The organism is Bacillus sp. 22-7, assembly GCF_010628845.1.
Taxonomy (GTDB): Bacteria; Bacillota; Bacilli; order Bacillales; family Cytobacillaceae; genus Cytobacillus; species Cytobacillus firmus_B.
In genome coordinates, this window is sequence record NZ_NJQY01000016.1 from 115,344 (window position 1) to 173,014 (window position 57,671).

The 57,671-nt window shown below is 41.3% G+C and carries 61 protein-coding genes (2 of these 61 cut by a window edge); 8 read left to right on the top strand and 53 right to left on the bottom strand.

Annotated features, from left to right (window positions below; translation table 11 throughout):
* The 11 genes from CE058_RS14235 to rpsU all read right to left on the bottom strand — a co-directional run.
* Positions 1 to 293: the 5' portion of a diacylglycerol kinase family protein gene (locus tag CE058_RS14235; protein WP_163143483.1), read on the bottom strand. 100 nt of this gene lie to the left of the window's left edge; the window shows 293 of its 393 coding nt (coding positions 1-293); its start codon is at positions 291 to 293; its stop codon lies beyond the left edge, outside the window.
* Entirely contained in the window at positions 271 to 741 is a 471-nt protein-coding gene (ybeY, locus tag CE058_RS14240) for an rRNA maturation RNase YbeY (protein ID WP_163143486.1), read from the bottom strand. The genes CE058_RS14235 and ybeY overlap by 23 nt, the downstream gene beginning before the upstream one ends.
* A complete protein-coding gene (locus CE058_RS14245) occupies positions 738 to 2,930 on the bottom strand; it encodes an HD family phosphohydrolase (RefSeq protein ID WP_163143489.1) in 2,193 nt (730 codons plus the stop codon). The genes ybeY and CE058_RS14245 overlap by 4 nt, the downstream gene beginning before the upstream one ends.
* Before the next feature lie 226 nt (positions 2,931 to 3,156).
* Entirely contained in the window at positions 3,157 to 4,122 is a 966-nt protein-coding gene (locus tag CE058_RS14250; protein WP_163143492.1) for a PhoH family protein, read from the bottom strand.
* Entirely contained in the window at positions 4,119 to 5,312 is a 1,194-nt protein-coding gene (gene yqfD / locus CE058_RS14255) for a sporulation protein YqfD (RefSeq protein ID WP_163143496.1), read from the bottom strand. The genes CE058_RS14250 and yqfD overlap by 4 nt, the downstream gene beginning before the upstream one ends.
* Positions 5,313 to 5,330: 18 nt before the next feature.
* Complete coding sequence (gene yqfC / locus CE058_RS14260) at positions 5,331 to 5,621, bottom strand: sporulation protein YqfC (RefSeq protein WP_035331147.1); 291 nt, start codon at positions 5,619 to 5,621, stop codon at positions 5,331 to 5,333.
* A gap of 62 nt (positions 5,622 to 5,683) precedes the next feature.
* A complete protein-coding gene (locus CE058_RS14265; RefSeq protein ID WP_163143499.1) occupies positions 5,684 to 6,163 on the bottom strand; it encodes a cell envelope integrity TolA family protein in 480 nt (159 codons plus the stop codon).
* Between the two features lie 34 nt (positions 6,164 to 6,197).
* The gene (floA, locus tag CE058_RS14270) at positions 6,198 to 7,196 is read right to left on the bottom strand and encodes a flotillin-like protein FloA (RefSeq protein WP_163143501.1); all 999 of its coding nucleotides are present in this window, start codon (positions 7,194 to 7,196) and stop codon (positions 6,198 to 6,200) included.
* A gap of 20 nt (positions 7,197 to 7,216) precedes the next feature.
* Positions 7,217 to 8,548, bottom strand: a complete 1,332-nt coding sequence (locus CE058_RS14275) for an NfeD family protein (RefSeq protein WP_163143504.1) — start codon at positions 8,546 to 8,548, stop codon at positions 7,217 to 7,219.
* Between the two features lie 205 nt (positions 8,549 to 8,753).
* Complete coding sequence (locus CE058_RS14280) at positions 8,754 to 9,197, bottom strand: GatB/YqeY domain-containing protein (RefSeq protein ID WP_095245646.1); 444 nt, start codon at positions 9,195 to 9,197, stop codon at positions 8,754 to 8,756.
* A 15-nt stretch (positions 9,198 to 9,212) separates the two neighbouring features.
* Entirely contained in the window at positions 9,213 to 9,386 is a 174-nt protein-coding gene (rpsU, locus tag CE058_RS14285; RefSeq protein ID WP_009333009.1) for a 30S ribosomal protein S21, read from the bottom strand.
* 240 nt (positions 9,387 to 9,626) lie between these two features.
* Here rpsU and CE058_RS14290 point away from each other — a divergent pair, with 240 nt between their 5' ends.
* Positions 9,627 to 10,547 (top strand): Na/Pi symporter, encoded by a 921-nt coding sequence (locus tag CE058_RS14290; RefSeq protein ID WP_163143508.1) that lies wholly within the window; start codon positions 9,627 to 9,629, stop codon positions 10,545 to 10,547.
* Positions 10,548 to 10,851: 304 nt separating this feature from the next.
* On the opposite strand, the gene deoC is transcribed toward CE058_RS14290, so the two are convergent.
* From deoC to gpr, 13 genes are all read right to left on the bottom strand, one after another.
* Positions 10,852 to 11,523 (bottom strand): deoxyribose-phosphate aldolase, encoded by a 672-nt coding sequence (deoC, locus tag CE058_RS14295; RefSeq protein WP_163143511.1) that lies wholly within the window; start codon positions 11,521 to 11,523, stop codon positions 10,852 to 10,854.
* Positions 11,524 to 11,951: 428 nt separating this feature from the next.
* Positions 11,952 to 13,304 (bottom strand): tRNA (N(6)-L-threonylcarbamoyladenosine(37)-C(2))-methylthiotransferase MtaB, encoded by a 1,353-nt coding sequence (gene mtaB / locus CE058_RS14300; RefSeq protein WP_163143514.1) that lies wholly within the window; start codon positions 13,302 to 13,304, stop codon positions 11,952 to 11,954.
* A 6-nt stretch (positions 13,305 to 13,310) separates the two neighbouring features.
* A complete protein-coding gene (locus tag CE058_RS14305) occupies positions 13,311 to 14,060 on the bottom strand; it encodes a 16S rRNA (uracil(1498)-N(3))-methyltransferase (RefSeq protein WP_048010296.1) in 750 nt (249 codons plus the stop codon).
* A gap of 129 nt (positions 14,061 to 14,189) precedes the next feature.
* The gene (gene prmA, locus CE058_RS14310; RefSeq protein ID WP_076257470.1) at positions 14,190 to 15,128 is read right to left on the bottom strand and encodes a 50S ribosomal protein L11 methyltransferase; all 939 of its coding nucleotides are present in this window, start codon (positions 15,126 to 15,128) and stop codon (positions 14,190 to 14,192) included.
* A gap of 20 nt (positions 15,129 to 15,148) precedes the next feature.
* A complete protein-coding gene (gene dnaJ / locus CE058_RS14315) occupies positions 15,149 to 16,267 on the bottom strand; it encodes a molecular chaperone DnaJ (RefSeq protein ID WP_163143518.1) in 1,119 nt (372 codons plus the stop codon).
* A gap of 98 nt (positions 16,268 to 16,365) precedes the next feature.
* Positions 16,366 to 18,195, bottom strand: a complete 1,830-nt coding sequence (gene dnaK / locus CE058_RS14320) for a molecular chaperone DnaK (RefSeq protein WP_048010299.1) — start codon at positions 18,193 to 18,195, stop codon at positions 16,366 to 16,368.
* 25 nt (positions 18,196 to 18,220) lie between these two features.
* A complete protein-coding gene (gene grpE, locus CE058_RS14325; protein ID WP_048010300.1) occupies positions 18,221 to 18,832 on the bottom strand; it encodes a nucleotide exchange factor GrpE in 612 nt (203 codons plus the stop codon).
* 95 nt (positions 18,833 to 18,927) lie between these two features.
* Positions 18,928 to 19,959, bottom strand: coding sequence for a heat-inducible transcriptional repressor HrcA (gene hrcA / locus CE058_RS14330; RefSeq protein WP_163143622.1), 1,032 nt, complete (start codon positions 19,957 to 19,959; stop codon positions 18,928 to 18,930).
* A gap of 121 nt (positions 19,960 to 20,080) precedes the next feature.
* A complete protein-coding gene (gene hemW, locus CE058_RS14335) occupies positions 20,081 to 21,214 on the bottom strand; it encodes a radical SAM family heme chaperone HemW (protein ID WP_048010301.1) in 1,134 nt (377 codons plus the stop codon).
* 121 nt (positions 21,215 to 21,335) lie between these two features.
* Positions 21,336 to 23,171 carry a translation elongation factor 4 gene (gene lepA / locus CE058_RS14340; protein WP_163143521.1) on the bottom strand — a complete coding sequence of 612 codons (1,836 nt, stop codon included), beginning with the start codon at positions 23,169 to 23,171 and terminating at the stop codon, positions 21,336 to 21,338.
* A 197-nt stretch (positions 23,172 to 23,368) separates the two neighbouring features.
* Complete coding sequence (locus tag CE058_RS14345) at positions 23,369 to 23,713, bottom strand: YqxA family protein (RefSeq protein WP_048010303.1); 345 nt, start codon at positions 23,711 to 23,713, stop codon at positions 23,369 to 23,371.
* A 17-nt stretch (positions 23,714 to 23,730) separates the two neighbouring features.
* Complete coding sequence (spoIIP, locus tag CE058_RS14350; RefSeq protein ID WP_163143524.1) at positions 23,731 to 24,936, bottom strand: stage II sporulation protein P; 1,206 nt, start codon at positions 24,934 to 24,936, stop codon at positions 23,731 to 23,733.
* A gap of 69 nt (positions 24,937 to 25,005) precedes the next feature.
* The gene (gpr, locus tag CE058_RS14355; RefSeq protein WP_163143527.1) at positions 25,006 to 26,133 is read right to left on the bottom strand and encodes a GPR endopeptidase; all 1,128 of its coding nucleotides are present in this window, start codon (positions 26,131 to 26,133) and stop codon (positions 25,006 to 25,008) included.
* 260 nt (positions 26,134 to 26,393) lie between these two features.
* Between gpr and rpsT the strand changes: the two genes are divergently transcribed.
* Positions 26,394 to 26,660 (top strand): 30S ribosomal protein S20, encoded by a 267-nt coding sequence (gene rpsT, locus CE058_RS14360; RefSeq protein ID WP_035331179.1) that lies wholly within the window; start codon positions 26,394 to 26,396, stop codon positions 26,658 to 26,660.
* Between the two features lie 295 nt (positions 26,661 to 26,955).
* Here rpsT and holA read toward each other — a convergent pair whose 3' ends face one another.
* The gene (gene holA / locus CE058_RS14365) at positions 26,956 to 27,987 is read right to left on the bottom strand and encodes a DNA polymerase III subunit delta (RefSeq protein ID WP_163143530.1); all 1,032 of its coding nucleotides are present in this window, start codon (positions 27,985 to 27,987) and stop codon (positions 26,956 to 26,958) included.
* Positions 27,988 to 28,285: 298 nt separating this feature from the next.
* On the opposite strand from holA, the gene CE058_RS14370 reads away from it, so the two are divergent.
* Positions 28,286 to 28,420: a YqzM family protein gene (locus tag CE058_RS14370; protein WP_035331183.1), complete on the top strand. Its 135-nt coding sequence runs from the start codon at positions 28,286 to 28,288 to the stop codon at positions 28,418 to 28,420.
* Positions 28,421 to 28,546: 126 nt separating this feature from the next.
* On the opposite strand, the gene CE058_RS14375 is transcribed toward CE058_RS14370, so the two are convergent.
* The 3 genes from CE058_RS14375 to CE058_RS14385 form a co-directional block, all read right to left on the bottom strand.
* Positions 28,547 to 30,874 carry a DNA internalization-related competence protein ComEC/Rec2 gene (locus CE058_RS14375; RefSeq protein ID WP_163143532.1) on the bottom strand — a complete coding sequence of 776 codons (2,328 nt, stop codon included), beginning with the start codon at positions 30,872 to 30,874 and terminating at the stop codon, positions 28,547 to 28,549.
* A gap of 71 nt (positions 30,875 to 30,945) precedes the next feature.
* Positions 30,946 to 31,509, bottom strand: coding sequence for a ComE operon protein 2 (locus CE058_RS14380; RefSeq protein WP_048010308.1), 564 nt, complete (start codon positions 31,507 to 31,509; stop codon positions 30,946 to 30,948).
* A 102-nt stretch (positions 31,510 to 31,611) separates the two neighbouring features.
* Positions 31,612 to 32,244: a helix-hairpin-helix domain-containing protein gene (locus CE058_RS14385; RefSeq protein ID WP_048010309.1), complete on the bottom strand. Its 633-nt coding sequence runs from the start codon at positions 32,242 to 32,244 to the stop codon at positions 31,612 to 31,614.
* 88 nt (positions 32,245 to 32,332) lie between these two features.
* On the opposite strand from CE058_RS14385, the gene comER reads away from it, so the two are divergent.
* Positions 32,333 to 33,157 carry a late competence protein ComER gene (gene comER / locus CE058_RS14390; protein ID WP_163143534.1) on the top strand — a complete coding sequence of 275 codons (825 nt, stop codon included), beginning with the start codon at positions 32,333 to 32,335 and terminating at the stop codon, positions 33,155 to 33,157.
* Between the two features lie 68 nt (positions 33,158 to 33,225).
* Here comER and CE058_RS14395 read toward each other — a convergent pair whose 3' ends face one another.
* Genes CE058_RS14395 through CE058_RS14430 form a run of 8 tightly spaced genes read right to left on the bottom strand, consistent with a single transcriptional unit; the run spans position 33,226 to position 38,293 of the window.
* The gene (locus tag CE058_RS14395) at positions 33,226 to 33,975 is read right to left on the bottom strand and encodes a class I SAM-dependent DNA methyltransferase (protein ID WP_163143536.1); all 750 of its coding nucleotides are present in this window, start codon (positions 33,973 to 33,975) and stop codon (positions 33,226 to 33,228) included.
* Positions 33,972 to 34,328 carry a ribosome silencing factor gene (gene rsfS, locus CE058_RS14400; RefSeq protein ID WP_048010312.1) on the bottom strand — a complete coding sequence of 119 codons (357 nt, stop codon included), beginning with the start codon at positions 34,326 to 34,328 and terminating at the stop codon, positions 33,972 to 33,974. Before rsfS ends, CE058_RS14395 begins: the two co-directional genes overlap by 4 nt.
* A gap of 4 nt (positions 34,329 to 34,332) precedes the next feature.
* Positions 34,333 to 34,899, bottom strand: a complete 567-nt coding sequence (gene yqeK / locus CE058_RS14405; RefSeq protein ID WP_163143538.1) for a bis(5'-nucleosyl)-tetraphosphatase (symmetrical) YqeK — start codon at positions 34,897 to 34,899, stop codon at positions 34,333 to 34,335.
* The gene (locus CE058_RS14410) at positions 34,889 to 35,458 is read right to left on the bottom strand and encodes a nicotinate-nucleotide adenylyltransferase (RefSeq protein WP_163143540.1); all 570 of its coding nucleotides are present in this window, start codon (positions 35,456 to 35,458) and stop codon (positions 34,889 to 34,891) included. The genes yqeK and CE058_RS14410 overlap by 11 nt, the downstream gene beginning before the upstream one ends.
* A 39-nt stretch (positions 35,459 to 35,497) precedes the next feature.
* Positions 35,498 to 35,788 carry a ribosome assembly RNA-binding protein YhbY gene (yhbY, locus tag CE058_RS14415; protein ID WP_048010315.1) on the bottom strand — a complete coding sequence of 97 codons (291 nt, stop codon included), beginning with the start codon at positions 35,786 to 35,788 and terminating at the stop codon, positions 35,498 to 35,500.
* On the bottom strand, positions 35,782 to 36,621 hold the full coding sequence (aroE, locus tag CE058_RS14420) for a shikimate dehydrogenase (RefSeq protein WP_048010316.1): 840 nt from the start codon (positions 36,619 to 36,621) through the stop codon (positions 35,782 to 35,784). Before aroE ends, yhbY begins: the two co-directional genes overlap by 7 nt.
* 46 nt (positions 36,622 to 36,667) lie before the next feature.
* Positions 36,668 to 37,774, bottom strand: coding sequence for a ribosome biogenesis GTPase YqeH (gene yqeH, locus CE058_RS14425; protein WP_163143542.1), 1,107 nt, complete (start codon positions 37,772 to 37,774; stop codon positions 36,668 to 36,670).
* A 3-nt stretch (positions 37,775 to 37,777) separates the two neighbouring features.
* Positions 37,778 to 38,293 carry a YqeG family HAD IIIA-type phosphatase gene (locus tag CE058_RS14430; RefSeq protein WP_163143544.1) on the bottom strand — a complete coding sequence of 172 codons (516 nt, stop codon included), beginning with the start codon at positions 38,291 to 38,293 and terminating at the stop codon, positions 37,778 to 37,780.
* Between the two features lie 528 nt (positions 38,294 to 38,821).
* On the opposite strand from CE058_RS14430, the gene CE058_RS14435 reads away from it, so the two are divergent.
* Positions 38,822 to 38,962: a sporulation histidine kinase inhibitor Sda gene (locus tag CE058_RS14435; protein ID WP_035331211.1), complete on the top strand. Its 141-nt coding sequence runs from the start codon at positions 38,822 to 38,824 to the stop codon at positions 38,960 to 38,962.
* A gap of 70 nt (positions 38,963 to 39,032) precedes the next feature.
* Here the strand turns inward: CE058_RS14435 and CE058_RS14440 are convergent, their stop codons facing one another.
* Complete coding sequence (locus CE058_RS14440) at positions 39,033 to 39,809, bottom strand: phosphatidylserine decarboxylase (protein ID WP_048010319.1); 777 nt, start codon at positions 39,807 to 39,809, stop codon at positions 39,033 to 39,035.
* Between the two features lie 270 nt (positions 39,810 to 40,079).
* Here CE058_RS14440 and pssA point away from each other — a divergent pair, with 270 nt between their 5' ends.
* On the top strand, positions 40,080 to 40,619 hold the full coding sequence (pssA, locus tag CE058_RS14445; RefSeq protein WP_048010320.1) for a CDP-diacylglycerol--serine O-phosphatidyltransferase: 540 nt from the start codon (positions 40,080 to 40,082) through the stop codon (positions 40,617 to 40,619).
* Positions 40,620 to 40,657: 38 nt separating this feature from the next.
* On the opposite strand, the gene CE058_RS14450 is transcribed toward pssA, so the two are convergent.
* Both CE058_RS14450 and CE058_RS24785 read right to left on the bottom strand, forming a co-directional pair.
* Positions 40,658 to 42,457 carry a M3 family oligoendopeptidase gene (locus CE058_RS14450; protein ID WP_048010321.1) on the bottom strand — a complete coding sequence of 600 codons (1,800 nt, stop codon included), beginning with the start codon at positions 42,455 to 42,457 and terminating at the stop codon, positions 40,658 to 40,660.
* 121 nt (positions 42,458 to 42,578) lie between these two features.
* Positions 42,579 to 42,731 (bottom strand): hypothetical protein, encoded by a 153-nt coding sequence (locus CE058_RS24785; protein WP_197087698.1) that lies wholly within the window; start codon positions 42,729 to 42,731, stop codon positions 42,579 to 42,581.
* 445 nt (positions 42,732 to 43,176) lie between these two features.
* On the opposite strand from CE058_RS24785, the gene CE058_RS14455 reads away from it, so the two are divergent.
* Entirely contained in the window at positions 43,177 to 44,142 is a 966-nt protein-coding gene (locus CE058_RS14455; RefSeq protein ID WP_163143547.1) for a F510_1955 family glycosylhydrolase, read from the top strand.
* A gap of 25 nt (positions 44,143 to 44,167) precedes the next feature.
* Here the strand turns inward: CE058_RS14455 and sigK are convergent, their stop codons facing one another.
* The 4 genes from sigK to mtnN all read right to left on the bottom strand — a co-directional run bounded on the left by sigK (position 44,168) and on the right by mtnN (position 47,463).
* Entirely contained in the window at positions 44,168 to 44,887 is a 720-nt protein-coding gene (gene sigK, locus CE058_RS14460; protein ID WP_048010323.1) for an RNA polymerase sporulation sigma factor SigK, read from the bottom strand.
* An 840-nt stretch (positions 44,888 to 45,727) separates the two neighbouring features.
* Positions 45,728 to 45,868, bottom strand: a complete 141-nt coding sequence (locus tag CE058_RS14465; RefSeq protein WP_082139001.1) for a YrzI family small protein — start codon at positions 45,866 to 45,868, stop codon at positions 45,728 to 45,730.
* Positions 45,869 to 46,381: 513 nt separating this feature from the next.
* Positions 46,382 to 46,642, bottom strand: a complete 261-nt coding sequence (locus CE058_RS14470; protein ID WP_048010325.1) for a YrhC family protein — start codon at positions 46,640 to 46,642, stop codon at positions 46,382 to 46,384.
* A gap of 116 nt (positions 46,643 to 46,758) precedes the next feature.
* Entirely contained in the window at positions 46,759 to 47,463 is a 705-nt protein-coding gene (mtnN, locus tag CE058_RS14475) for a 5'-methylthioadenosine/S-adenosylhomocysteine nucleosidase (RefSeq protein WP_048010326.1), read from the bottom strand.
* 205 nt (positions 47,464 to 47,668) lie between these two features.
* Here mtnN and CE058_RS14480 point away from each other — a divergent pair, with 205 nt between their 5' ends.
* On the top strand, positions 47,669 to 47,875 hold the full coding sequence (locus tag CE058_RS14480; RefSeq protein WP_048010327.1) for a YrzA family protein: 207 nt from the start codon (positions 47,669 to 47,671) through the stop codon (positions 47,873 to 47,875).
* A gap of 23 nt (positions 47,876 to 47,898) precedes the next feature.
* On the opposite strand, the gene CE058_RS14485 is transcribed toward CE058_RS14480, so the two are convergent.
* From CE058_RS14485 to ruvX, 10 genes are all read right to left on the bottom strand, one after another.
* Positions 47,899 to 48,564, bottom strand: coding sequence for a YrrS family protein (locus CE058_RS14485; RefSeq protein ID WP_048010328.1), 666 nt, complete (start codon positions 48,562 to 48,564; stop codon positions 47,899 to 47,901).
* A gap of 426 nt (positions 48,565 to 48,990) precedes the next feature.
* On the bottom strand, positions 48,991 to 50,784 hold the full coding sequence (locus tag CE058_RS14490; protein WP_163143550.1) for a peptidoglycan D,D-transpeptidase FtsI family protein: 1,794 nt from the start codon (positions 50,782 to 50,784) through the stop codon (positions 48,991 to 48,993).
* A 56-nt stretch (positions 50,785 to 50,840) separates the two neighbouring features.
* Entirely contained in the window at positions 50,841 to 51,317 is a 477-nt protein-coding gene (gene greA, locus CE058_RS14495) for a transcription elongation factor GreA (RefSeq protein ID WP_009333053.1), read from the bottom strand.
* 251 nt (positions 51,318 to 51,568) lie between these two features.
* Positions 51,569 to 52,204 carry a uridine kinase gene (gene udk, locus CE058_RS14500; protein ID WP_076257413.1) on the bottom strand — a complete coding sequence of 212 codons (636 nt, stop codon included), beginning with the start codon at positions 52,202 to 52,204 and terminating at the stop codon, positions 51,569 to 51,571.
* A gap of 3 nt (positions 52,205 to 52,207) precedes the next feature.
* On the bottom strand, positions 52,208 to 53,476 hold the full coding sequence (locus CE058_RS14505; RefSeq protein ID WP_163143553.1) for a peptidase U32 family protein: 1,269 nt from the start codon (positions 53,474 to 53,476) through the stop codon (positions 52,208 to 52,210).
* 35 nt (positions 53,477 to 53,511) lie between these two features.
* Positions 53,512 to 54,441, bottom strand: a complete 930-nt coding sequence (locus CE058_RS14510; protein WP_163143557.1) for a peptidase U32 family protein — start codon at positions 54,439 to 54,441, stop codon at positions 53,512 to 53,514.
* Positions 54,442 to 54,446: 5 nt separating this feature from the next.
* Entirely contained in the window at positions 54,447 to 55,082 is a 636-nt protein-coding gene (locus CE058_RS14515; RefSeq protein WP_163143624.1) for an O-methyltransferase, read from the bottom strand.
* Positions 55,083 to 55,349: 267 nt separating this feature from the next.
* Complete coding sequence (gene mltG / locus CE058_RS14520) at positions 55,350 to 56,483, bottom strand: endolytic transglycosylase MltG (RefSeq protein WP_163143560.1); 1,134 nt, start codon at positions 56,481 to 56,483, stop codon at positions 55,350 to 55,352.
* 485 nt (positions 56,484 to 56,968) lie between these two features.
* Positions 56,969 to 57,253: a DUF1292 domain-containing protein gene (locus CE058_RS14525; protein WP_009333059.1), complete on the bottom strand. Its 285-nt coding sequence runs from the start codon at positions 57,251 to 57,253 to the stop codon at positions 56,969 to 56,971.
* A gap of 14 nt (positions 57,254 to 57,267) precedes the next feature.
* Positions 57,268 to 57,671 carry the 3' portion of a Holliday junction resolvase RuvX gene (gene ruvX / locus CE058_RS14530; protein ID WP_174749524.1) on the bottom strand. The gene runs 13 nt beyond the window's last position, so only the last 404 of its 417 coding nucleotides appear in the window; the start codon falls outside the window, past its right edge; it ends in the stop codon at positions 57,268 to 57,270.

Sequence of the window (57,671 nt, forward strand, 5' to 3'; positions counted from 1 at the left end):
GCCTGTTTGGCAAGGGGATGGTAATCTTCTGTTGCCAGATCCACAGCCCTTTCAATGGCTGTATTCAGCAATTCAAGTGAGAACATTCCCCCGATGGCCAGCAGAATGATCATCCATTCAAACCGGGTAATGCCAAAATATATTCCAGAGAACATGACAGCCAGGGATACTGCCAAATGTATCTGCAGATTCCTTTCATTCAATAACGCTGTTCTAATTCCGGAAAAAGCAAACACAAAGGATTTGAGGACATTGTGTTTTCGGACTTTTTTATCTCGTGAGCCCGAATTCATCAAGAATATCCTTCTGGCGGGAAAACATTTTTTTCTCATCATCCGGATTTTCATGATCATAGCCAAGAAGATGAAGGAAGCCATGGACCGCCAAAAAGCCAAGCTCCCTTATAAAAGAATGTCCATATTCCTCCGCCTGCTCCTTCGCCTTAGCAGTGGAGATAATGATATCCCCAAGTACCCGCGGCATATCAGCACCAATCAATTCAATTTCACCTTCACCCAGCTCTTCCATCGCGAAAGAAATAACATCTGTCGGCCGATCTTTATCCCGGTACTCCCTGTTGATTTCGCGAATGCGCTCATTTGTCACAAAAGTAATGGATACTTCGCTTTCAGGCTCTACGACTTCTTTTGAAGCCGCAAAGTTAATTAACTCTTCAATTTTGGCTATATCATTTTCATGAAGCTCATTCGTTTCGTCTAAAAAATCAATGCTTAAATTCATGCCTGTTTCACCTTCTGTTTTGTCATTTCAGGATACTCAATACGTGAATGGAAAATTCCGTTTAACGTTTCACAGAACGAGTGTGAAACGGTTTCCAGTTCTTTTAAGGTTAAATCACATTCATTCAGCTGTCCATCCTGAAGCCTGTCTGCGATTATCTTTTTGACCAAATCCTCTATTTGCTCTGTTGTAGGATGTGCCATTGAACGGACTGCAGCTTCTACGCTATCCGCAATGCCGATGACTGCCGACTCTTTTGATTGCGGTTTAGGTCCCGGATAGCGGTAGTCCTCTTCTTTTACCTCAAGGCCATTCTGTTTTGCTTTATAGTAAAAATATTTCAGCAATGTTGTTCCATGATGCTGTTCGGCAATATCCACTATCTCCTTAGGCATCTTATGTTTTCTCAGCATTTCAGCCCCATCTGCGGCATGGGCGATAATAATGTTCTTACTGGTCTGAGGAGGAAGCCGATCATGCGGATTTTCAATATTCACCTGATTCTCAATAAAAAATTGCGGCCGTTTCGTTTTGCCGATATCGTGATAATAGCAGCCCACCCTCGCCAAAAGACCATTTGCTCCAATAGCTTCACAAGCTGACTCGGAAAGATTTGCAACCATTACACTATGATGGTAGGTTCCGGGAGATTCGGTCAGTATCTTTCTCAGCAGCGGATGATTAGGATTGGAAAGCTCAATCAGCCTCATAGTAGACAAAATTCCAAATCCCGCCTCAAAATATGGCAGCAGGCCAATCGCCAGGACAGCAGAAGAGATACCTGAAATCAAAGCTATGACAAAGTAAAATCCATATTCTATCGTTTCATAGTGGCCATTTCTTAAGAAAAGCATTGAAAAGATAACAAGGATGTTAACTGCAGAAACAAATAAACCAGCCTGCAATATTTTGGAGCGGCGATTCTGCTTACTCAAAAACAATATGGCCGCCAAGCCGCTGCAAAGGATATAAATGGCTGATGTCAGCTGGAATGTTCCTGTAACACCTTCATTAAAAATGATGCTTCCGCTGATAGCCATAATAATTGTGTAGTACATTGCAAGCTTTTCATCGATCAGTATTTTGATCAGCATAGCTCCCATGGCTGCAGGGTAAATATACCCTATCTCTGAGTAATCAGCATATTGGAACAGGCTGATGACCTTCATAAGCAATATCGATAAGATAAAAACAAGGCTGAACAACAATAAATAGCTTTGCTTTAATTCCCGCTGCACATTCAATTCGTGGAAATAATAGTATAGGGCTGATAAAACGATGACAATGATCAGAGATAAGCCGATAAAAGGCTGAATCGAATTAACACTGTCAAGAAGTCCTGCAAGTTCAAGCTGTCTGTATATGTCCCTGCTGATCAGCTGATTTTCTTCAACAATGATCTGTCCCTGAAGGATTTTTACAGGCTCCACACTCTCGATAGTCTGCTGCCGCAATTCTTCCGTAGCAGCAGGATCATAAAATTGATTTTGATATATTGCATAGCGGCCCAGCTCAATTGCGGCTTTTTTTAAATCTGAATTTAAGCTGGTGAACTTCAGTTCTTCTTCCACACGCTTCTTCGCGTTCTCCACCTGTTCAGCCGGAATTTCATTATTCATTATTTTATTGATGGCAGTGACAGTAAGGTCTTTCGCAATGCTCAGTTCCCCCTCCTTTGCCTGCAGCAAAGCAAGGAAGACGCCATCAGTTACTTCACGTGTTACGTCATCAGTGAGTTTTTCTTTAACCATGGATAGTTTATCTTCAGGACCAGGAGCGGAAGGGTCTGGTGCCTCTACATCTTTGCCGGACTCAGTTGCAGCAGCTTTCTTTTTCTCATCCATCACTTCTTTTACTTCTTCATTCACTTCCGATACGGATCCAAAAATGGAGGTAACCAGGTCAACTCTGTTTTGTGCAATCTCTTTTTTTACAACGTAAATATCCTTAACATTATTTTCTGCTTCTTTTCTCTTTCTTTCTGTGCTTGCTTTATCCTCTATTGTTATAGGTGACCTTATTGTCTGTTCAGCCACAGAGAACAGACTCAAATCCAGCTTTTCAGGCTTCACATTGCTATACATGGAAAAATACATAGCAACACCCAATAGAACAAATAAGAGAACACGAAAAAAGGTCATATTAAGTAAATTTCTGATTGTCGTCATACTCTGCTGAAGATTTGGCACATTTACCCCTCCTGTCCTGGGTAAAAAAACTTCTATTACACTTTAAATAGTTTAATTTTAATTATGTAAAATCATAACAGTTTTTCTAATGGTTTTCACCAATGAAAAATGGCCTATCTAATAACAGGTTACCTAAACATTTCATTAATAGCAAATAATTCCATAGTAATTAATTTCCGATTTTAGCAGCTAAAGAAAAAACCGCCAAAAAAGGCGGCTTATAGGTTCATTGGCTATCTTCTTTTTGGTATGCCTGAATAATCCTGGCCACAAGCGGATGCCGCACAACATCACTTTGTTCCAAATGAACGAATGATAGTCCGCTTACACCCTTGAGTATGTCTTCTGCTGCGATTAGTCCTGATTTGACACCCTTTGGAAGGTCAACCTGTGTTCTGTCTCCGGTAATAATCATTTTTGAACCAAAGCCCAGTCTGGTCAGAAACATCTTCATTTGCGCCTGAGTTGTATTTTGCGCTTCATCCAGAATGACAAAGGCATCATCTAAGGTTCTTCCGCGCATATAAGCCAGCGGTGCAATTTCAATCGTGCCTCTTTCAATCATTCTTTGCGTATGCTCTGCACCTAATATATCATGCAAAGCATCATACAAAGGCCGTAAGTAAGGATCTACTTTTTCCTTCAGATCCCCCGGCAGAAAGCCAAGGCTTTCCCCTGCTTCGACTGCAGGGCGGGTAAGAATGATTCTTTTCACATTCCCATTTTTCAAAGCATTGACAGCCATGACAACTGCCAAATACGTTTTTCCTGTTCCTGCTGGCCCTATGCCAAAAATCAGGTCATTTTGGCGGATTGCATGAATGTATTGACGCTGTCCTAATGTCTTAACACGAATAGACTTTCCTTTTGCATTTTTGGTGATCTCTTCTTCGTATAAATCGCTGAAATACTCTAGTGTTCCCTTGTTTGCCATTTGAAGAGCATACATAACATCTCTCTGGCTTATATTTATTCCTTTCCGGATAACATAAAGCAGTTTATCCAGAACCTTTCCAGCCAATTCTACCTTCTCCATTTCACCAGACACATAAACGGATTCTCCCCTGGTTACGATGGAGACATTCAGTTCTTGCTCAATAATTTTTAGGTTTGCATCTGAATTGCCTAATAATGCAATGGCTTCATTAGGATCTTCAAGTTGCAGGTTCATTGTTTTCAAGTCTTCTGTCATTCCGAATCTCCTTGAATAATTGGTTGTCCTTCTGCAATATTCTCAATAATTTGGAAATGTATTGCTATAGTTACTTTACCATTGTCAATTGATTGGTGCAAAACTTTTTCTCCCTTAACTTTAGCATTTTCATCTAAGCTGCTTTTTATTTTTTTTCTCGCCAAATCTTTCGCAGCTTCAAAAGCCTCTTTATTGGAATATATTCTGGTGACTTGCTCTCTTTCACGGAATGTCTTGTTTACATATGAAACAGGCAGTTCCCATTTCAGGAACTTTACTACTTTCTCATTTTCCTCTAATTCATACTCTTCAAACACCGGTTTCCCAAATCCCCATATAGGAATCTCAAGATTTCCGATTGTGATGCTATGCTTTAATTTTTCATTGCCGCTGAAGACTTTGAATGTGCTCTTAAGCGGAAGAATGACTTCCGATTTATACCAGGTCTCCCCGAAAACCTCCCCTTTTGAAGGAACAGTCTCCGTTTGGCCCTCTTTCCCGATTATCCCGGAGACTAAAAGCTGTCCTGGCTGAACATGATCATGAATATCGACGACCGGACGTCCTTCTTCAACAAACATTTCTACAATGACGGCTTTCTTCTTGGCTACCAGATGACGCGGACTTAAATACTCGGGCTTCTCAGGTTCATTTTTCTCAACTACCTGTAAATGGTAGGTTGTCCCTTTTAACTCCACGCCAACCCAGGTTATTGCCTCAATATTATTGGATAGCGTCCGCTGAATAGACTCCACGTTATCTACAAAGAACTGCAGCTTTCCTTTTTTAACCCCCATCTTGTCCAACTCTTTGATGATCTGATATTCAGTCGCAGGATTTGCCCCCTTAATCTCTATGCCCCAAACCATATTGGATAAAAGGAGAATGACAGCAAAAAACGCGAGGGCACCAGCTGCAAATCCGCTGTTTTTCAGCAGCCTTTTCATAAGGAACGGTGCTCCTGCCCGCTGCAGGAACTCGATTCTGCAATCGCTGTTCCTGGCGTGGCTCCTTATTTTTTTTGCATCTTCCAATTTCATTTTGAAGGTGACTGATTGCGTGCCATGGTTCTTTACATTCCAGATGTTGATTCCGCTGCGGGTAAGTGCATTAATAAATCTTTCTATTCCTTTCCCGCTTGCTTTAACTGTAACAAGGCCCCTGTAAAATTCAATCCACTGGTTCTTCATTTCCTTCCCCCTGAATTCTTAATCAGTATCTGTAATATAAGTTACTGAATCAATTTTTCCCTCGAGCAGTATTTCTTCCGGCAGAATCGTTTTTATGACGAAGGCTTTCCCTCTTATTAAAAGCTGCCCCTGCTTTAATAGCAGTCTTAATTCCTTATCTGAAAAAGCCAGTAATCCCCTGTGATTTTCTATATAGATATGGATTTGCCCGATCATTGTAATGCGGGGCAGATCCATCATGACATCTTGAGGAAGCTCCATATTTTTAGTCATCCAGCCGCGGACGAATTGTCCCCACTTTTTTGCCATAAAAAAAGAACCCCCTTTCATCTCATATTTATGAAATGAACGAAGGTTCTAGCACTTATTTTTTACCGCTTTCTGTTGAGGGACCTATGAGGATTTTTTGATCTTGGAGGTCCAAGAATCTCAGACCAGATAATCCCGTCAACAAGCGACTGTTTCTGCGGCTCAAACTTTCCGGCTCCTGAGGCTTCCACCGGGTATCCTGTTTTTGCATTGGCTGCTGTTCTCGATATTGCGCTTGCTTTTCTTTCAGCAGCTCTCTGCTGGCTCTGGAGAGCCTTCATGCTTTGTTCTGCCTGCTGTTTACGCTGTCTGTAATCTTCCTCTATTCTTCTGGATTTCTCGGTCAGCTTCCTTTTTTCCTCTTTCAGCACTTCGGCCAAAGCAGGATCTGCAGAAGTTCTTTCCCCCTGTGCCCGGTTCTCTTGCTGTACTGAACGGGGAGCCTGTTCAACGGGCTTCTCCTCCTTCTTTTTTTTGAAAAAGGAGGAAATGAAAGCTATGACAGCAATTAGAATAAAAGGATTCTCCAATAAAAATTCCAAGAGAGTTTCCTCCCTTCTCCCTTTATGGGATCATTTAGTCATTTTTCCGGCCATTTTTGCCGTCGTCACTCATATTGCCGATTGAATCCCTCATTTCGGTATCAGCCGAGATGTTCTGGATATTCATATAGTCCATTACCCCGATATTTCCGGAACGCAGCGCTTCTGACATGGCAAGCGGCACCTGTGCCTCTGCTTCCACAACCTTCGCTCTCATTTCTTCAACACGGGCTTTCATTTCCTGTTCCTGAGCTACGGCCATAGCACGTCTTTCTTCGGCTTTAGCCTGGGCAATCTTCTTGTCTGCTTCAGCCTGTTCAGTCTGAAGTTCTGCACCAATATTTTTGCCGATATCCACATCTGCAATATCAATCGAGAGGATTTCAAAAGCAGTTCCAGCATCCAGACCTTTTGAAAGAACAGTCTGAGAAATCATATCCGGATTTTCCAAAACCTTTTTATGATTATCTGATGATCCGATTGTAGATACGATTCCTTCCCCGACACGCGCCACGATTGTTTCCTCTCCAGCTCCCCCAACAAGGCGGTCAATATTGGCCCTTACAGTAATTCTGGCCTTTGCTTTTACCTCAATACCATCCATCGCCACCCCTGCAATAAAAGGAGTTTCAATTACTTTAGGATTAACGCTCATCTGTACTGCTTCCAAAACATCTCGGCCTGCCAAATCAATAGCGGCACTTCTCTCAAAACTTAAATCGATATTTGCACGATGGGCTGCAATCAATGCATTCACAACCCTGTCAACATTACCTCCGGCTAAATAATGGCTTTCCAGCTGGTTTGTTGATACATTCAGCCCTGCTTTGTGTGCCTTAATTAGCGGGTTAATAACACGGCTTGGTATAACCCGGCGAAGCCTCATCCCGATTAATGTAAAGATACTGACTCTGACACCCGCTGCCAATGCTGATATCCACAGCATAACCGGTACAAAGGTGAATAATATCCCCAGCAATATAACACCGAGTACAACGGCAACCAATATTGCTACTGTTCCTGCTTCTAACATAATCTTACCTCCAGATGATTTTATTTATCTAAATCAAGCTTAGATATTTCTCTGACAACAATACGCGAACCTTCCGCTTTAACAACTTTTACTTTTGCCCCTTTGAGGATAAAGGCTCCCTCACTGACAACATCAATTCTCTCATCGCCTATAACTACAGTACCTGAAGGCCTTAGAGCAGTAAGAGCATAACCCTCAAGGCCAATCAGTTCAAGCCTGCTCTTATTTGAGATATAACCTTTTTCAGTATTAGTGCTATCGGTTAAAATAATTTTTTTAAAGAATTTCATCTTTTTACCAAACACCTTTATCATTAATATAGATGCCAATATTGAAACTCCCATAGCAATTAAAATAGACATTCCCATATGGGCCATATTATCCGAAGCCAGGAACAGACTCCCCAGTATTGCTGCTATACCGGCTATTCCCGCAATTCCTCCAGGAAGGAAAAACTCAGCTATTATTAAGCCAATGCCTATTACAAACAGAATTAAGGTCTCATATCCTGCCAGCCCGGCGACCATATGGCCATAAAAGAACAGAAGCAGGGACGACAATCCCATTAATCCGGGGATGCCGAAACCCGGTGAATACAGCTCCAGAACCAGCCCGAGGCTTCCAATGGATAATAGAATTGGTATAACGACAGGGTGCGTAATAAAACGGGCAACCTTTTCTGCAAAGCTTTCATCAATTGTCTGTATATTAGCTTCACTAAATCCGAGCACATTCAGTAACTCCGCCCTTGAGTCTACCGTGCCTTCCGAATACCCTACCTGCTCAGCCTGTTCAGCTGTGAGGGTAAGCAGCTTTCCTTTAGGTGCCCCCAATTCAGGCAGATCCACCGATTCATCCGCCATAGCAAGGGCGTAAACAGGATCTCTGTCCGTTTGTGAGGCCGCACTCTGCATTGCCGCAAACCAGTATGATTCTGCTTTCTTGCCAGCGGTATTTCCCTGCTGGTCAATAATTGCGGCTGAACCCATTGTTGAACCAGGTACCATGTATATTTTATCCGTATTCAAAGCTATATAGGCACCTGCAGATAAGGCCTGCTTGTTGACAAAAGATATTGTTTCTACATTTGTTGAGGTTAACAGCCTGCCAATTTTCCCGGCTGCATCCACTGCCCCTCCGGGTGTATTTATTTCAAATATTATGGCTGATGCATTTTCTTCTTCAGCTGTTTGCACCGCTCTATTTAAAAAAGCATATAGCCCTTTCTCCACCGTTTCTTCGATAGGAACAATCAGCACTTTTTCATTATCGGCTTTTCCTTGAAAAGGGCTTCCCAGCAGCAGCAGGGCAAAAAACAATGCAAAGGCGGTTATTGCTCTTCTGGCAATCAAATCTTTCCCCCCTTTATCCGCAAAAATGATTTCTATATGTATGTACGATTGAATCATTAAAAAGTTTCATTTTTATTTAATTCACAAATCTGCTACTGCTTTAGTATAACCTAGAAGCAAGAGTAATTCATTCAACCCGGCCTTTGCTGTTACGAAAGTAAAAAAGACCGTCAGCCATTGGCTTTCGGTCTTTTAATGCATAGTTTTATGAAAGGTGTTGTTGTACAAGTTTATTTATTAGTGATCCATCTGCTTTGCCTTTTACCTTAGGCATGATTGCAGCCATCACTTTTCCCATATCAGCTTTTGAAGAAGCACCTGTTTCTGCAACTGTTTCTGCAACAATTTTTGAAACTTCATCTTCAGAGAGCTGTTTTGGCATATATAATTCGACATACTGAAGTTCAGTACGAATTTTTTCAACAAGATCTTCACGACCTGCTTTTTCAAATTCATGGAGGGAATCCTTGCGTTGTTTAACTTCGCGAGAAAGGACAGTTAGCTCCTGTTCTTCGTTTAGATCTTCACCAAGCTTGATTGCTTCATTTTGAAGCGAAGCTTTAATCATGCGAATAACAGTAAGCTTTTCTTTTTCTTTATTCCTCATCGCTTGTTTCATATCTTCATTTAAACGCTCGAGAAGACTCATTACATACACCCTCTCTTACCACTTACGCTTTCTAGCAGCCTCAGACTTTTTCTTACGTTTAATACTAGGTTTTTCGTAGAATTCGCGCTTTCTTGCTTCCTGCAAAGTACCAGTTTTTGATACTGAACGTTTGAAGCGACGAAGAGCATCTTCAAGCGATTCGTTTTTACGAACGACGGTTTTAGACATTCTCTTTCCCTCCCTCCGAGCACAACACACTTACATCAACAACATGGTTTATTCCATGTACCTTGCAATTATAATATAACAGCTTATCAAGGTCAACAGTATTTAGCCTGCTGCGGGATTGATTTTTATTAGTTTGTGATTATTTAATACCCCTTTCCTGACAAGCTAAACAATTTTTTTGTACATAAGCATGTCCCGGCAGGGTGTTCCATAGTATTAAATGTAGGGGGTGAATGCTGCTTGGTCCAGCTGTTATTATTTTTTCTGCTAATCGGGTTATTTATTTATGGTATGACACTCTTACGGTCGGGTCTTTTTAATTTATCTGCAGGTTCATTAAAGAATTGGCTGGCAGTTGTGACTAATTCACCTTGGAAAGGCACTGTGATGGGCACAATCGTGACGGCTGTCCTGCAAAGCAGTTCAGCGGTAATGATTATAACAATTGGAATGGTTTCTGCACGGATGCTGACTTTTCCCCAGACGATTGGCATCATATTAGGAACCAACATAGGTACAACATTTACGACAGAGTTAATCACTTTTAATATTGAATCATATATTGTTCCGCTTGCTGCTGCCGGGAGCATCCTGGCTGTAATGAGAAATAAGAGCTTGCGAAGCTCCGGTCTGGCATTACTTGGATTATCAGCGGTTTTTGCTGCAATGCGCGGGTTTGAATACCTTGCTGGTTCTGTTAAAGATAATGATATGGTCAACCACTGGCTGCTTACCTTGGATGGGAATTATTTGTTCGCTGTGGCTGCCGGAATTGTCCTTACGGCTATCATCCAATCAAGCACGGCAACAACTGGCATCATAATGGGATTTTTAACTGCTGGCGCAATGGATTTGGATACCGGTATTGCCATAATGCTTGGATCTAATATAGGTACATGCGTAGACGCATATTTAGCATCCATCGGTTCAGGAAAAGAAGCAAAACTGACTGCCTTTGCCCATATTTGGCTGAACTGTTTGGGTGTGGCGGCCTTTTATCCTTTTATTCATGTCCTTGCTGTCGCAGGAGAGAGTGCAGCCAGTTCCCCGGACGTGCAGCTTGCACATATCAGTGTTTTATTTAATGTAATATCTTCCCTGCTTGTTCTCCCATTTGCAAATCAGTTTGGAAGGTTTGTCATTAGTCTGCACGGCCGATAAAAAATAAAAAATACCGGGAAATCCCGGCATTTCCTACAACAATTATAATATTTTAGAATTTCGATAATTGTCCAGTTCCAGGCGCCATCTGCTCACGGGTCTAAGCAAATCCGTCCAAAAGGTTAAAGAACAACCTTTCAGCCGGATTGTCTTATGCTTGGGGCCCGCACGATGCGGGTCATGCAGACGTTTCACAGGACAAGTATAGCTGCGGCAGCGATACATCGCACGACCAAAAGCGGTAGTTTTCGGGAGGACGTGGCAGTTTAGTCTGCGTTTTTTTAAACGGCGCCTTCCGCTTTTCTTAGTAATCAGAATCGCTTGTTAAACCTTTGACAATAGCAGCGCCAGAGCTTGCTCCGATTCTCGTTGCACCTGCTTCAATCATCTTCTGTGCATCTTCTGCGCTTCTTACTCCGCCCGAAGCTTTTACGCCAAGATCGGGTCCGACAGTTTTTCTCATTAGGGCGATATCTTCAGCTGTTGCGCCGCCAGTTGAGAATCCTGTAGATGTTTTAACAAAGTCAGCACCAGCTTTTACAGATAGCTCACATGCTCTAATTTTTTCTTCTTCAGTCAGAAGGCAAGTTTCGATAATAACCTTGGTTAATGCTTTTCCTTTTGCAGCATCTACAACCGCACGAATGTCCCGTTCAACCAGCTCATTGTCTCCGCCTTTTAAAGCGCCAATGTTAATGACCATATCTACTTCTGTTGCACCGTTTTCAATGGCATTCTTTGTTTCAAATGCTTTTGTTTCAGGTGTTGAAGCTCCCAGCGGGAATCCGATTACTGTGCAGACCTTCACTTCGGTTCCGTTAAGCAGGTCGCTTGAAAGTTTAACCCATGTCGGATTAACACAAACAGAAGCGAAATTGTATTCTTTAGCTTCCGCACAGATTTTTTCTATTTGGTCTTTTGTTGCATCGGCTTTTAGTAATGTATGATCGATCATTTTTGCTACGTTATTTGTCATTATAACTACTCCTTTATAAAACAGTTGTACGTACCTCTTCATAATATCACTTAGATAAAAAAATATCGAGCACTATTTATATTTTTTGTAATCGTTTTCGAAAGTAGTTTTCCCAAAAAATATTAATAAATTTATCAAAGTCACGTTTCTCATAGATGATGTCTGTGCTTGTGAATTCAGCCCGTTGTTTCCGCTGCGGACACTTGCTTTCCGCGGGGGAGAACGGAGCTCCTCAGCTTCGCCTGCGGGGTCTCCCGCAGGACAATGATTAAGCTTCCTTGACTAAACACCGCACGAAGAAAATGCGAATGCATTTTCGAGGATCAATTGCCCTTCGCTCCAATCAACTCAGTGATTCTAAACAAATAAGCAATAAACTAAACAATTACTGCTTATCAAAAAAAAGGAACTACCAAAAGGTAATTCCTTTAAACTGCCGCCTCTTCTGTTTCGTTCAATTCATCTAGAACTCTTACAAATTGACCTTCATTGTATGGGTAGCCAGCTTTTGTAATTTTCACTTTTACGATCTGGCCTACCATTTCTTCTGTTGCCGGGAAGACGATTTTTAAATAATTGTCCGTGTATCCGACAAATAAATTGCTGTCACTGCTCTCTTTAAAGCTTTCCTCCGGGATCACTTCGAGAACTTCACCTTCGTACTGAGATGCATATTCTTTTGCAAGCTGATCTGACAGAGCAATAAGGTGATGAACACGCTCGTTTTTGACTTCTTCATCGATCTGGTCGTCCATTCTTGCCGCAGGCGTTCCTGTACGCTTTGAGTACGGGAATACATGAAGCTCAGAGAACTGATGCTCTTTAATAAAGTTGTAGGTTTCCATAAATTCTTCTTCTGTTTCCCCCGGGAAGCCTACGATAACATCAGATGTAACAGCCAAACCTGGAAGAGCTTCCTTCAAGCGCTCGAGACGCTCAGCAAAAAATTCCATGGTATATTTGCGGCGCATTCTTTTAAGAACCGTATTTGAGCCTGACTGCAGAGGAATGTGCAAGTGCCTTACCACGACCTTGGACTTATCCATAACTTCAATGACTTCATCGGTAATTTGGCTGGCTTCAATTGAAGAGATTCTTAAACGTTTGAGACCTTTTACCTGAGCTTCCAGATCCGTAAGAAGCATAGCCAGATTGTAATCCTTCATGTCTTCGCCATATCCGCCTGTATGGATTCCAGTCAGGACGATTTCTTTATATCCGGCATCAACAAGCTGCTGAGCCTGCCGGATTACTTCTTTCGGGTCTCTTGATCTCATTAAGCCGCGCGCCCAGGGAATAATACAGAATGTGCAGAAGTTATTGCAGCCCTCCTGAATTTTAAGGGAAGCACGTGTCCGATCAGTAAATGCCGGCACATCAAGCTCTTCGTAGACACGGTTCTTCATGATGTTTCCGACGCCATTGATCGGCTGCCGTTCTTGTTTATATTGCTCGATATATTCAAGCATTTTCACCCGATCCTGAGTCCCTACAACGATATCAACTCCAGGGATTGCCATAATTTCGGCAGGTGAGGTTTGTGCATAACAGCCTGTTACACAGATAACGGCATCAGGGTTTTTTCTGATTGCCCTTCTGATTACCTGACGGCTTTTCTTATCACCGGTATTAGTAACCGTACAAGTATTAATCACATAAACATCTGAAACGGATTCGAAGTCTGTCCGTTCATAGCCAGCTTCTTTGAACAGCTGCCAAATGGCTTCTGTTTCGTAATGATTGACTTTGCAGCCAAGTGTATGAAATGCAACTGCAGGCATCTATATTCACCCCATTAATTCAAAATGATAGGAAACAGCTGACAGCAAATAAAGAGGCGCTGTCTCTGTCCTTAAAATACGCGGTCCCAAACCGCAGGCAAGAAAGCCTGCTTCGAGCAGCAATGAAACTTCATTATCTGCAAGACCGCCTTCAGGTCCGAATACAACTAAAAGGGATTCTCCTTTGTTCATGGAAGAAAGTGTTTTATAGAGCACAGAGTCCTCTCCCTGCTTCGCTTCTTCCTCAAAGGCAATCAATTTATATGAATAATCAGCTGATATTTTCAGCAATGACTTTAAATCAAGCGGTGCAAGCACTTCAGGCACTATGCTCCTATGTGACTGTTCAGCAGCTTCTTTAGCAATCTTCTGCCATCTCTCTGCTTTCTTCACTGATTTCTTCGCATCCCATTTTACTACTGAACGAGCTGAAGTAAAAGGGATAAAACGGCGCGCTCCCAGCTCAGTGCCCTTTTGAATGATCCACTCCAGCTTATCCCCTTTAGGCAGTCCGCTCACAATAGTAATATCTGCAGGAAGCTCAGAAGATCCTTCAATCCATTGTACAACTTCTGCAGCCACATGTTCATCGGTAATTTCTGCAATTGAGCAAAGTGCACTATTTTGGGATGGATCGACACAGATAATTTTGTCGCCTTCTTTCATGCGCATTACCTTCACTATATGATGACGGTCTTCTCCTGTAATATGAAAGTACTTATCTTTAACTGCATTTTCTGTGAAATACCGCTGCACAATCGGCACCCTCTTTCTTACCTGTTCAAGATCCTTTCAACTGTAAAAAGGAGGGTAAGTTCATTACCCCCTTTTTACGGTATATCCAGCTCCGGCCCCTCCCATCCCGGGAAGCCGGAGTTTTTCTAATTACTTTCTCCTTGCTACAATGGCAACCCAATCTTCCATTTGTATCGTCTCTTCTATTTCAAACCCTGCAGCGGAAATAGCATCCCTTACTTCCTGTTTCTTCTGCTGGATAATGCCTGAAGCGATGAAGTATCCGCCTTCCCTTACGACTGACGCAACATCATCTGTAAAGCGAAGAATTACTTCTGCAAGGATGTTGGCAACGACTACATCTGCTCCCTGGCTGACACCATCGAGCAGATTCCCTTGTGATACATCCACTATATTCTGCACTTTATTCAGCTTAATATTTAATTTAGCTGAATTTACTGCCACTTCATCAAGATCAAGGGCTTTTACCTTCCCTGCACCCAGCATAGCTGCAGCAATGCTTAAAACACCCGATCCTGTTCCTACATCCACAACATTATCTCCCTGTTTTACTGTTCTTTCAAGAGCCTGGATACACATAACCGTTGTGGGGTGTGTCCCAGTTCCAAAGGCCATGCCCGGGTCAAGCTCTATGATAAGTTCATCACTGCTGACAGGTGTGTAATCCTCCCAGGTTGGGACAATGGTAAAGCGTTCTGAAATTTTTACAGGGTTATAATATTTTTTCCAGGCAGTAGCCCATTCTTCTTCATTTACCTCACTGATGCTGACTTTATTTGCGCCAATATCGATGTTAAATAAAATGAGGTTATTTATTGCCTCTTTTATTTCATCAACTGTTTCCCCAAGGAAACTGTTTACTGGCAAATATGCTTTTACAATTACGCCTTCTTCAGGATAGTCCTGCGGATTGAGCTGGTAGATTTCACCGAATTGATCCTTTCTTTCTTTTACAAGTTCTAAAGGATCCTCTATTACAACTCCGCTTGCTCCGGCTTCATGCAAAATATTCGAAATCGGTTCAACAGCTTCATTTGCAGTATGAATACTGATTTCTGACCATTTCACTACTACCAACTCCCATTCCTTTATTCACCTTTAAAGGCTCGTTTTACTTTAGAAAAAAAGCTTTCTTCCTGTTCTCCCTGTGGAACTGTTCCGCTGACTTCAGCAAACTCGCTTAAAAGCTGCTTCTGTTTTTCGGTCAGCTTTGTCGGAGTAATAACACGGACAATAATGTGCTGATCTCCAGTTCCGTATCCTCTTACATTTGGCACACCTTTTCCCTTCAGACGGAATTTGGTTCCTGTTTGTGTGCCTGAAGGGACTTTAAGTTTTACTTTCCCATGCAGTGTCGGCACTTCTATTTCATCGCCGAGGGCAGCCTGCACAAATGTTATAGGCATTTCACAATAAACATCATCGCCATCACGCTCAAAGAACTCATGTGACCGCACATGGAATACAACATAAAGGTCGCCTGGAGGTCCTCCGTTAACACCTGGTTCCCCCTGGCCTGCTACGCGAAGCTGCTGGCCATCATCAATGCCTGCAGGAATTTTCACGTGTATCTTTCTGCGTTTTTGCACTTTACCGGCTCCACGGCAGGTTGTGCACTTTTCTTTGATTTCTTTGCCGGTACCATTACAGTAGTGGCAAACTCTTCTATTTACGATCTTGCCAAATGGCGTATTTTGTTCAACATTCAACTGACCTGATCCATGACAATGACGGCATGTTTCCGGCTTAGTTCCCGGTTTAGCGCCTGACCCGCTGCATGTATCGCACGTCTCTTCACGCGGAATTTCAATATCGGTCTCTTTGCCAAATACTGCTTCCTCAAAAGTTAAGGACATGGTGTACTGTAAATCTGCACCCTGTCTTGGAGCGTTAGGATCACGTCTGCGGGAGCCCCCTCCGAAGAAGGTGCTGAAAATGTCTTCAAATCCTCCGAAACCTTCAAAACCGGCTCCGCCAAAGCCCTGATTAGGGTCAGTATGGCCAAATTGATCATAGTGGGCCTTTTTCTGGTCGTCGCTTAGGACTTCATATGCTTCTTTAACTTCCTTGAACTTCTCGTCAGCATCAGGCTCTTTGTTAATATCAGGATGGTATTTCTTTGAAAGCTTTCGATAAGCCTTCTTAATTTCATCCTTGGATGCACCCTTGCTGATTCCGAGAACCTCATAGTAATCCCTTTTACTCATGATTACCACTCCCCGATTCATTTCACATAAAGATTATTGTATCAAAAATAAAAGCCAAAGCCAAGAAAGACCTGACTTTGACTTAAAAGATTCAGAGGTTATTTATCGTCTTTAACTTCTTCGAACTCAGCATCTACAACGTTATCGTCACCATTTTTGCTTTCAGCACCTTCTGCGCCCTGAGCTCCCTGAGCAGCCTGCGCCTGCTCATAAAGCTTCATTGTTAACGCCTGGACAACTTCCTGTAAAGCATCTTTCTTAGTACGGATTTCATCCAGATCGTTCTTTTCAATTGCAGCTTTTAGTGCATCTTTAGCTTCATTTGCTTTGTTCACTTCTGCTTCATCCACTTTGCCTTCAAGATCTTTTAGAGTCTTTTCAGTAGTGAATACCAGCTGGTCCGCTTCATTGCGGAGTTCAACTTCTTCTTTGCGTTTCTTATCAGCTTCAGCATTTTCTTCAGCTTCTCTTACCATTTTTTCAATTTCTTCATCAGATAATCCTGTTGATGATTTGATCGTAATGGCTTGCTCTTTGTTTGTGCCAAGGTCTTTAGCGCGTACGTTTACGATACCATTTTTATCAATATCAAAAGACACTTCGATCTGAGGCACACCGCGCGGTGCTGGAGGAATATCTCCTAGCTGGAAACGGCCAAGTGTTTTGTTATCCGCTGCCATTGGGCGCTCCCCTTGAAGAACATGGATATCAACAGCAGACTGATTATCAGCAGCAGTTGAGAACACCTGGGATTTTGATGTTGGAATAGTTGTATTGCGTTCAATCAGCTTAGTGAACACTCCGCCCATTGTTTCAATTCCAAGAGACAAAGGTGTTACGTCCAGAAGGACAACATCCTTAACATCACCAGTGATGACACCGCCCTGAATAGCTGCACCCATAGCTACAACCTCATCAGGGTTAACTCCTCTGTGCGGTTCTTTTCCTGTTTCTTTTTTGATTGCTTCCTGTACAGCCGGAATACGCGTTGAACCACCGACAAGGATAACTTTATCGATTCCTGAAGGAGTCAAACCAGCATCCTTTAATGCCTGGCGTGTAGGTCCCATTGTACGTTCAACAAGATCTGCTGACAGCTCTTCAAATTTAGCTCTTGAAAGTGTCACTTCCAGGTGTAAAGGTCCAGCTTCGCCGGCAGTAATAAATGGAAGTGAAATTTGTGTTGAAGTTACACCGGAAAGATCCTTTTTCGCTTTTTCAGCAGCATCTTTTAAACGCTGCAGAGCCATTTTATCTTTAGAAAGGTCAATGCCGTTCTCTTTTTTGAATTGATCAACGAGGTAATCAATAATTACCTGGTCAAAATCATCTCCGCCAAGACGGTTATCCCCGGCAGTGGATTTTACTTCAAATACACCATCGCCAAGCTCAAGGATAGATACGTCAAATGTACCGCCGCCAAGGTCATAAACAAGGATAGTCTGGTCTTCATCCATTTTATCAAGTCCATATGCCAACGCTGCAGCAGTCGGTTCGTTGATGATTCGTTCAACTTCCAAGCCGGCAATTCGGCCTGCATCCTTTGTAGCCTGACGCTCAGCATCATTGAAATATGCTGGAACTGTGATTACCGCTTTAGTAACCTTCTCGCCAAGATAGTCTTCTGCATAAGATTTCAAATATTGAAGAATAATAGCAGAAACCTCTTGCGGAGAGTATTCCTTTCCTTCAACCTCTGTTTTATGATCTGTACCCATATGGCGTTTAACGGACATGATGGTGTTCGGGTTTGTAATAGACTGGCGCTTTGCCACCTCACCAACCTGACGCTCGCCGTTCTTAAACGCTACAACTGATGGCGTTGTACGGTTGCCTTCCGGATTTGGAATTACTTTCGGTTCGCCGCCTTCAAGTACAGCGACACATGAGTTTGTTGTACCTAAATCGATTCCGATAATTTTGCTCATGTTCTTTACCTCCCCAAATATGTAGTTATTGATTTACTTTAACCATTGATGGACGAATGACCCGATCCTTTAGCTTGTAGCCTTTTTGGAACTCCTCGACCACGATATTGGAATCAAAATTCTCATCTTCTACCTGCATTACAGCCTGGTGCATATGAGGGTCGAATTCTTTCCCAACTGCCTCAATCTGTTCTGCGCCTTCTTTTTTTATAGCCTCCACCAAGCTTCGATAAACCATTTCCATTCCTTGAAGAATAGATTTAGCCTGTTCATTTTCAGCTTCCATCTGAAGTGCTCTTTCAAAATTGTCAAGCGCAGGCAGCAAATCAGAGATTAAGCTTTGTGCTCTATATTTTTCAGACGCTTCAAGGTCCAGCCTTGCACGGCGCCGGGAATTTTCAAAATCAGCCTGAAGACGGTAGATGCGATTTTCAGCCTCTTCCAGCTTACCTTCCAATTCAGCTATTTTTGCATTTGCTGCTGTAAGGTCTGAATCAGTTCCCTCTTCAGTACCTGCTTCTGCTTCATCAGCCTCTGCAAATACCTCTTCAATAGGAGCCTCATTTTCAGTTCCTTCAGGTTCGTTGGTTTGTTCATTTAATTCATGACTCAATGTCTCTTTCTCTTCTGCCAACATGTTCACCTCCCTTAAAGAATCGCTGTATTATAGAATAAAAAAACATAAGGAAAGGAGTGGAAAGGTTTTTCCACCCTTAATCAATATCTCCACCATCATCTGTTTTGATACAACTTGGATAAAACAGATGATAAGTCTGCACTGATATAGTTCAATAAGCTGATGACTCTTGAATACTCCATTCTGGTAGGGCCCAGAATGGCAATTGTGCCGAGCTGTTCGGTGCCGATTGAATAGCTTGCTGTTATCAGACTGCAGTTTTCCATTGCTGAATTATTATTTTCCCGGCCGATTTTAATATTGATCCCTGACTTGTTTTTACTCAGTAAATCATATATGCCTTTTTCCTGCTCGATCATATTCATGAGGTTTTTAACCTTTTCAATATCATGAAACTCCGGCTGGCTGAGCATATTTGTTTTACCGCCAAAGAAAAGCTTATCATAGGCAGGTATCTTTATTGTATCGGCAATTGAATTCAGCATTAGATCATAATTATTGATATGATGCCTTAAAAGGACGGCAACCTCTTTATATAACTTATTGTTCAGACTTTCCAATGGTGCACCGGCAAGACGTTCATTAAGGATATTGACGACTTTTTCCAAATCACCTGCATCAATGTTTTCCGGCAAGTGGAACATTCTGTTTTCCACATGGCCTGTATCTGTGATAATAATTGCTATCGCTGTTTCTTTATTCAAAGGAACAATCTGAATTCTCTTCAACTTGTTATCCCTTACTGCAGGCCCGAGGACTATGGATGTATAATTAGTCAGCTCAGATAGGATTTTTGCCGATTTTTGAACAATTTTCTCCAGCTCATAAATTCTTTCCGCAAAGATCGATTGTACTTTGTGGATATCATGCTGATTTAATTTTTGCGGGGATAAAAGGTGATCCACGTAGTAGCGGTACCCTTTTTCAGATGGAATCCTCCCCGATGAGGTGTGTGTTTTCTCAATAAACCCAAGTTCCTCTAAATCAGCCATCTCATTTCTGATCGTTGCGGAACTAAAAGAAATTTCTTCTTTTTTCGACAGAGTTCTCGACCCTACAGGCTGTGCAGTTTGAATAAAATCATCAACAATTACTTGAAAAATTAATAATTGACGATCTGTTAACACAGTTATCACCTCTGTTAGCACTCTTTGCCCCCGAGTGCTAATTCTACTAATAAATTATCAAATCATACGTGCAGTGTCAATAATTTGGCTTCCTTTTTTCCTGAAGGAATCCCCAGGCAGATTACCCTATAAAGGACTGAAATACTTCATTTCCGAGAAATCGGCCTCGCCTTGTCAATTTAATATGCTCTTCCCCGGCAATAATTAATTTTTTTTCGGTGTGCTGTTTAATTTGATTTTCAAAGTGCACAAGCGGGTCTTTGCCAAATTTCTCTTTAAAGCGACTAATTGAGACACCTGCAGTTTTTCTCAGCCCAAGAAACATTTCCTCTTCCATCTGTTCTTCAAGGGGCACCTTATGTTCTTCAAGGATCGGAAGCTGGCCCTTTTCAATTGGCTCCATATATTTTTTCAGGGGTCCGTGGTTTGAACGGCGAAGCCCATTAACATAGCCATGCGCACCTGCCCCAAAGCCGAAGTACCATTCATTATCCCAATAAGTGATGTTATGCCTGCTCTCATAGCCAGGTTTGGCAAAATTGCTGATTTCATATTGGGCAAATCCATGTTTGTCCATTTGCTCCATCAATAAGTCATACATTTCAGCTTCCACATCTTCTCCGGGTGTAGGCAGTTTCCCTCTCCTCATCAGATTATAGAATACCGTCTTGGGCTCAATGATCAGAGAATAGCCCGAATAATGAACAATATCCAATGTAAATGATGTTTCAAGTGTATCTTTAAAGTCCTGAAGTGTCTGGCCGGGAAGACTGTATATCAGATCAATGCTGATGTTATCGAAACCTACTTGTTTTGCAGCTTCAATTGACTGAAAAACATCTTTTGCCCGGTGTGACCTTCCAATTCTTTTTAAGAGTTCATCGTTGAAGGTCTGGACGCCAAAGCTGAGCCTGTTGACTCCGGCATCATGCAATATTTGAAGCTTTTCCTTAGAGAGATCTCCCGGATTAGCTTCAAATGTATATTCTGTGAAAGAGTCATAGGGAAGCTGACGTTTAATTGTGCTGCAAAGCTGTTCAAGCTGCTTCCCGTTCAGTGCAGTGGGTGTGCCGCCTCCGACAAAGATGGAGTCCAGGCGCGATGCCGGTGTTTCTTTCAAAGCAAGATCCATCTCTTTGTCAAGAGAGTCAAGGTATTCTTTAACCGGCTGGTTCTTCAAAAACACTTTATTAAAATCACAATAATGGCAGATATGTTCACAAAAGGGGATGTGTATATAAGCTGCTTTAATCATTCATTTCACTACTTTCCATCATTCAATCAACATTCATATACAGCAGTTTCCTAAATAAAAAGAGGCTAGTGCTGTTATTATTATGACAGCATATCTAACCTCTTAAAACAAAGCAACTATTTTACTTTTTAGGGGTATTATCGTCCATCTTCAAAACGGCCATGAAAGCTTCCTGCGGAACTTCAACAGAACCAACCTGCTTCATCCGCTTTTTACCTTCTTTCTGCTTCTCCAATAATTTACGCTTACGGGAAATGTCTCCGCCGTAACATTTAGCCAATACATTTTTGCGGATGGCTTTAATGGTTGAGCGGGCTACAATTTTCTGGCCGATCGCCGCTTGAATAGGAACCTCAAACTGCTGACGGGGGATTAGCTCTTTTAACTTCTCAACGATTACTTTTCCTCTTTCATAAGCAAAATCCTTATGAACGATGAAGCTCAATGCGTCTACCTTTTCTGCATTTAACAGAATATCCATCTTAACAAGTTTTGATGGCTTGTATCCAATTAATTCATAATCAAAAGAGGCATATCCTTTTGTATTGGATTTCAGCTGATCAAAGAAGTCATAAACAATTTCCGATAAAGGAATTTCATATATAATGTTTACTCTGGTTTCATCCATGTATTGCATATCAATAAAGATGCCGCGCTTTTGCTGGCAAAGTTCCATTATGGCTCCCACATAATCATTCGGAGCCATCATTGTAGCTTTTACATAAGGTTCTTCAACACGGTCAATCTTCTGAGGGTCAGGCATATTGGATGGGTTATCCACTTTAACCTCAGTGCCGTCTGTCATGATAACATCATAGATAACACTAGGTGCTGTTGTAATCAAATCTATTTTAAATTCGCGCTCAATGCGCTCCTGGATAATTTCCATGTGAAGCAATCCAAGGAAACCGCAGCGGAATCCAAATCCGAGTGCCTGTGAAGTTTCCGGTTCGAACTGAAGGGCGGAATCATTCAGCTCCAGCTTTTCAAGCGCTTCACGCAGGTCATTGAACTTGGCGCTATCAATTGGATAAAGTCCGCAATAAACCATTGGGTTCATCTTTCTGTATCCAGGAAGAGCTTCTGCAGCACCGTTTTTCGCGCTTGTAATGGTATCACCCACACGTGTATCACCAACATTTTTGATTGCAGCAGTCAAAAACCCTACGTCTCCAACTGACAATTCAGGCAATGGCGTTGATTTTGGCGTAAACACACCAACCTCTGTGACTTCAAATTCTTTGCCGGTTGCCATCATTTTAATTTTATCCCCTACTTTTACCGTACCCTCAACCACACGGATATAGGCTACTACACCGCGGTAGGCATCATAAAGGGAATCAAATATAAGAGCCTTTAATGGGGCATCCGGATCCCCTACTGGAGCAGGAACTTTTTCAACGACCTGTTCAAGAATTTCTTCTATTCCAATTCCAGCCTTTGCTGAAGCAAGTACTGCTTCAGATGCATCCAGGCCGATAACTTCTTCAATTTCATTTCGAACCCTTTCCGGATCCGCACTTGGCAGGTCGATCTTATTAATAATTGGAAGAATCTCAAGATCGTTATCCAGGGCCAGATAAACATTGGCAAGGGTTTGCGCTTCAATACCCTGAGCTGCATCCACAACCAGAATGGCTCCTTCACATGCTGCAAGGCTTCGGGATACTTCATATGTAAAATCGACGTGTCCCGGTGTATCTATTAAGTGGAAAGTGTATATCTCTCCATCTTTCGCTTTATATTTTAACTGAACTGAATTCAGCTTGATCGTAATGCCGCGCTCCCTTTCAAGATCCATGGAATCAAGGAGCTGGTCCTTCATTTCGCGTGAAGTCAGCGCATTGGTTTTTTCAAGAATTCTGTCGGCCAAAGTCGATTTACCATGGTCAATATGGGCGATGATCGAAAAATTCCTTATTTTCTCTTGTCTTTTTAATCTCTCTTCTCTGTTCATTGTATATTATTTCAACTCCTACTATAGAAAAGCGCAAGCGCCTTAAACAGGCGCTTGGAGCTAAGTGTGGTCAATTTTAAAATAGTCCTTTTAGTTTATACACTATTTTTGATTATATCAGTAGGTTTGTGAAGATTCAATGCTAAGCTTTAAGCCGCTAATTTTCCAAAAAAAAGAAGGCTGCCCTCCTGAGCAGCCTATTTCCCTGTTATTAAGTCTGTGATGATTGCGACCGATTTTTCTGTCAGCTCTGATATGCCTTCGGATATGCTTTTTCCTAAAGATGAAAAGAAATTATATGCTTTCATTTCTTCAAGCTTTTCCCTTTTCTTCTGAAGATCATGGCTTGACACATCATTCCCCAGGACAGAAGCCTGAACTTCACCTTCATTGGTTTCATTTATGGTCAGGGCACTTTTGAAATCCCCGTCATGGAATCCCTTCATTCTGTGAATTCCTTCATTTGCCTGCTGCATTCCGAATAACACAGAGACAAACATGAGCGCTGCAAGAAAAAGAGCTTTAAGCATAAACATTTTCATTCCGCATCATCCTATTATTAATTCTTTTCTGATTCACCGCCAGCCGGTGAATTCACTTCCTCGGCCTGCCAATAATATTCACTGAACACTTCCGCGAGTGCTTCGGCCGATCGGTTTAACTCCTCAAACGTATTATCGACTCCCCCAAACTCAATGAGTATGGCATTGCCTGATAAATCCTGATTAAAGTTGCCATTTGTCCCTGCGCCTTCTTTTTTCATAATTCCCCTGCTTAATCCTTTGTACTTGACGCTCAGTCTATCATGCAGCTCTTTTGCAAATTTTAAGTTCTTTTCATAATTCGGATTATTTCCTCCAATAATAAAAGCTAGCTTGGCATAAGACTCTCCGTTAATTTCTTTTGTAGTATCTTTTTTTCTTTTTGAATCACGGTGAATATCGATTAAATAAGCCAGATCCCGATTGGAAGTGATTGCTGCCTGAACTACCTCTCTGGATTCCTGATATGAGCGTCCGTATGATAAGCCCTTTTTGTTTAAATTCCCCTGAATATCCGTTTTATCCACAAAGGTGCCGATTCCTTTGCTCTCCATCTCTTCCTTAAGCTTGTCACCGATTTTAGTAATATTAATTTTTGAATGGTAGGCAGCATCAGGGTTGGTGACACCCTTCAGATATGGTAGATAGGATTCAGTATTATGCGAAAAGTATACATAGACCGGTTTTTTATCTCCTGTAGACACCGGCGGGGCATTTGATTGCTTCTTATCTCCAGACGGCTCAAGCCCTTCGGTGTTTTGCAGGGCTGCCTCCTGTTCGGCCATGAGTACTTCTAAAGGCGGAGAAGATTCTACAGGCATGTTTGTATAATCTGTTCCCTCACCTGCAACCAGAATTTTACTGTCATAAATCGAGAAAAAAGGAAGCTCCCTTCCCAGAAGACTTCTGGGATCATCCAAATTGACATTCGTGGATAGCTGAAAAATTAAATTGGCAAAGCCCGGGGGAGAACTGCTTTCAGAAACCCCCTGGAGAAATGCGTGATTTTCCCATCCGAGAAAACGATAAAGCATTTCTCCTGTCAGGCTGTTCGCTGCAGAATTTACTGAAGATGAACTGATTCGGTATTCAGGCTTTAAGGAAGTTATTGCTCCGCTTATGGAAAATATCATAAATAGAAAAAGCAGAAATCCGCCAATAGCCTTCAGCAGGCTTGTCCCTTGGATAGTTACTACAAATCCGTTCGTTTTAAAAGGTTTCATTGTTCCACCTCTCCTTGCTAGTCTAGTAAATGTTATGACTTTGCTAGAGAAGATAGAACAGGATATTTTCTATCTTGTATAAAATCCGGCATTATCCTGATTCACTTTCTGGTGGAGCGCTGCGTTCAAACCGTTGGCAATTAAGTTTGACATATCTTCAATAAATACATCCACTTCCTTTGGCGTCACCATAAGGTTGTGACCCAAAGGAGACAGAACTTCATAAATAAGCTTCCGCTTCTCCTCTTCAGGCAAGGTTCCGATCATGCCAAGAAAGGTTTTTCTATGATGCTCTTCCGGGAGGTCCTCATCTGTCAGCTTTTTCTTCTCTCCAAAAGTCATTCCTGCAGGAGCCAAGGCACGTGATGGACGGCCGCCTTCTTTCATTTCCTTGCCGAAATGCTTCAGGATGTAATCAATTGTATCGCTTGTTATGGATACGGCATCAACAACTGTTGGGATGCCAATCGCTATGACAGGTATTCCTAAAGTCTCTTTGCTTATTTCTTTTCGTTTATTCCCTACACCAGAACCAGGGTGAATCCCTGTATCCGAAATTTGAATAGTAGAATTGACTCTTTCAATTGATCGGGAAGCAAGAGCATCAATCGCAATGACAAAGTCGGGCTTTGTTTTTTCAACAATGCCATGAATAATGTCACTTGTTTCAATTCCTGTCAGGCCCATAACCCCTGGAGAAATAGCACTGACCGGCCGATAGCCTTCTTCTACGCTTTCAGGCTGCAGCTGATAGAGATGTCTTGTAATAAGCAGATTTTCGCAGACTTGCGGCCCCAATGCGTCGGGAGTGACATTCCAATTGCCCAGTCCGACAATTAAACAGGATGCATTTTCATTAATGCCCAGCTGCTTTATAAATTGGGATAATTCACTTGCAAATACAGTCTCCACTTTGTGCTGAAGCTCCGTATCCTGCTGGCGTATGCCCGTCACTTCGAGGGTAAGATATTTGCCCTCTTTTTTTCCTAATGCTTCTGCTCCTTCCTTTGTTACTTCAACAAAGGAAATTTTAATATCGTTTTCTTCTTTTTCTTTAATTATGACGCCTTCTATTTGGGAAAGATTCTCCTGCTCGTGAACATTGTCTTTCTGCCTGCCGGAAATCACCATTTCCCTGGCTTCAATGGCAAGATCCGTTCGAACTGAGTACTGGCTTAAATCTATGGATTCCTTCACATGTATCCCTCACAATCTCAGCTTATTAGGTTGGAAAAAAACAGACAAATTACTAAAATTCAGATATATACTATCTTTGCCTTTAAAATGCAAAAACATGCAGAAAAAGAATGAACTTCCCGATTTATCCTTCAGTAATTTTAAGTACAGAGTATTGCATTATGCCCCTGTGTTTGATAAAATATCACTTGTTCTGAATTTGTTAATGAACGTGAATGTCGAGTTATAGAATCTCGATGCTTTTTCAGGAGGTGAATGGAATGCCAAACATTAAATCTGCTATCAAGCGTGTTAAAACTAGCGAAGCTCGCAACGCTCAAAACGCTACTGTTAAATCAGCAATGCGTACAGCTGTTAAGAAGGTTGATGCTGCAATCGTAAACAACGATTCTGCTGCTGCAACTGAATCATTCGCTGATGCTGCTCGTAAACTGGACAAAGCTGCTGCAAAAGGTCTTATCCACAAAAATGCTGCTGCCCGTAAAAAGTCTCGTTTAATGAAAAAAATGAACTCTTTAAATGCGTAATGTTTAAAGATATCGGCTATCTTAAGGGATAGCCTTTTATTTTACATAAAAAAAGCGGTCCAAATTGCGGACCGCTTTTTTTATGTAATCAGAATTTATAACTTGTACTTCGAGAACTGTCTAGCTCCAGCGCCTACCCCCTCGAGGTCACAAGCTTGTCTTGTTTCGGCTCCTAGGGACGAAAGACCAGCCTAATCCCTTCCAGAAGGAAAGAACACCTTCTTGCAGGGCTAGTCTTATGCTTGTCGTCCCTGAGCAGCCGCCTCCACATTTCGGGCAAGGCACTTCCGCTTTTCTATTTTCTGAGCGCCTGACTTTGCAGACGAAACAGGAACATTTCAATCAGCATGGTTTTATTCATGCCCCCTGTTTTCATTTGATAATCCGCATCAGCAAGCAAGCTTATGATCGCTGCCAGCTCTTCATCTGCAAACAGTTGAGCCTGTCCGGCCGCCAGCTTCACCCGGAAAGGATGAATCTTTAAATAGCCGGCAATCTGCTGCTGGCCGTAGCCTCTCCTGGCAAGCTCCTTCACCTGATAAATCAGTCTGAACTGCCCTGTAATAACAGATAAAATCTTAATGGGCTCTTCGTTTTGCTTTAATAAATCATAATAAATTCTCAGGGCTTCTTCTATTTTGCGGTGAACCACCTTATCCACAAGGGAAAAAATGTTTTGCTCTAAAGACCGTGATACCATTTTTTCTGCCATTTGTTCATCTATCCGCTTTGTGTCATTCGCATATAGGGCTAATTTATCGATCTCGTTGGTCAGAATAAACAGGTTGGCGCCTGCCAATGTCAAAATCAGCTCAACAGCCGATTCATCAATCTGCACACCGTTTAATGCTGCCCTTTCCCTGATCCAGGCTTTCAATTCACCTTCATTTAATTTCTTGGCTTCAAGGACTGCAGCCGTTTTTTTCAATTGTTTGGTTATTTTTTTCCGATCATCGAGTTTTTCTGCCGATGAGGAAAATACCACCACTGAATATGGAGCAGGTTCTTTAATATAGGCTTCAAGCTTAGCCAGGTTATGCTCCTGTTTAGCTTTCGATTTCTCTGACGTTAAAAAAACCGGGTTATGTAAAAAGATCAGTCTTCTTTCACCCATAAAAGGAAATGTCTCCGCATCTTCAAGCGCTGTATCAATGGGGGTTTCCTCAAGGTCATAAGAGGATAAATTAAAATCAGCTTCTTCTTCACTTAGCACATTGCTGATCAGAAGCTGCTTCGTTGCGTTTATAAGATAAGGTTCTGTTCCGTATAATAAATAAATAGGAGCAAAACTTTTCGCTTTAATTCTGTTCCAAATATCAAAAACCAATTTCTTCTCTCCGTTCGCCAAACAATATATTCACTATATATCCTAAAGAAGCGATGGCAATTTGACAAGACATAAGAAATTGGCGCCCACATGAACGCCAATTTCCAATCTATATAGAACGCTGCATCCTTGAGGCCCGGGAAACTCAGGAAGCTGCGGTGCACCTTTGTTAGTTATTATTCCCATGATGTTTCGTCATATTTGTGACAACTCCTGCTAATGCAGGAAAAGGGCAGGCGAACTCTAGATTTTTTCATTTGAATGACTTATACTATATAGGAAATAGGAGGGGTAGACTGTGAACGAATTTGAAAAGAACGTCCAAAGCAAACGTAATGATGCAATCGACTCTGGTGTAGGATTCATCGTATCATTCGGTTTCTTCGCAACGTTATTTATTATTGCAACAGTCATTAAATTTTTAGGAGCTTAATGGCTACATACAGTAATGTGTCACAATACTGCTGACACATTGAGGCTGCCTCAGCAGCCTCTTTTTTTTGGACGGAATTCCGATGAAGCATTATCAAGTCTGGAAGCTGATGCTTTCTAACATATACTATGGAAGCTGCACTGAAAAGGTTCCTGAATCCCCTTTAAAAAAATAGGTAATTGCCCCTTGCTTATCGGTTCTCAATACTTTGACATTATAGTCATTCATCCTTCTCATTACATCATTATGAGGATGCCCATACCTGTTGTTCCTGCCTGCAGAAATAACGCCAATCCGCGGCTTCAATCCAGCGAGAAATAAATCTGTTGAGGAGGTTTTGCTTCCATGATGTGCGATTTTCAATACATCGGCTCTCAACTTGGGATAAGACTTTATGAGCTGACCTTCCCCCTGTTCCTCCAAATCTCCGGTAAACAGCCAGTTTAACCCTCCAATTTTGGCAAAAAGGACAATAGATCCATCATTTTTGCCAACACCGTCCCCCATCTCCCCGCCAAACGGGGACAAAACTCGAAATACGGAATCTCCTATGAGCCAGCTATCTCCGGCTTTAATGAAGAAAATTTCACTTTTGTTATTTTTAGCCTGTACAACCAAATCCTTTTCAGCCTCCGAGAACTCAGCTCCATGTGGAAACACAACAGACTTTACCTTCATTTCCCTCAGAACAGCTGATGCTCCGCCAATGTGGTCCATATCCCCGTGAGTGAGAAAAAGTTTATCTATTTTACTGACCCCTTTGCTTTTCAGAAAAGGCACTACTGTGTCCTTTCCTGTTTCATATGGGTCGCTTCGCATCTTCCATTCCTCTGTCTCAAACATAGGCGCACCTCCTGCATCTATCAAATAATTCCCTCTCCCATACGGAAGCTTTATCAGGATGCTGTCACCCTGCCCAACATCAATAAATGTAATCTCACCAGCTGGTGTAAGCACATTTACAAAATAATGAATTACTATCGCAAGAACAGGAAGCACACCGTTCTTAATAATAGCTTTTTTGTTTTTTGACCTTTCCCAGCCGGCAAAGAATGCGGGAATGAGCAGAAGATATATAATCAGATTTAAAGGGGATGGCCTGCCAAGAATAAGGGTCGAATTAGGAATGGCGGAAAGCATTTCAGCAATCCAATTAAGAAAAACGATCATTTTTTCCAATACATGAAGTAAGAAATCTGCCCTTCCTCCTGTTAATAAATCAAAAATAAATAAAATTAATACAACAGGCAGGACTATGGAAGAATACAAAGGCACAAAGATCAGATTGGCAATTATGGAAATAATCGATACCTCATAAAAATGCCAAAGGAGGATCGGAATGGCCGCTATCTGGCAAATAAGAGAAACAGACAGGAGTGCAGCGAGAGGATGAGTGAATTTTTTGAGTATGGCAGGAGCTGAGAGAATAAGCGATAAGGCCACAGCAAAAGACAGCTGAAACCCCGCATTATAGATAATAAAAGGGAAGATAAAAAGATAGCCGGCAAACACAATGGAGATAACATCAGCTAATTGAATAGGGGCCATCAGCTTCTTTGCCAGTAAAACCAGAAGCATCATAAACACAGCCCGCAGTACAGACGGTGCAGCACCTGTAAGTATTGCATATACCGGCAAAACCATTATTAGGATACTGGTCATTTTTTCTCTGGTGATCCCGGCACGTACTCCTGCAAGAAAAAACATACCAGCAAGCATTCCTACATGAAGTCCGGATATTGCAAGCAAATGGATAATTCCGATTTCCTGATAAGAAGCGACAATATCCTCATCAATAAAACTCCGATCGCCGAAGACAAGTGCGATTGAAAGCGGAGCTGCCTGTTCAGGGAAATGCTCTAAAATATGTTTTGTGCCCATCTCCCTCATTTTTAAAATAGGTAATGTGATGCGGCTTTTATTGTAGGTGCAATCAGAGAGGTTTAACTGTTCCAATTCGAGGATCCAAAAGATACTATTGTGGTTTAAGTAATCCTTGTAGCTGAAGGAATTAGGATTTGTAGATGTTGGAGGAGTCTGTAAGGTGCCATTAACCCGGCATGTCATGCCTATCCTCAGATGGTCTGAAAGGATTTTTTGTTCTGCTTCGGATTTAATCTTATACCTGGCAGCCAGCTTTTCCTTTTTTTCGGTCAATTCAATTAGGACTGTGAGAAGGTCCCCATCTATCTTCACTGATTCTGACAGGGTAATTTCAAAATCACCCTCATTTCCTGTAAGACTTGTCCTGTTATATTCTGCCGCTAATTCACTCCTTATGATTAAGGAAAGGTAAATCAAAATCAGGATGGTCATGTTCTGTTTAGTCAAGATATTCCTTTTTAAAAGGAAAAGGGCAAGAAGAGAAAAAATGACAGCAATTGCCGGATGAAGTAATGATGTCAAATTTCCCAGAAGTGAGGCAGCAGCTGCGTAGATCCATCTGCCTTTCATATCATTTGCTCCTTTAGTTTTTTTGAAGGGAAGCAGCACCTTATCATTGAAGGTGCTGCTTCTTCAATGGATTAATTTTGAAAAAGCTTGTCCTTTTTTTCTTTATAGCCTTTCATAATGTCCTGATTTTTACCGCTTTTTTCAAGCTCATTGATTAAATCCTCTATAAAATCACGTTTTTCCTGTATGCTGTCATCGAAGGATACTTTTTCGGCCGCCACCTGGACAGATTTCACACCAGCCTTCTCAAAGAGTTCAATTCCATAAGGATGATTTTTATAGTCCTGTGCGTAGTAAACTGTTTTAATTCCCGCCTGAATAATTGCTTTGCAGCATTGAAGGCACGGAAAATGAGTTACATATATTTCTGCATCACTTGTCGGCACCCCAAATTTTGCACACTGTAAAATCGCATTCATTTCCGCATGAATGGTCCTGACACAATGGTTATCAATAACATAGCAGCCTTCATCAACACAATGTTCACCGCCGGCAATTGAGCCATTATAGCCTCCTGCAATGATTCTCTTATCCCTTACAATGGTTGCTCCGACCGCAAGTCTTGTACATGTGCTCCTCAAAGCAAGCAAATGGCTTTGTGCCATAAAATATTGGTTCCAGGAAATCCGGTCCATCTGTCTCTCCCCTTTACACAGGCTTGTATGCCCTGAATTAAAATATATCTTTTTCTCTCAATAAGTGTAAGCCTCAAGCTTGTGCAGGTCAATGGAATGAAATTAGTTTACACTAATATGCTCTTTGAGTTTTTCAAAAGTTTTTTCCCCTATCCCTGATATTAATTTCAAATCCTCAATATCCTTAAAGGGTCCATTTGTATCGCGGTGTTCAATTATCGCTGCAGCCTTAGAGGGGCCAATTCCCGGCAATGTCTGCAATTCTGTTTCATCCGCCCCGTTTAAATTTACCTTTCCGCTATCCTGCTGTCCTTTAACCTCGCCATTTCCGGCTCCCGCCCGGGTCTCCTCAAGAATTTCACCCTCTTTCGGAACATATATCACCATTTCATCTGTAATTTTCAGGGCAAAATTAATTTTAGTTCTATCGGCTTTTTCTGTCAGTCCCCCTGCTTTTTCCAGCAGGTCTATCACCCTTTCACCCTCTTCTGCTTCATACACTCCCGGCTTTTCTACTGCTCCTTTAATATCTGCTTTCATCACCATTGGCACCTGTTCAGCCTGCATATCACCTGCTTTTTCTTTACCTTCTTCTCCGTTCAAAGAAATTGACTGTTCAATCTCAGGAAATGCTTCAGTCTCCTGAACGGGCATTAAAATATGATAGAGGAGTGCAGCCAATGCAATCGCACCTCCTGCAAAGTAAAATTTATAGATTTTTATCCATTCGGGCACTATGGATCATCCTTTCTTTTTGGAATAAATGTTTTTTTGATACATATCGTTATATGAGAGAGCCTGCTTTTAAAGGAGGGATATAGCATTGAAAATCGGAATCATTGGCACAGGTAATATGGGGAGAATTTTGACCGAGGCCTTCCTGGATGGAGGAGCCGTTTCCCCGGCCTCCATGACTATAACCAATCGGACAGTGGCAAAAGCGAAGGAAATAAAAGAAACACATCAGGAAATTACCGTTGTAAATAATGCAAGAGAGGCTGCTCATCGTTCTTCGCTGATCTTTATTTGTGTAAAGCCTCATGATGTATATAATGTCGTTCAGGATATTTTGCCGTTCCTGTCAGAAGATAAATGTGTAGTGTCCATAACCAGCCCTATTAGTGTACAACAGCTTGAATCAATTGTGCCTTGCTCAGCAGCGAGGGCGATTCCAAGCATTACTAACCGGGCCTTATCAGGGGTGTCATTATTATCATTCGGTGAACAGTGCAGCAAACAATGGAAAGGAAAACTTAACAAGCTTTTTGAAAGCATCTCCACACCTGTCTTTATAGAGGAAGCGATTACCAGGGTTTCTTCGGATATTGTCAGCTGCGGACCTGCCTTTTTCAGCTACTTGACACAGCGCTTCATCAATGCGGCAGTTGCGGAAACGGAGATTGATAATGAAACAGCTACAAAGCTTGCAGGAGAAATGCTGATCGGGCTTGGGGAATTACTGAAAAAAGGTTTTTATACATTGCCTACATTGCAGGAAAAGGTGTGTGTCAAAGGAGGAATTACAGGAGAGGGAATTAAAATTCTTGAAAGCGAGCTCGGCAGTGTATTTGAACACTTATTCCAGGCGACACATTCCAAGTTTGACGAAGATCTTGTCGAAGTAAAAAAGCAGTATTCTCTCCACTAGCTATTCGACGTTAATGGAAATAATCCTTCACTATTAAAAAAAAACAGCCGAGAACCCGGCTGTTTTTTTTAGTGTCTTTTCTTTGCAATAAAAATGATTCGTTCAGCCTGGGTGTCTGGCGGTCCTTCTTTAAAATCTCCTGAAACGTCAACAAGGTCAAAACCGCATTCCTCAAGCCAGCTTTTATATTGATCAATAGGATAAGTGCGCTGCAAATGAAGTTCGTCATAGCGGTCATACTTTCCTGTTACTGCGTCCAGAACAAAAAATGAAAGATCATGCTCTACAGAATTGGGGTATTCGCCCTGAAAGCTGTGCCAGATATATGAAATTTCCTCGTCATTTTCAGCAAAGGTCTGGTTCATAAATATCTGCATAATTTTATAAATGGAATGAACATCAAAAATAAATAGACCATCGTTTTTTAAATAGCTATGGACCCGCCGGAAAGTGTTCTTCACATCTGATTCTGTCTCCAGATAATTCAGAGAATCACAAAAGATGCCAATAATATCAAATTCACTAAACCCTACAAGCTCTGCCATGTTCTGCAGGTAAAAGGGGATTTTCAGACCTTTCTGCTCCGCCTTTGATTGAGCTACAGCCAGCATATCCTCTGATAAATCCACACCGGTTACATTATAGCCCTGTTCACTTAACCTTATGGAAAGCTGTCCTGTGCCGCATGCAAGATCCAGTAATTGTTTGCCTGAAACATTAAATTCCGCATGCTTTTCATTGACCAATTTAATCCAGCTGTCATAAGGAACATCTTCCATCAGCCTGTCATAGAGATAAGCGAACTTTCCGTAGCTCATTGGTTAAGAATGCCCTGAACGTTTTCGACCGGGGCATCCCCCCAGAGTCTTTCCAGATTATAGTAGCTTCTTTCATCCTTATGGAAAATATGTGCAACAATATCACCCATATCAACCAGAATCCACCTTGCTTCATCAAAGCCTTCCATTCGCTTAACCGTAAACCCGTGTTCTTCTGATTTTTCTTTCATTTCCCGAGCAATGGCCTGCACTTGTTTATCAGAGTTTCCGTGGCAAATAACAAAGTAGTCCGAAATCAGGGAAATTCCCTTCATATTAAGAACCGTTATATCTTCTGCACGTTTATCATCAGCTGCTTTTACTGCCGTCATCAGCATAGTATTTTCTTTCATTTGATCAATCCTCCTTATTCATTACAAGGTCATTATAAGTTTCGAAGGAAGCCGGAAATACAGGCTGCCCTTTTTTCATTAAAAACATGATGGTATTTTGAACAGATTTTATTAAAGCCTTGTTCAAGTTCGTCTGTGCTAATTCACGCACTTCGTCAACTCCCGGAAAATGCCTTCCAGGTTCAATATAATCTGCAAGATAAATGATCTTTTCAAGAAGTGCCATTCCCGGTCTCCCAGAAGTATGATATCTTATTGCATCCAGTACCTCTTTATCATGGATTCCCGCTTCTTTCTCAGCCAAAAAAGCACCGACAGGAGCATGCCAAAGTTCACTATTGTAATCCAAAAGCTCGGCTGGCATACCTTCCTTAATGATAATTTCCCTCATTTCTTCCTTAGGGCGGAACTTAGCATAATCATGAAAAATGGCTGCCAATTCAGCTTTCTTACTATCAGCGCCATATTTCTCTGCAAGTTTAATGGCTGTTTCCATCACTCCGACTGTATGAAGGTAGCGATGTTCTGTCAGCTGCTCCTTTACAATATCCAGAGCTGTTTCACGATTCATATAAATGATTCTCCTTTATATAACTCCTTATAGAATCCGGTACCAGATATCGTACAGTACTGCCTTCCTTTACACGGCTTCTGATCATACTTGAGGAGATTCCCATTTCAGGAACGTCAGCATAAAGAATCGGATACGGAGTCTGCAAATTGTAAGATGGCCGCCTTACTCCTATAAAGGTAATCAATTCAAGAAGTTTGTCAATGTTATGCCACTTGGGCAAGTATTCAACCATGTCAGCTCCAATAATAAAATAAAATTGCTTTTGAGGATAGTGTTCCTTCAAAATCCTGATCGTATCGTAGGTAAATGAAGGACCTTCCCGCTCCAGCTCAATCAACTCCAATTTAAAGCCAGGATGATTCTGCAATGCCAGTTTCAGCATTTCTATTCGATCAAGGCTGCTGACATTGTCTGACCTCTTTTTATGGGGAGGCTCATGGTTCGGCATAAACCATACTTCATCCAAACCATGGGAAGACATTACCTCATTTGCAATAATGAGATGGCCTAAATGAGGCGGATTAAAGGTCCCTCCAAGTATGCCTACCTTTTCCATTTACACTCCTCCATACATTCAGTTTAATTTCCCCGAAGCTTACGGCAAGTTGATTTGTTTGTTTTCTTTTGATTCTTTGTATAAAACAATTATATTTCCGATGATTTGGACAACATCAGCCTTCGTGCCTTCTGACAGCTGCTGTGCTACCGTATCTCTGTCTTCTTCACAGTTTTGAAGGACTGAAACCTTTAATAACTCACGGGCTTCCAGTGCTTCTCCTACTTGCTTAATCATGTTTTCATTAACCCCGCCCTTTCCCACTTGGAAAATAGGGTTTAAATGGTGCGCTTTTGATCGCAATAAACGCTTTTGCTTTCCTGTTAGCATAATAATCCTCCCAGCTGATTTAAAACCTTTTGTCTCATTCTTTCAATGTCCGGCCCAATGCCAGTCCACATTTCAAAAGCAAGAGCCCCCTGATACACAAACATATCAATACCATTCTGAATTCCGGCGCCCTTTACGGCAGCTTCCTTTAAAAGCCTGGTTTGCAGCGGATTATAAATGATATCACTGACAAAGGCTCCAGGCTTAAGCTTATGTACCGAAAGCGGGCTTTGGCCAATGTCCGGATGCATTCCAATTGATGTAGTCTGAACAATTAAATCGTATGTTTCCAGACTTTCCTCTGCTTTCTGCCGGTTCAGCACACGAGAAGGAACCTCAAAAGGGCAATCATTCAAAATCTGTTCTGCCCTTTCTGGAGTTCGATTGCAAATGTCCAGAAGCTCCGGGGCTTCTTTAGCAATTGTAAAATAAATGGCTCTCGCAGCCCCGCCTGCCCCCACTATCAGAACCTTTTTGTCATTAATTGATTGATTTTGATTCAGCAGGCCTTTTACAAATCCGCTTCCATCCGTATTGCAGCCTATTAGCTTACCTTCCTGATTGACCACTGTATTAACTGCCCCAATTGCCTCAGCAAGAGGATCCAGTTCATCTAAAAGAGGAATGATAGCCTCCTTATGGGGTACTGTAACATTAAATCCCGCAATGCCGATTGCCCTGAACCCTTTAATAGCGTCATTCAGATCTCCCCTGGATACATGAAATGGCTGATAATGTGCATCAATACTGTAAATCTTAAATAATTCATTGTGCATAGCGGGGGACATTGAATGGGAAATTGGATCCCCAATCACTCCAAACAGCTTTTTCAAAAATCCTCACCCCTTTTGAAAAGCGTAAGCAAATGCAAGACACAGCCTAAATTAAAGACTTCCTTATCATGGCATGGACACCTTTGGGAACATATGCAGCTACTTTGGCCCCACCCTCATTTACCGTTATCCAGCCAAGTCCTGAAAATACTATATCCGTTTTCGGTTCTTTTATTGTGAATTCATGTTTCACAAGCTCCGGGAAGGTTTCCATCTGCTCTATTCTTGGCGGCGTAAGCATTTCTCCCGCATGATTCTCATATAGCTCATCCGCCTTTTCTGTTTTGGTGCGGTGAATAGTTAAGTCATTGGAGAAATGGCAAACAAATGACCGCCGGCCGCCAGCAATGTAATCAAACCTGGCCAGTCCGCCAAAAAACAGAGTCTGCTCTTCATTCAGCTGGTAAACCTTAGGCTTAATTTCCTTTTTAGGTGTTATCACCTTTAAATCCCTTTTATCTACATAATGGGCCATCTGATGATGGTTAATTATACCTGGTGTATCCACTAAAGCCTTTCCGTCAGATAGAGGTATCTCGATAATATCAAGAGTCGTTCCTGGGAAGTGGGAAGTAGTGATGACATCTCCCTCACCTGTTACTTCTTTTAATATACGATTGATGAAAGTGGATTTACCTACATTAGTACATCCTACTACATAAACGTCTTTTCCTTCCCGATAATGATCGATGGCTGCTGCAATTTCATTAATGGAGTACCCTTTTGCAGCACTAGCCAGATAAACCTCTTCCGGTTTCAGCCCCAGCTGTTTTGATTCCTGCTTCATCCAGTTAATCAGCTTGTTTGTCTTCACGGACTTTGGAAGCAGGTCAACTTTGTTTCCAACAAGCAGGATTTTATTGCTGCCCACAAAACGGTGAAGACCTGGAAGCCAGCTGCCGTTAAAATCAAAAATGTCCACAATCTTCACAATAAGTGCATCACTTTGTCCAATTTCATTCAGGATCTTCAGAAAATCATCATCAGTCAAGCTTACATCCTGAACTTCATTATAATGCTTCAGCCTGAAACAGCGCTGGCAAATAATTGTTTCCTTCTGCAGAGCTGATTGAGGAGCATAACCCAACTCATCAGGGTTATCTGCCTGAACTTTTACTCCACAGCCTATGCAAACAAATTGTTCTTCACTCACTTTTTAATCCTCCCACTGAATCATTCCTTTTTTTCTGAACCAATTTAAAATCCGTCTCTCCACCAGACGGTTAAATTTCGTAACAAATCCGTCAGTTTGAGCTACAGGTACGACCAAAATAGTATGGAAACCGCTTCTGTTTCCTCCCAGCACGTCAGTCAGCAATTGGTCTCCAATCACTACTGTTTCTTCTTTTCTCAGCCCCATTTCGGATAGAGCTCTCCGGAAGGCCCTGCCCATTGGCTTTCTAGCCTGATAAATAAACGGAATATCAAGGGGATCGGAAAAAGCCTTTACACGATTTTCATTATTATTAGACACAATGGTAACCTTGATGTTGCTTTGCTTCATTTCTTCAAACCAGCTAATCAGCTTCGGTGTCGCATTCGGCCTGTCCCATTCGACTAGAGTGTTATCCAGGTCCGTGATTATCCCCTTAACTCCTTTGTCCTGTAAACTGTGTGGAGATATTTCAAAAATACTTTTAACATGCTGATTAGGCAAAAATTGCTTTAACACTATATTTACACCTCAATCATTTATTCATATTGTCCGGCAAAAATGTTTTTGCTGCCCTCAACTAGTTCCCCGTCTTTAATGACAATTAGGGTCTGCAGCCTTTCACTAGATAAAACACCGATTTCATCATACCCAATTTCACCCGCTCTTTCAAAATAAAGAATGATGGATACAATCAGGCAGTTCTATTTTATACGGTTCCACAAAATGGGGAAAGACACTCAAAACTCAGTAAATTTCCACGGAATAGTTGTTATTCACCCTTAAAATAAAAATTTTTCGACAAAAATCAACTGCTCCTCACACCTGTGGATAACTTTATGCACATAATCCAATATGATTTTAATACTTTTTCCCTTTTTATAAACAAAATAATCACAGGTTATCCACGGTTTCCTGTGGATAAGAGAACAGTTGTTCTAATCGTTTTAATTTGCTAGAGTAGGGGTACAACATAAAATCTTACATTATATGTATAAAATAATTCTTTTAGAACTGAAATATCAAGGACCTGGAGGTGGGACAGGAATGCGTAAACTGTCAGATGAATTATTAATCGAATCCTATTATAAAGCAAAGGAACTGCAGCTAAGCAAAGACTTCATCCGTTTAATTGAAACAGAAATCCACCGTCGTTCACTATCAAACAGAATAAAAGTTACATCCTAAAAATGGACAAGCCCTGAATAGGGCTTTTTTTATTCTCCATATTTAAAACCGGAACAATTGGCCTGCACAATCACAATAGAGTTCCAATCCGCTCTCCTACTTTAATATGAGCAGGAGTCTTAATTGACTTTTCAAGCTGGAATTTCCCCTTCTCAAATAAGAGAATGACGGTAGAGCCAAATGTAAAATAGGCCATTTCCTTTCCTTTTTCAAGCTGGTCCCCTTCATGGGTAAGTTCGATGGAATTTACAAACATAGCACCCACCTTCACAATTGCGATTGCTGAATCACCATGCTTTACTTCAGTTATGCTCCGGAAATTCTTAGAAAGCGTTTCTCTTCCATATTTTAAACCCCATTTGTTAACCGGAAAAGATTTTAACCCCAGAATCCATTGATCTGCTACTTTTCCAGTGACCGGGCTGTGTATCCTGTGGTAGTGGCTCGGACTTAAATAAAAGATCATGTAAGTGCCGCCTGCATATTTCCCTGCTTTATTTGCACCAAGCATCTCAGAGATGGAATAGTTCTTCCCTTTTACTGTAATTATACGATCCTCCCGGATATCCCCAATATCTTCGATTACAGCATCTACAGGACTTACTGCTGAATCAGGGCTCTCATCGGTTACTCGTGCCCCTTCCTTCAGCTTTCTAATGAAAAACTCATGAAGTGTTGGATATTCATGCAGTTTTTTTTCCATTTCACTCTCATTAATATTATAAATTCTTGAAAATGAAGGAATGACCCTCCTGCTTAAACTTGATTGTGCAAATTTCTGAAGTATACCGGATGTCCATCTTCCATTTGTCAATTCAATCAGCAGTCGATATACAGGTTTTAACAAAGGAAATGCCCCCTAACTAAATATGTTCTTTACGAACAGGCATAAAAAGCATAGAATAAAATATTATTATATAACATATAAAACTAAGTTTGCCATAGACTTCCTCAGATTTGGCGCTTTTTTTATTATTAGCTTCAGTAAATTTGCAGATTACTTCTTTTTCCGCCCTTCCCTATAGTTCCCATTTGCCAGAAGACATTTACACATAGCTGTTAGAAAAACTTCCTAAAGTCTGCAAGCTGTGATCCCCCGTTGCAAGGAGTGTTCGATATGTTTTCTCAGGATGTTCTTGATTTAACCATTAAGAAGCTAAAGGCTCAGACTGCCAATATCTTAACTCTGTCTAACTTATTCTTAGGGTGCTTTGCTATTTTGTTTTCTATTAATGACAATTTGAAATTGAGTGTGCTGCTGATCTTTATCGCAGCTCTTGCTGACCGCTTTGATGGGATGGCAGCAAGGAAAATGAATATTGAATCGGAATTAGGAAAGCAGCTGGATTCGATGAGTGACATTATTTCGTTTGGAGTTGCACCTGCACTGCTCCTTTACATGGGAGTACTTTATGCATTCGGGGCACCCGGCGCCTTCCTGACTGCTCTATATATAGGATGTGGAGCTTTGCGGCTCGCCCGTTTTAACATTAGTGAGAATAACGGCTATTTTACAGGCCTGCCAATAACAGCTTCCGGATGCCTCGCCACTTTATGTTTTCTGGCTGTCCCGTATTGGCCTTCACCTATATTCCTTTTCATAATGCTGATACTTTCAATTTTAATGATAAGCCCTTTCAAGCTGAGAAAAATGTAAAAAAGCCGTGCTCAAAATTAGAGCGCGGCTTCTATATTTTATTTATCTCCTGTTAATGCCAGGAACTCTTCCACATCATCCATGCATAATTGCACGGCACTTTCCCAGAACTCAGGCTTGGTTAAATCAGCATTTAAATGCTTCATCGCTAAATCTTCAACTGTCATCGATGCAGTATCCTTTAATAATGCTATATATTTTTCTTCATATCCTTTCCCTTCTTTTAGTGCCTGTGCATAGATTCCGAGCGAGAATAAATACCCAAAAGTATATGGGAAATTATAGAATGGCACGCCAGTAATAAAGAAATGCAGTTTTGAAGCCCAGAAGGACGGATGATACTCATCAAGCGCGTCGCCATAAGCCTCTTTTTGGGCTGCCTCCATGATGTCATTCAGACGTTCGGCACTCACATTCCCCTGTTTTCTTTCTTCATAGAATCTGGTTTCAAACAGGAATCGCGCATGGATATTCATTAGCAGTGCAACAGATCTTTGTACTTTATCTTCTAATAGTGCCAGCTTCTCTTCTTCTGACCCTGCTTTTTTCACTGCGGCATCAGAGACAATCATTTCTGCAAAAGTAGAAGCTGTCTCTGCAACATTCATGGCATAATTTCGATTCAGCAAATGAAGATCTCTCATTGCATATGTATGAAAACCATGCCCGAGTTCATGTGCAAGGGTAGAAACATTGGATGGTGTCCCTGAGTATGTCATAAAGATTCTTGATTGGCTGTCTTCAGGAAAGTAAGTATGAAAACCGCCTGGCGCCTTTCCTGGACGGTCCTCAGCTTCAATCCACTTTTCTTCAAAGGCTTTTTTAGAAAAGGAGGTCATCTCTTCTCCGAATTGGGCAAACTGCTCAAGGATAAATTCTGCGCCTTCCTGATAGGATAATTTCGTTTCTGACTCGGAGAGCGGCGCATCCAGGTCATACCAGCTTAATTTCTCTAAACCTAAAAGCTTTGCCTTTCTCTCCAAATATTGAACAAGAGGTGCTTTATTTCGGGAAATTACCCCCCACATTGTCTCCAGGGTTTCTTTTTTCATCCTGTTTAAATCCAGCGGTTCCTTAAGAAAGTCATCCCAGCCTCTTAATTTATATACATTTAATCTAAAGCCGGCTAAGTGATTTAGAGTCTTGGATAGATAGTCAGACTGGCTGTTCCATGACTTTTCCCAATTATCAAAAACTTCCTTGCGCAACTTTCGGTCAGGGCTAGAAAACTTATTGGCAGCCTGCCCAACTGACAGCTGTTTTACCTCCCCATTTTCATTGCATGGAATCTTTATGTTTCCTACTATTACGTCATACATCTGGCCCCATCCGTGGTAACCATCAACAGCAAGAGCATTAATGACAGTCTCTTCCTCCTGCGAAAGCCTTTCTGAGGCTTTTTCGCGGCGCTCGCTTAATACAAATGAGAGTTCATTTAAATCTTGATCATCTATTATTTGCTCCCATGCACCGTGATCTAAACTTGCCAGCTTCTGATCAAATACAGTTAAAGCGTTTTGAAAACCTGCACTCAATTCAGTAGTTGCGCCTCTAAGGTCTTTCGCTTTTTTGTCTTCTATATTTTGTGCCTGAAGACAGCTGACAAAAGCTCCGGCCTGGCGCACTTTTCTTGCCGTCTGCTGAAACAGCTCAATAATTTTACTTATTTCATCGGCATCTTCAGCTGAGTTAGAAGGCTCCCAATTATGTATTAGATTAGAAAATGAATCAATATGTTTTCTTGTTTCCTGTAAATGCTGTTTAAATTCAGCTGAGTCGCTTCCACCCTTAAAAAAAACATCTAAATCCCACACGGACGAATATGCTGTTGCAGTCATATAATCCCCCCTTAAAAAGTTTCGGCTGCAGAAATATTATACCTTGATTTTTCCGAAATTTCTATAAAATAACACATAAAAGAGCCCATATCCTAAGATATGAGCCAATTGCTGGTTATCGCTACCTGAAATAGCCGCCATAATAAGCAAATCCCCCAAAAACAAGCAGCAAGATCAGCAGGACAACTGCGAGGGCCAGCCAGAAACCGCCTCCGCCATAATAACCGCATGGATAAGGAGGGGGAACCTGATAACAGCCATAACCATAAGGCATAACCAATTACCTCCCTTCGCCTTCTATTACTAAGATATGTATTAAATGGACAATCGCTTAGGCTTTTGTACTAAATCACGGTTTAAAACTGATGTTTTCTTTGCACCTCTATTAGTATAATTCATAGAATATACTAGAAGGAATTTTATGGGAGGAGTGTTAAATGAAGATTATCTCAATCTGCAAAAAATGCAAAGGCACAGGCAGCATAACAGCATGTAAATTCATAAAGAAAACCTGCCCTGCCTGTAAGGGGTCAGGCAAAATGACAAAACACCTTTCCGATATCAAGTATCAGGAGAGAAATAAGTTTTTTCTTCACTCATAACAGGTAGCCATTAATTTGAACCCTTCCACAGGCAAGGGTTTTTTATTTTTGGCTGAAATACTATATAATGACATCGATAATTATAACCATTGAAAGTTATGGATTGGAGTGAAACGAATGAAACATGGCAGAACGATTTTGGCGGTTCTCCTTTTATTGCTCACTGCCGGCTGTTCTGTGGAGGATGAGCAAAATAAGAAAACTGCTGATGAACCTTCAAATAAAACTTCAGAAGCGACTGATTATACTATTATTGAGGCCTCAGCTCAGCAAATCGAGCATATTCAAGGAATTGGATATCCCGGAAATGATGCCGGACTTTACCTTTCATCCAGCGAAGGCTTAAAATTTTTCAAAGATGGCATTTGGCATGAGACGACTTCTCTTAACCATGACTATATGGGATTTCAGGCTGTCAAAGATGGATTTATTGTCAGCGGCCATCCTGATAAGAATTCCGTTATAAAAAACCCTCTTGGAATTGTGAAAAGTACAGATAAAGGAGCCTCTTTCAAGAAACTGGCTTTTAACGGAACAAGTTCCTTTCCTTTTCTAGCTGCAGGCTATGATACCAATCTAATCTATATGATCAATCAGGAAAATATCGATGAACTCAAGGCAGGTGTATACCGCTCTCAGGACGCAGGAAAAACATGGGATCCAGTCAGCTTAAAAGGACTTGAGGCCGACACACTTGGTATGATTGCGGCACATCCAACTAATCCTGAAATCATGGCCATGTCAACAAGAAGCGGCATCTTTTACTCACAGGATAAAGGGGAAACTGTAAAGTTAGTATCTGAGCCAATTATGGCTACAGCCCTCGCATTTACGGAAAACAGCTTGTATTATGCCTATGCAGATCAGGAAAAGGTCCAAATGAGCAAAATTGATCTTAAAACGATGGAAAACTCACAGGTTAAAATCCCTTTTCTCAGCTATGACAACCCTATTACATACATTGCTGCCGAACATAAATCTGACGGAAAGCTTGCTGTTTCAACTTATCTAAAAGATGTATATGAATCTGCAGACAGCAGTGAGAACTGGAAGCTCCTATTGAAAAACGGCAGAATTAAATAACTAAAGGGACAGTCAAACTGTCCCTTTAGCTGTTACTTTTCCTTTTTTCTTTTTCCGCCCGATAAAACTCATGAAACATTTTCATTAATGCTCTCTTTTCAATTCTGGAGACATAACTTCTTGATATGCCAAGCTCTTTGGCAATTTCTCTTTGTGTTTTTTCTTTTTGCAGGTCAAGTCCGAACCTGCCGACAATGACTTCTTTTTCTCTGTCATCTAAAACATCAATATACTCCTTCACTTTTTCCAGCTCCATATTTAGCTGAATCGTATTAATAACATCCTCAGATTCCGACTTAAGAACATCAATAAGAGATATTTCATTGCCTTCTTTGTCCTGCCCAATAGGATCATGAAGGGATACATCTTTTTTAGTCTTCTTCAGTGCCCGTAAGTGCATCAGTATCTCATTCTCAATACAGCGGGCTGCATAGGTGGCAAGCTTTGTGCCTTTCCCTTCCGAATAGCTCTCGATGGCCTTTATCAGTCCGATTGTCCCTATTGAAATCAGATCCTCAGAATCCTCTCCTGTATTTTCGAATTTCTTTACAATATGGGCAACGAGCCTTAGATTATGTTCAATAAGCATATTACGGGCATGCGAATCGCCAGCAGCCATCAAACGCAGGTATTTCTTTTCATCTGCAGGAGACAGCGGTTGAGGAAATGCATTATTTTTTACATAAGATACAAGAAACACTATCTCCTTAACCAAAAACCCGAGTGCAGTTAAAATACCGGACATCGTTCCACCCCCGCTTATAATGCGTTCAAAAATGCCTATAACTAATTCCTATGTATGGATGGAGTTGTTTTTGTCTGTCCAATTCAGATAATTTCCTCAGAAAAAATTCCGTCCCTCATTTTTTCAGCCAATAGTCCTTCAATAAAGCTTTTCGCTATGATGATAGGATATAATTATTCATGGTATAATTTTTATCGCCTGCATGCGGTATACATAGCTCCGTTTCAAGTTATATAAATAATCAGGAAGAAAGAGGTCTTGATAATTTGAATGGTCAGAGAATAATTTTAGCCCTCGTATTTTTTATTGTTTTTCTTGACAGCCTTGCAAAGTTTATTTTTGAAGGTTTTTCTTTAAAGACCGTGCTGATATTGATCGCAGTTTCTGGAATTGTCCTATTTCTCTGGATTTACCCTAACAAAAAGGACTGACTTCTCAATTCCGGAAGTCAGTCCTATTTTTTATATTTCATATTACTCTATTACGCTTACCTCAGCAGAAATGATGCAGCCGACAGTACCGCACACAACTAATCCCATTACGATCCAGAACATCCTCCACACCCCTTTTTTAATTCCTTATTTTCTTTAATGTAACATGGTTTCTGCTTCAGAAAAAGGGAGGAATGTGAACATTCTGTTAATCAGCATCAAGTGGATCAGTTCCTTTTCTTTCGGAATTTCAAGGTTAAAATTAAAATATGCAAAGACACGCTCCTTACCTCCTAACCGGTTACAGCTTTGTTAGGTGGAATCTTTCTCCACCCAAAAAATTGCCTGACGTCCTTGTAAAATGTAAATCATCTAACAAACCACCTTTCTTGTTTTTTTGTCACTGAAATTAAAATGGACGGTAAATTGAGAATTGACGATCACGGTTTTGCTCAATAATTTTTTCAACCATTTGTTCACGAACAACATCTTCTGCTGATACGTGACGTTTTTTTATCGTGACTGTTAAAAATAAGATATTTAATGTCATTAGATATTCCACCTCCTCTTTCATATCCTGCCAAAAGGCACAAAAAAGCCGCAAAGAGATATACTCCCAGCGGCCTGCCATTAAGGCATAAAAAACCGCAGGGCACAATTCTCCCTGCGGCATGGATATGTAATGTCAATAAAGCAAATCTAAGCGATCCATTCCATGTAGGTCGAATTTGTACAATATTTATTTAGCTGTGTTCCTAATACAATTGCAGTTAACATCATTTCATTCGACCTCCTTTTTAGAATTTTCACTTACACTGGTAATTATATCCACGATTATGCAGTTTGTAAACCTTTTTTGATAAATTTTAATTTTATTTTTTTGTTTTATAAATACAGCCTGTTAATTTCCGCTGCAGGGTGTAGTTTAGTGAGTTGCTCTTCGCTGTGGGCATTTGAAAATGCTGACGCATTTCCTTCGTGCGGTGTTCGTTATTAAGAAGCAACATACTTTACGAAAATAGCCAATGAAAAAAACGCCCGGATATCCGGACGTTGATTTTACTTATTTTCTCATGAGGTATTCCTGACCTTCATCCGTTTCATTCAATTTCGTTCTGCATCGTCTGGAAAGGATAAAGAAAAGGATTGAGCCTATAAGGAAAGCTGAAGAAGATCCAGCCATTATATATAAATCAGAAACTGTATTTGCAGTGTCAGGGATAATTAAGCCAATGTAAAAAAACGATCCGACAGCGAGCATTGAAATTGCAAACCGCTTGAAATCAACCATTTTTTGATATAAGTTCTTTGCTTCGTTCATCATTTATTATCACCTTCTAAGAAAGACTATGTTTCTACTTTAACATACTTAGCAAGTTTGAAGGTGATGTAAATAATGTAAGATAGGAAAAATAGGGAAGAGATTATCCCTTTTTAAAGTTATTTGTTATTCTTAAGGGCATTTACTATCTTCATTACAAGTGTAGCAGAATGAAGTGCTGCCTTCTCCAAAAATTGCTCAAATGAAACATCAGATTCTTTTCCTGCAATGTCTGACAGGGCACGGATGACAACAAAAGGAGTCTCAAACTGATGCGCAACCTGAGCAACCGCTGCTGCTTCCATTTCTACTGCCTGAAGGTCTGTAAATTTATCACGGATATAATCCACTCTTGCAGGATCACTCATGAAGGAGTCACCTGTTGCAATTAACCCTCTTACAACCTGGATATCCCCGATTTCCTTGGCGCATGCTTCAGCAATCTGCACGAGGCTGTGATCGGCTTCGAATGCTGCCGGCAATTGAGGTACCTGTCCATATTCGTAGCCAAAAGCGGTAACGTCTACATCATGATGTCTAACCTCAGTCGAAATTACCGTATCTCCCACATTCAGTTCAGGATTAAATCCTCCAGCTGAACCGGTGTTAATGACATAATCCGGCTTGTACCGCTCCAAAAGGATGGCAGTCGACATGGCTGCATTTACTTTGCCTATTCCAGAACGGAGCAGCACAATATCCGCACCACTCATTTTTCCTGCTGTAAACTCGCATCCTGCAATAGTATCCTGTTGCTTATCTTCTATTTTATCTCTAAGTAAAGTAACTTCCTCTTCCATTGCTCCAATAATAGCTATTTTCATTTTAAGACCTCTTTCTATGCTTTGATTACATTCATGGAATTAGTTTGCCCATATGATTTATGCAAACTCTATTCTACCATCATAGACGGGATGTTTGCCATATTCGTAAATAATTCATGCATTAACTTCTCAGGTTTTGAAAGTTGCCAGACTAAAACTCACCCCATAAAATAAAAGATAGTATCGAAGGGAAGGGGGAATCACGATGAATTTCCAGTTTGATTTGATAGAAGATAAGGTTGAGTTTTATGAGGCTCCTACTTTAAAGGAGCTTGAAAAGAAGATAAATTTACAGATTGAGCATAATAAAGCCATCCTTTTATCTGTCCACCACGTATCGCATCAAATGCATCTTGATGAGAATGGAAGGACTTATTTCTCGGCGGTGGTTCACTATAAAGCAAAAAAATAAGGACGCCTTGGCGTCCTTATTAACTAATTTATTGCATTTAAGACCTCTACTCTGGATGGCTTCCATCCTTCTCCGTCAACCCAGTCTATATAGACACGGTACTTTTCACTTTGATCTTTTGTGGAAACTGTCCCAACAGAGCTATTGGGCCCATTATTTCCGAGGAACCAAACAGTCATATTCCCCTGATCAACACCTGTCGCATAAGAAATGGCACTGAGCATTTCCTGCCAATCTGCATGATTTTGATCGTAGACAGCAGTATGCTCTCCCGTTTGAGAGGTTCCGACTGGTTTCCATGATGGATTTTCAATCGTTTTTTCAACGTCAGGTCCGCTTCCGCCTTCTGTTACGACTTGTTCTTTATCTTCTTCAGGTTCATCTTCAGCATTCTCTTCTGTTTCTTTTTCTTCTTCTTCAGACTCTTTATCTGCTTTCTCTTCGTCTTTATCCTCGTTTTGCTCTATATCATTGCCCTTGTCTTCCTTGTTTTTCTCATTTTGCTTCGATTCAGATGCTGTCTGTTCATCGGCAGGAAGTGCCTGGTCATTATTACCGCCAAAGAATATCTTGGCTGATACAACAATAATAAGGATGATGACAAGTGCAATAAGGCTATTTAAGATGATATTGGTTTTTTTTCTTTTTTCCCGTTTACCAAAACGGGATTCTCTGTTATTCCCTTTCAAGACTTTCTCCTCCCCAATCTGTCAGAATTACAAGTAAATATCAAAATGAACTGATTAATGCACTAATATAATATAATTTTCACTTATAATTTAGTCTGTTGATTTCCGCTCCAGGCACGCAGCGAACCCGCGGGGAGTCCTGCGAGCCTCCTCGGCTTTGCCTGTGGGGTCTCGCATTCCCTCACTTCCCGCAGAAGTCAAGTGCCCACAGCGAAGATCAACTCAGTGTATATACTTAGTGCACAAATCTACATACTTTGAAAGAAATTAATATAAAAAATGAGGATTACTTTACTCAAACAGCGGCTGTCAACATTCTAACACGGAATCAGGTTATGTTAAAAGAAATAACCTATGGACACCTGTACTGCCGGCAATTAAATGGACGACAGCAGTATTCGGAAAGTTACACTATACCATATTTGTTTACTGGTCTGCAGAGCCCAATGGAGGAGTTTCCTGGTTATGATTATAGTTATAGATTTCTTTGATGATATCAGCAAAGAGCGGATTCACTCCTCCTGTGTCTTCAGTAACCTCCAGATTTACAGTTACAAGGGCATATTTTGGATTTTTATATGGAAAATAACCCGCGAACCATTTATTGTGAAGCTGCTTTCCATCTGCCATTATGCCCGTTTCAGCAGTGCCGGATTTGCCTGCAACTTCGTAAGGAAGTTCTTTAAACCAGCGGCCGGTCCCTTCTTCATTGATTACGACTTCCCTTAGCAGCCTTTGAAGCTTCATAGCGGTAAACGGGGCAATTATTTCTCCCTGCAGCTTCTGTTTCTCGAATTCTATAAGAGATGTACTGTTTTTATATTCAATTTCTGACGCAACCCGGACCATTTCTTTCTCTCCCCCTCTGGCTATAGCTGCCATCATGTTGGCAACAGCAAGTGGAGTAGTTCTCACCTCATGCTGTCCAATTCCTGTCAGGCCTGCAAAATTACTGTCTTTCTTAGCATCTTCAGACAGAAACACCCGTCCTTTTTCTTCGTCCTGAAGCTGTTTAAAATCGCTGAAGTGATAAATATCTCCCTCCCAGCTTACAGGACCTATTAATGACAGTTTGTCTGCATACTCCTCAAGGAGATCCGGGTTAATATCTTTTAATTCCTTAGCAATGGATGCAAATGTATTATTACAGCTCCTGGCAAAGCTCTCATCGAAATTCAGCATGCCATGCTGATATTTAAGATCCGGCTCCCCATTTATTTTCCTGCTGCAGTCAAATTGCCTTTTAGGGTCGTCCAGACCATGGTCAATTGCGGCTGCTGCCACTACCGTTTTAAAAACCGATCCCATGATCTGCTGTTTAATCATATGATTAATCGTCCCTCTGCTTTCTTCATCAAATGGATTATGTTTATTAAGGGATGGACGCGACACCATTGCCAAAATTGAATTAGTCTCTATATCAAGCAGGACAATACCGCCTTTTTTAATCCCATGCTGATCCGCCAATTTTTCAGCCATCATTTGCAAATCATAGTCCAAAGTTGTCCTAATATTAACCGGATAAAAGGGATTTGCCGGTTCAACATATTTTACATCGATGCCAAACAGGGGTCCGCCTGTTCCATCTACATGATAAACAAGTTTTGATGCCCCTTCAGGAAGCAGAAATTCATCAAAGCTCTTCTCCATGCCAGTAATGCCGATCATTGTGTCAGGAGACAGATCTTTGTCCGGGTACCTTTCATTAAGGACGTCCTGATTTTGGCCGGTAATTCCAATTAGCTGGGATGCGGGTTTTTCGGAACGGCTGTATTTCTTTTCAACAGCAAAGACACCCGGAATTTTCAAATCATTGATTTTCTCCATTTGATCGTAAGACAGCTGAATGGGCTGCGGGCTTCCAAATGCAAAAGGTTCTTTTGCATTCTCAACAGAATGACGCAAAGAATACTCCGAAGCACCCGTAATTTCAGATATCTTTTTTATATCCCAATCCATTCTTGCGAGGAAGGGGAATAATATAAGAACAGATTTGTTTTCAAAAGTCATGGGATTACCGCTGCGATCAAGAAAATCCCCTCTCCCGGCATCGATAATCATTTCCTGGGAGCGCTGACGGACACTTGCTTCCAAAAGATTGATTTCCCTGCCTGTAAAATGCTCTGTTGAAACAAGCTGCAGCTGTATAAGCCTTCCCATTAAAAAACAAAGAATTATGAAACTAACGATTAGCCAGCCAACTGCTCTTTTTCTCCACATAAAAAACACCTCGTCAAAAGTCTTGACGAGGTTTTCTGATTTCAAACCAGCTATTCTTATTTAATGGAAACAATGCGTACGTTCATTTCTCCTCCAGGAGTCTGAACGGTAACTTCGTCTCCGACTGTACGTCCAATCAGGCTCTTGGCAATTGGTGAATCGTTTGAGATTTTACCTTCAAAAGGATCCGCCTCGGCACTTCCTACGATAGTGTAAGTTTCTTCGTCTCCATCCGGAAGCTCCACGAACGTAACGGAACGGCCAAGTCCAACGATATCTCCAGCCATTTCTTCCTCTTGAATGATTTTTGCATTGCGGATCATATTTTCAAGAGTAGTAATCCGGCCCTCAACAAATGCCTGCTCTTCTTTTGCTGAATCATATTCCGAGTTCTCGGAAAGATCTCCGAAGCTTCTTGCGATTTTTATACGTTCAACTACTTCTTTGCGTTTAACCGATTTTAAGTATTCAAGTTCCTGCTCAAGTTTTTCTTTACCTGCCTGTGTCATTGGGAAAACCTTTTCTGTAGCCAAAACCTTCACTCCTTCGAATTACACATCCTTTAAAAGGATGTGTTCTATAATGTATGTACTTCTTTTTATCATATTATCAAGAAAATGAACAGGAGCGCGTCCTTTGTTAAAGGGCGCGCAGATCATCTTTTTATATTGACCGGCTCTGTAAGATTTAGCTGACGGTTATATTGAACCGGGACAAGCAATAGATCTAAAAAAGCCACTCGGTAAAAGGATAAGTCCTATAGAACATTTTCAATGCTATTGTTTCATAAAAATGACTTTTGTTCAAGAATTGTTTGAATTTTTGTGACCATTAAATCAATGGCAACGTAATTATGCCCGCCTTCGGGAATAATGATGTCAGCATATCTTTTCGTCGGCTCAATAAATTGATTATGCATTGGCCGTACAACATTTACATACTGTTCAATGACTGAATCCATGGTGCGTCCCCGCTCTTTTATATCCCTGAATAAGCGGCGGATGATCCGCAGGTCTGCATCTGTATCTACATATAATTTCATGTCCATCAGATTACGGAGCCTCTCATCCTCAAGAATCAGAATGCCCTCTAAGATGATGACATCCTTTGGTTCGACTTCAATTACTTCTTCAGACCTTGTATGCATGGCATAATCATATACAGGTTTTCTTATCGGCTCATATTTCAGCAGGCTTTCAATATGTTCAATAAGCAGGTCGTTGTCAAATGCAAGCGGATGGTCATAATTTGTCTTCAGTCTTTCCTCGAAGGGCAGATGAGTCTGATCCTTATAATAATAATCCTGTTCGATCATAAGGATTGAGTGCCCTTTGAATCGGTCATAAATCGCTTTAGTTACGCTCGTTTTTCCTGAGCCGGAACCGCCGGCCACCCCAATTACAACGGGTTTGCGTTTCATTGATTAGAGCTCCTTTCGCATCATGTTGTCAGGGTATACCGGCTTATCAATTTTAAATTGAACAATTTGAAGCGGATGGCGCGCTGCATCAAGCTCATTGCCTTTTTCATCCCATATTTTATCGATGACTTGTGTAAAGTTTTCAATTTCAGGGCCGAAGAATTCTACTTCCTCTCCAGGCATAAATTTGTTTCTCTGCTGCAGGGTAACAATTTGTGTTTCCGGATTGTAATCCAGCACAAGCCCGACGAAATCGATATTCGTCTTTTTGCTATGATTTCCAAACATTTGCTCTTTATACCCGGGAACCCCTTCAAAGAAAGCGGTCGCCGTTTCGCGGTTTGCACATTTATCAAGCTCTTCAAGCCATTCCTGCTTAATCTGGAAGTTATCCGGATCTGCACAATAGGCATCAATCACTTTGCGGTACACGCTTACTACTGTTGCAATGTAATGGATGGATTTCATGCGTCCTTCAATTTTTAAACTGTCAATTCCCAATTCGATCATACGCGGAATTGATTCAATCAGCTTAAGATCTTTAGGACTCATCGCAAAAGGAGCATCTCCTTCGCTGTATAAAGGTACTTCATTTTCTCCTTCAAGCTGATACAAATCATAATCCCAGCGGCAGGACTGGCAGCAGCCGCCCCTGTTGGAATCACGTGCAGTCATATGGTTGCTGAGTGTGCAGCGCCCGGAGTAGGCAATACACATCGCCCCATGAATGAAGGTTTCAATTTCAATATCAACCTTTTCCTTCATTTCTTTGATTTCCTCCGCACTTGTTTCACGCGCAAGGACGACACGCTCCAATCCTTCTTCCTTCCAGAACTCGACTGCCTTCCAGTTGGAGAGGGATTGCTGTGTGCTTAAATGCACTTCTATCTCCGGTGCAACACGGCGGCAGGTTTCAATGATCAGCGGATCTGCCACAATGATTCCTGCAACTCCTGCTTCCTTAAGGCCCAGCAAATATTCCTCAAGACCATCAATATTTTCGTTATGAGCAAAAATATTAGTTGTAACATAGATCTTTGCTCCGTATTTTTTGGCGAATTCTACGCCTTCTTTCATTTCTTCAAAAGTGAAGTTGCCTGCGTTTGAACGAAGGCCGTATTCCTGTCCGCCGATAAACACAGCGTCGGCACCATAGTGGACGGCAATCTTCAGCTTTTCAAGGTTTCCAGCCGGAGCAAGCAATTCAGGCTTTTTTACAATAACCCGTTTGCCGTTGACAATTTCGGAAATTTTTTCTTTTACCGCTGCCATAGAGCTTCCTCCTCTTTCTTTTTAATATAGTCAAATTAGTAGACAGTTTCCTTAAAGAAGAATCCGGTATCAAGCGGACGATTCGCCGGCTGAATTTCTTCAACTTCAGTGAGAAGACCATCTTTTATTTCATCGTATTGGTCCGGATCTTCGACACATAGATCTATAGCTTTTCTATAGAGTTTAGTCACTCCAGCAATATACTCAGGAGTTTTTAATATCCCGTCAATTTTAAATGAATCAATGCCCGCTTCAATCATTTCCTGCAGTTCATCTATAATGCAGATGTCATTAGGACTCATGATATGAGTGCCATTTTCATCTTCAAAAATCGGGTATTTATTTTCCCGTTCCTTATCGTGAAGGAACATATTTTTTTCCTGTTTGCGGTTTTCCACTTCCAGGGCTTTCCCCTGGTATTCATAATAATTGCCCAGCAGGGAGCGCTTTGATTGGAACATGGCAGTCATGCCATGAACCTGCACTTCAATTTCTACCTCGGCATTCTCTTTTATTTCAATGATGGCATCCATATTAATCTCTCTTGCAAGGACTGCGCGTTTTGCACCTTTTCTGCCCCAGTAGTTGCATGTATACCAGTTTGTTGCAGTAGTTTCTGTATTCCAATGGAGCTTCATGTCCGGCGCAGCCGAGCGGGCGGCCATTAATACAGCAGGATCTCCAAAAATGATTGCATCAACATTTATTTCATTTAAAAAACTGATATAGCCTTCAAGTTCAGGCACTTTATCATTATGAAATAAAGCGTTCATCGCCACATACACTTTTTTCCCATGTTTTTGCGCAAGTTGAACCGCTTCTTTCACATCTTCCCTTGTGAATTCCCCTGCAAGTCTCAGTCCATACCGCTGTTCTCCTACAACAAAGGCATCTGCACCCGCAGACACAAGGGGCCCGATATCTTCAACACTTGTTGGCGTTACCAACAGTTCAGGTTTATTCATTATAATCACCTCTTTTTACTAATTGCCACGCCATCCCCAACAGGCAAAATAACTGTATGATATTCAGGATGACTCATTAGCCATTTATTAAACACATCAATTTTTCTAACCATATTCCGGATACGTTTATTTTCTATATCTGGTTCACACACAAGGCCTTTGAAAAGGACATTGTCTGTTATAATCACACCGCCATCTGAGAGAAAACGTGAATAGATTTCAAAGAACCGCTGATATTGGCCTTTTGCTGCATCAATAAATATAGCATCATAGCATCCGTGCTTTTCAACATCTTCCTCGACTTCCAGGGCATCTCCCTTAATGATGATGATTTGCTCCTTTTTCCCGGCTTCTTCTATATACTTTTCGGCAAGCTGGTAACGCTCCGCATCGCGTTCAATAGTAACAATTTTCGATTCAGGAACTGCGAACGCCATTCTGAGTGCTGAATAGCCAATTGCCGTGCCTACTTCGAGAATCATTTTCGGTTTTTGAATGCGCAAAAGCTGAAGCATCGCTTCGATTCCTGCCAGCTCCATGATTGGAACATTATGCTCTTTGGCGTACTGCTCCATTTTGTCCAGTAACTGGGATCTTTCAGGTATTATTTCCTCTATATATGCATGCAGCTTATCGTTCATCAAGCTGGCATCACCTCGATCAGATGGAATTTTATTGTCAAGCTGGGCTCTAAAAGACACTTAGGTCTCAGCCGTTTTTTTATTTAGACATGAAAAAATAGCGTTCACAGATAGGATGTGAAAATGCGCTGTGCTGCATTCCGGCTTAGATGAGCCTGTATCCATGCTTGTCCGTGATTTACGCTATCTTAAAGACATTAAAACACCTGATCTATTTTACCATAAGTAAAAGGGGAATGCTATATCTGCACATTCCCCTTTTCCCATTTAATTATTTGATATATGCTGTGCTTTTTTTTGATTATGCTCATCCAGTGTCTTTGAGAAAAGAACTTCTCCTGATGATGTAGCAAGGAAGTAAAGGTAATCCGTTTCTGCAGGCACCAATGCTGCTTCAATTGAGGAAACTCCTGCATTTGAAATTGGACCGGGAGTCAGTCCAGGGTACTTATATGTGTTGTATGGTGAGTCGATTTCTAAGTCTTTATATAGGACCCTTGATTTATGTTCACCATGTGCATACAGGACAGTTGGATCTGTCTGCAGAGGCATTCCTGTGTCAATCCGGTTGTAGAAAACACTCGCAATCTGATCACGGTCTACTTTCGCCGTTGCTTCTTCCTCTATGAGCGATGCCATTGTCAATAATTTGTGCGGAGTATATTCCTGCTTCTCCATATCACCGCTATACTCTTTAATAACTGAAGCCGTTTTATCAAGCATAACTTTGACAATTTCCTCTATAGTCGGATCTTCTTTGTAAAAAGGATAGGTTGCCGGAAATAGATATCCCTCAAGAGGATATTTAATATTCTCACCCAGGATTTCCTTTGTAAGCAATTCAGGATATTCTGCCATTAAAGACTTAATAAAAGCTTTTTCATTAAGTTTTTTCAACACATCTTCTGGTTTTTTATCAGTTTTTTCTGCAATGATCCCTGCTATCTGCTCAAGCTGTTTTCCCTCTGGAATGGTGATCTTGAAAGCAACTTCTTCCATTACCTTACCTGTTTTCAAGCTATCCAGAATCTCCTTCATATTCATGGAAGGCTTCAATTCATATTCTCCTGCCATGAATCCAGCTTCATTCTTAAATTTCACATAATATTTAAAAACACGTGCATCCCTGATAATTCCATTTTCTTCAAGGACCGTGCCGATTCCTGTAACAGATGACCCGATTGGTATCTCTACTTTTTTCGGCTTATTATTATCGGGATCAACAGGCTTTAAAGCTGAATTAATATAAAAATATCCGCCGCCGAGCACTGCAGCAGCTGAGATTAATAATATGATTGCAACTATCAGTACAATTTTACGGACTACTTTTGCTTCACCTTGGCGCTCAATCATTTTTTCGCGTATTATTTCTTTTTTCCCTTTTTGATCGTCTGCCGACATCACATATCCCCCCGTTCCAAAGACCTTAGCTTTGTAAATGGCTCTTTTCGTATAATTTGTTTATTTTCGCCTTTCAATATTGTCCGTTGATTTCCGCTCCAGGCTGCTCAGCGAACCTCGGGGCAGGCGGTGAGCCTCCTCAACGCTTCGCGTCTGCGGGATCTCACCTGCCCCGCTACTCCCGCTGGAGTCTCGCGCCTGCCGCTGCAATCAACTCAGTAAATAATATTATAAAAGCAAAAAACTTTGCAAAAACAGCATTGTAAATTAACTGCACGTTTTCTTGCCAACTGGCCTAAGAAATTGTATTTTCTTTTTGTTCCTGAGACATCACGGGCTTATTATACTATATTTTCTTTTGGAAGTCGCAGGATATTACAAAAACCAAAAAGATTCGCCATTTTTTTCCACATTTTGCACTTTCGGTTTATTCAGCTCCAGCCGAAAAAGAAGCAAATAAAAAACTGGCCCGGGGGCCAGTTTAATTAATCTTCCTGCTCATCAAGGAATGTGTTTAGCATTTCTTCAATTAGATCCCATTCCTCTTCTGTCTCGATCGGCTGCAGCTCGCCATCCTTGCTGTCTTCGCTTGGGCTGAATGCTGATGCGTGAATTTCAATTTCTTCATCATCATTTTCATCGGCCCCCACTGGGTAGTAAAGGACATATGACTTTCCGAATTCTTCGGAATCAAACGTGAACAATACTTCGCAAAGCTGCTCGTTGCCTTCCTCGTCAATTACAGTAATGTTGTTATCTCCATGGTTCATTTCTGTTCACCTCATTAAATTTGGCTATTTAAAAAGCCTTGTAAAATCATTACGGCTGCCATTTTATCAATGACTTTTTTCCGTTTCTTGCGGCTGACATCCGCTTCAAGCAAAACTCTTTCAGCTGCCATTGTTGAGAGACGCTCGTCCCATAATACGACCGGAAGGCCAAATAGCTTCTCCAGCTCTGAAGCAAAGAACTGGCTGGCTTCACCGCGTGGGCCAATGGTTCCATTCATATTTTTAGGCAAGCCGACAACAATTTTACTGACTTCATGCTCTTTTATTATTTCACCAATTCTTTCAAAACCAAACTCTTTTTCTTCCTCGTTGATTTTGATGGTTTCCAAGCCCTGCGCTGTCCATCCGAGCGCATCGCTTAGAGCGACGCCGACTGTCTTAGAGCCGACATCCAGTC

Excerpts from the sequence above, each read along its gene's own strand:
- ybeY (WP_163143486.1), bottom strand. The coding sequence starts at position 741 with ATGAATTTAAGCATTGATTTTTTAGACGAAACGAATGAGCTTCATGAA.
- CE058_RS14250 (WP_163143492.1), bottom strand. The coding sequence starts at position 4,122 with ATGACAGAAGACTTGAAAACAATGAACCTGCAACTTGAAGATCCTAAT.
- yqfD (WP_163143496.1), bottom strand. The coding sequence starts at position 5,312 with ATGAAGAACCAGTGGATTGAATTTTACAGGGGCCTTGTTACAGTTAAA.
- yqfC (WP_035331147.1), bottom strand. The coding sequence starts at position 5,621 with ATGGCAAAAAAGTGGGGACAATTCGTCCGCGGCTGGATGACTAAAAAT.
- floA (WP_163143501.1), bottom strand. The coding sequence starts at position 7,196 with ATGTTAGAAGCAGGAACAGTAGCAATATTGGTTGCCGTTGTACTCGGT.
- CE058_RS14280 (WP_095245646.1), bottom strand. The coding sequence starts at position 9,197 with ATGAGTCTTCTCGAGCGTTTAAATGAAGATATGAAACAAGCGATGAGG.
- rpsU (WP_009333009.1), bottom strand. The coding sequence starts at position 9,386 with ATGTCTAAAACCGTCGTTCGTAAAAACGAATCGCTTGAAGATGCTCTT.
- deoC (WP_163143511.1), bottom strand. The coding sequence starts at position 11,523 with ATGACAAATAACGTAGCAAAAATGATCGATCATACATTACTAAAAGCC.
- mtaB (WP_163143514.1), bottom strand. The coding sequence starts at position 13,304 with ATGCCTGCAGTTGCATTTCATACACTTGGCTGCAAAGTCAATCATTAC.
- dnaJ (WP_163143518.1), bottom strand. The coding sequence starts at position 16,267 with ATGAGTAAAAGGGATTACTATGAGGTTCTCGGAATCAGCAAGGGTGCA.
- dnaK (WP_048010299.1), bottom strand. The coding sequence starts at position 18,195 with ATGAGCAAAATTATCGGAATCGATTTAGGTACAACAAACTCATGTGTC.
- grpE (WP_048010300.1), bottom strand. The coding sequence starts at position 18,832 with ATGTTGGCAGAAGAGAAAGAGACATTGAGTCATGAATTAAATGAACAA.
- hemW (WP_048010301.1), bottom strand. The coding sequence starts at position 21,214 with ATGATTAAAGCAGCTTATATACACATCCCCTTTTGTGAACATATCTGC.
- lepA (WP_163143521.1), bottom strand. The coding sequence starts at position 23,171 with ATGAACAGAGAAGAGAGATTAAAAAGACAAGAGAAAATAAGGAATTTT.
- CE058_RS14345 (WP_048010303.1), bottom strand. The coding sequence starts at position 23,713 with ATGAAAATGTTTATGCTTAAAGCTCTTTTTCTTGCAGCGCTCATGTTT.
- spoIIP (WP_163143524.1), bottom strand. The coding sequence starts at position 24,936 with ATGAAACCTTTTAAAACGAACGGATTTGTAGTAACTATCCAAGGGACA.
- rpsT (WP_035331179.1), top strand. The coding sequence starts at position 26,394 with ATGCCAAACATTAAATCTGCTATCAAGCGTGTTAAAACTAGCGAAGCT.
- CE058_RS14375 (WP_163143532.1), bottom strand. The coding sequence starts at position 30,874 with ATGAAAGGCAGATGGATCTACGCAGCTGCTGCCTCACTTCTGGGAAAT.
- CE058_RS14380 (WP_048010308.1), bottom strand. The coding sequence starts at position 31,509 with ATGGACCGGATTTCCTGGAACCAATATTTTATGGCACAAAGCCATTTG.
- CE058_RS14395 (WP_163143536.1), bottom strand. The coding sequence starts at position 33,975 with ATGAGCTACGGAAAGTTCGCTTATCTCTATGACAGGCTGATGGAAGAT.
- rsfS (WP_048010312.1), bottom strand. The coding sequence starts at position 34,328 with ATGAAAGAAAATACTATGCTGATGACGGCAGTAAAAGCAGCTGATGAT.
- yqeK (WP_163143538.1), bottom strand. The coding sequence starts at position 34,899 with ATGAATCGTGAAACAGCTCTGGATATTGTAAAGGAGCAGCTGACAGAA.
- CE058_RS14410 (WP_163143540.1), bottom strand. The coding sequence starts at position 35,458 with ATGGAAAAGGTAGGCATACTTGGAGGGACCTTTAATCCGCCTCATTTA.
- yhbY (WP_048010315.1), bottom strand. The coding sequence starts at position 35,788 with ATGCTAACAGGAAAGCAAAAGCGTTTATTGCGATCAAAAGCGCACCAT.
- CE058_RS14435 (WP_035331211.1), top strand. The coding sequence starts at position 38,822 with ATGCGTAAACTGTCAGATGAATTATTAATCGAATCCTATTATAAAGCA.
- pssA (WP_048010320.1), top strand. The coding sequence starts at position 40,080 with ATGTTTTCTCAGGATGTTCTTGATTTAACCATTAAGAAGCTAAAGGCT.
- CE058_RS14450 (WP_048010321.1), bottom strand. The coding sequence starts at position 42,457 with ATGACTGCAACAGCATATTCGTCCGTGTGGGATTTAGATGTTTTTTTT.
- CE058_RS24785 (WP_197087698.1), bottom strand. The coding sequence starts at position 42,731 with ATGCCTTATGGTTATGGCTGTTATCAGGTTCCCCCTCCTTATCCATGC.
- CE058_RS14455 (WP_163143547.1), top strand. The coding sequence starts at position 43,177 with ATGAAACATGGCAGAACGATTTTGGCGGTTCTCCTTTTATTGCTCACT.
- sigK (WP_048010323.1), bottom strand. The coding sequence starts at position 44,887 with ATGTCCGGTATTTTAACTGCACTCGGGTTTTTGGTTAAGGAGATAGTG.
- CE058_RS14465 (WP_082139001.1), bottom strand. The coding sequence starts at position 45,868 with ATGACATTAAATATCTTATTTTTAACAGTCACGATAAAAAAACGTCAC.
- CE058_RS14470 (WP_048010325.1), bottom strand. The coding sequence starts at position 46,642 with ATGATGAACGAAGCAAAGAACTTATATCAAAAAATGGTTGATTTCAAG.
- mtnN (WP_048010326.1), bottom strand. The coding sequence starts at position 47,463 with ATGAAAATAGCTATTATTGGAGCAATGGAAGAGGAAGTTACTTTACTT.
- CE058_RS14480 (WP_048010327.1), top strand. The coding sequence starts at position 47,669 with ATGAATTTCCAGTTTGATTTGATAGAAGATAAGGTTGAGTTTTATGAG.
- CE058_RS14490 (WP_163143550.1), bottom strand. The coding sequence starts at position 50,784 with ATGTGGAGAAAAAGAGCAGTTGGCTGGCTAATCGTTAGTTTCATAATT.
- udk (WP_076257413.1), bottom strand. The coding sequence starts at position 52,204 with ATGAAACGCAAACCCGTTGTAATTGGGGTGGCCGGCGGTTCCGGCTCA.
- CE058_RS14505 (WP_163143553.1), bottom strand. The coding sequence starts at position 53,476 with ATGGCAGCGGTAAAAGAAAAAATTTCCGAAATTGTCAACGGCAAACGG.
- CE058_RS14510 (WP_163143557.1), bottom strand. The coding sequence starts at position 54,441 with ATGAATAAACCTGAACTGTTGGTAACGCCAACAAGTGTTGAAGATATC.
- CE058_RS14515 (WP_163143624.1), bottom strand. The coding sequence starts at position 55,082 with ATGAACGATAAGCTGCATGCATATATAGAGGAAATAATACCTGAAAGA.
- mltG (WP_163143560.1), bottom strand. The coding sequence starts at position 56,483 with ATGTCGGCAGACGATCAAAAAGGGAAAAAAGAAATAATACGCGAAAAA.
- CE058_RS14525 (WP_009333059.1), bottom strand. The coding sequence starts at position 57,253 with ATGAACCATGGAGATAACAACATTACTGTAATTGACGAGGAAGGCAAC.